Origin of the sequence: Achromobacter kerstersii (assembly GCF_902859595.1) — a bacterium.
Lineage (GTDB): Bacteria > Pseudomonadota > Gammaproteobacteria > Burkholderiales > Burkholderiaceae_B > Achromobacter > Achromobacter kerstersii.
This window is the reverse complement of sequence record NZ_CADIJQ010000019.1, coordinates 1-56,758: the sequence shown is the minus strand read 5'-3', so window position 1 is coordinate 56,758 and position 56,758 is coordinate 1. Positions and strand designations below refer to the sequence as shown.

The following is a 56,758-nucleotide window of genomic DNA, read 5'->3' as shown; positions in this document are numbered from 1 at the left end:
CAGATTGCCGCCCTCCGCTTGCGTCTCCTTCCCGTCCCCGCCACGCCTTGCCGCCTGGCGCGTGCGACGCCCATTGCCATGTCTTCGGGCCGGGCGATGTGTTCCCGTACGCCGAGGGCCGCTCGTACACGCCGCCTGATGCGCCCTACGCAAAGATGGCGGCCTTGCACGCGCATCTGGGCATTGAGCGCGCCGTGGTGGTGCAGGCCAATTGCCATGGGTCGGACCACAGCGCCTTGCTGGATGCGCTGGCGCAAAGCGGCGGCCGTTATCGGGGCGTGGCGCTGTTGGGCGCGGACGCTACGGCCGATAGCGTCAAGCGGCTGCATGACGGCGGCGTGCGCGCTGCGCGATTCAATTTCGTGCCGCACCTGGGCGGCGCGCCCGACCCGGCGGTGTTCGACCATGTGGTGTCGCTGATTGCGCCGCTGGGCTGGCATCTGTGCCTGCACGTGGACGGCGCCATGCTGCCCGACTTGCTGCCGCGATTGCTGGCGTTGCCGGTGCCGTTCGTCGTGGACCACATGGGCCGGCTGAAGGCGGCCGATGGTCTGGATTCCCCCGCGATGCGCGCCTTGCTCAGCTTGGCGGATGTGCCGCAAGCGTGGGTCAAGGTGTCGGGCATTGACCGCATCGCGTCCGGCAAGCGGCCCTTCGCCGAAGGCATTCCGTTTGTGCGCGCCCTGATCGACGCCATGCCCGACCGCACCTTGTGGGGCACCGACTGGCCGCATCCGAACGTGGCGGGCGATATGCCCGACGACGGCGAATTGGTGAATACGTTTTTCGAAGCGTGTCCCGACGCCGCGTTGCGCCAACGCGTGCTGGTCGACAACCCGGCCCGGCTGTACGGATTTCTGTAATCGGCGACGCCTGTTCGTCAGGCCATAAAAATTCATTCATTGAGGAGACACCATGTTCAAGAAAATCATCTCGGCCACCGTGCTGAGCCTGGCCGCGGTCAGCGCGGCGCACGCCGATGGCCCCGTCCGCCTGATCATCGCGTTCCCGCCCGGCGGGCCGGTGGATCTGGTGGGGCGTGTGTTGGCCGAGCAATTGGGCAAGGAGCTCAAGCAGCAGGTCATCGTTGAAAACAAGGCCGGCGCCAACGGCAACATCGCCGCGGCCTATGTGGCCAAGGCGCCGGGCGATGGTTCGGTGCTGTTTCTGACGAGCGTGGGCGCGGTGGCGATCAGCCCGGCGCTTTACAAAGACCTGCCTTACGATCCGGTGCGCGACTTTGCGCCCGTGTCCAAGGTCGTGAACAACGCAACGGTGTTCGTCGTGAACCCGTCCAACCCGGCCACCGACGCCGCCGATTTCGTGAAGAAGTCGCAAGCCGCGTCGCAGTCGGTGGCGATTGGGTCGTCGGGCATCGGCAGCATTCCGCATCTGACGATGGAAATGTTTGCCGACGCCAGCAAGGCCAACGTGCTGCATGTGCCGTACAAGGGCGCCGCGCCCGTCATTAACGACGTGATGGGCAATCAGGTTGCCGGATTCTTTGGCGACGTGCCGGGCCTGATCGGCCACATCCAGGGCGGCAAGCTGAAGCCGCTGGGCATCGCCGCGCCGACGCGCCACCCGCTGTTGCCGGACGTGAAGACGCTGGCCGAGCAGGGCATTGCGGGCGTCGAGTCGAACAACTGGTATGGCATCGTGGCGCCCGCGTCCACGCCCCCCGCCACCGTTGACAAGCTGAACCAGGCCGTGCGCGCCGCATTGGGCAACGAAGCCGTGCGCGCCAAGCTTGAGAAATTCGGCGCGCAGGCTGCGCCCAGCTCGCCGCAAGAACTGGCCGCTTTGATCGCGTCCGACCGCGACAAGTGGACCGCGCTGATCCAGCGCAAGAACATTCGTCCGGAGTAAACATGAGCGCAAGCCGAGTTGCGCCCGTTGAACCGGGCACCCGTCAGGAACTGGCCACGCTTGAGGCGCGCATCAGCGCCGCGCGCGGCCGGATTTCACCGCTGTATCAGGTGCTGCTGAACAGCCCCGCCGTGGTCGAAGGCTGGGAAGCCATGCTGACCGCCATCCGCCAGAAGACGTCGCTGGCGCCGCGCTTGCGCGAGCTGATCATTCTGCGCGTGGCGACGTTGAACAACGCGCCTTATGAATTCGATGCGCACGTGCCGCATGCGCTGGCGGGCGGCATGCCGCAGCAGGTGATCGATGCGCTGCGCAGCAACCCCGCGCCCGATGCCGTCGACGGGTTGGCGCCCGGCGAGGCCGAGGTGCTGGCGCTGACCGACGCCATGACGCGCGACATTGAAGTGCCGGACGCTGTGTTCGCGCCCTTGCGCGCACGCTACGATGACACGCAATTGGTCGAGCTGGCGGCCACGGTGGGGGCGTACAACATGGTGTCGCGCTTCCTTGTGGCGTTGCGCGTCGGCCACTGAAAGGAGAAGACTGTGCAGGAATCGGTATTGCTGGTGTCGCTGGGCGAGCGCTTTGACGAAGCGCGCGCGGCGGATATGGCCCAACGTTTGACGCAAGGGCTGACGGGCGTGTCCGTCAGCGCGTTCGCCGCGCTGGAAGAGGAAGACACCTACGTGTACCTGCGCGGCGCACCGGACGCGTTGCCCGAGATTCAGGCGCGTCTGGCCGAGAGTTTTCCCGGTGCGCGGGCGCGCGTGCTGCATCAGACGCTGGACTTGGCGGGCGCATCGGCCGGGCAGGATGCGCCGTGGCACTACATCGTTGAAACCGATGTCGTGCCCGAGGCCGACGCCGATCTGAACGCCTGGTACGACCAGGAGCATTTGCCGGGTCTGGCATCCGTGCCGGGCACGGTGCGCGCGATGCGGTATGAATGCCGCGACGAAGCGCCGCGCTATCTGGCCTGCTACGACCTGCACACGCGCGAAACCTTCGGCAGCCCGCCGTGGCTGGCGGTGCGCGCCACCGATTGGAGCAGCCGCGTGCGCCCGTCGTTTCGCAATACGCGCCGGACGATGTTCCGCAAAATCCTGTAAACGCAGCGGGCGCAGACCCGAACCGAGGAGACATGATGATGAAGTTCTTGCTAAGTGGCCTGACGCTGTCGTGCGCGGCCGTGGCCGCTAGCCCCGCGTTGGCCGATGCGCCCAAGCGCGTGAATGTGGTGGTGGGCAACGGCGCCAGCATCGAAGTGCTGGACCAGGGGACGGGCCCGGCGCTGGTGTTGCTGCCGTCGCGCGGCCGTGGCGCGGAAGATTTCGACGTGCTGGCCGACCGTTTCGTGCAAGCCGGCTACCGCGTATTGCGTCCGCAACCGCGCGGCATCGGCGGCAGCACGGGGCCGATGTCCGGCATCACGCTGCACGATCTGGCCGAAGATCAGGCGGCGGTGATTCGCAACGTGGCGCGCCAGCCTGTCGTGATGGTCGGCCATGCCTTTGGCAATTGGGTGGCGCGCACGACGGGCGTGGATCACCCCGAACTGGTGCGCGGCGTCGTCATCGTGGCCGCCGCAGCCAAGCAGTATCCCAAGGGCTTGAGCGAACACGTGGACCGCAGCGCCGAGCTATCGCTGCCGGACGCCGAACGCTTGAAGTCCATTCAGTACGCGTTCTTCGCGCCGGCCAACGACGCGCGCGTGTGGCTCAATGGCTGGTATCCCGAGGTCAGCGAAAGCCAGCGTCTGGCGGGCAAGGCGACGCAGCAATCCGATTGGTGGTCGGGCGGCAACAAACCCCTGCTGGATTTGCAGGCCGAGCTGGACTTGTTCAAGCCGCCCGCCACGCGCAACGAAATCCGCGATGAGTTCGGTAGCCGGGTGTCGGTGGTGGTGATTGATGGGGCAGGGCATGCGTTGGTGCCCGAGAAGCCGCAAGCGGTGGCCGACGCCATCGCCGCGTGGGAACGCACGCTGCGCTGATCGCTGCCGCCAAGCATCGAAAGCAACAGAAAGGGCCTGGATATCGCAAGACATCCAGGCCCTTTTCCATGCCAAGCGGGCTTACTTCAATTGGCCCAGCAGCAGGAATTCCATCAGCGCCTTTTGCACGTGCAAACGGTTTTCGGCTTCGTCCCAGACCACGCTTTGCGGGCCGTCGATGACTTCACCGGTGACTTCTTCGCCGCGGTGGGCGGGCAGGCAGTGCATGAAGACGGCTTCGGCGTCGGCCGCGGCCATCATTTCGGCATCCACGCACCAGTCGGCAAACGCCGCGCGGCGCTCTTCGTTTTCAGCTTCGTAGCCCATGCTGGTCCAGACGTCGGTCGTGACCAGGTGCGCGCCCTTGCACGCCTCCATGGGGTCTTTGAACTGGCGCAGCACCTTGGCGGACGGCGTGCCGATGCGCGAGGCTTCGAGCTCGTAGCCGGCCGGTGTGGACACATGCAGCGTGAAGCCCAGCATTTCGGCCGCGTGCAGCCACGTGTAGGCCATGTTGTTGGCGTCGCCCACCCAGGCCACCGTCTTGCCGGCGATGGGGCCGCGGTGCTCGATGTAGGTGAAGATGTCGGCCAGGATCTGGCAGGGGTGGAATTCGTTGGTCAGGCCGTTGATGACCGGCACGCGCGAATGCGAGGCGAAGCGCTCGATGCGGGTCTGCTCGAACGTGCGGATCATGACGATGTCGACCATGCGCGAGATGACGCGCGCGGTGTCTTCGATGGGCTCCGAGCGGCCCAGCTGCGAATCGTTCGAGGTCAGGTTGATGACCGATCCGCCCATCTGGTACATGCCGGCTTCAAACGACACGCGGGTGCGGGTGCTGGCCTTTTCAAACACCATCGCCAGCGTGCGGTCGTGCAGCGGCATGTGGGGTTCGTAGCGCTTGAACTTTTCTTTGATCAGGCGCGCGCGGTCCAGCACGTAGGCGATCTCGGCGGGCGAGAAATCTTTGAACTGAAGAAAATGCCGCAACGGGCCGTTTTGAGTCGTGGGAGGAGTCATGGTGATGTCGCAGGTCATTGGGTCTCGCCAGGCTCGTGGCCCGGGCGGGACGTTGATTATGGTTTTTCGGCCAGGAACTGTTGGATGAGCGGAACCAGGGTGTTGACGATCTGGTCCGCCTCTTGATGGTTCAGGATCAGGGGCGGCAGCATACGGATGACGCGGTCGCGCGTGACGTTGATGAGCAGGCCGGCTTCCAGCGCACGCAGCGCCAGCACGCCGCAGGGGCGCGCAAGCTCGATGCCCAGCATCAGGCCCCGGCCACGCACCTCGGTCACGCCTGGGGTGCCTGACAGGGCGCTGGCCAGCTTGTCTTTCAGGTAGTCGCCCACGGTGAGGGCGTTGTGCAGCAGATTTTCGGATTCGAGCGTGTCCAGCACGGCAAGGCCGGCTGCGCACACCAGCGGGCCGCCGCCGAAGGTTGTGCCATGGCTGCCCGGCGTGAAGACGCCCGCGGCGGGGCCAGCGGCCAGCATCGCACCGATGGGTACGCCGCCCGCCAGGCCCTTGGCCAAGGTCATGACGTCCGGCACGATGTCTGCCCACTGGTGGGCGAACCACTTGCCGGTCCGGCCGATGCCGGACTGCACTTCGTCGATCATCAGCAGCCAGCCGCGTTCGGTGCACAAACGGCGCAGCGCTTGCAGATAGGCGATGTCGGACGGGCGAATGCCGCCTTCGCCTTGCAGCACTTCCAGCAGCACCGCCGTGGTGCGCGGTTCAGCGTCACCCGCGTTGCGCACGGCGTCAAGATGGTTGTAGGGCACCTGGATGAAGCCCGAGGGCAGGGGTTCGAAACCCTTGCGCGCCTTGTCGCTGCCGGTGGCCGCCAGCGTGGCCAGCGTGCGGCCATGCCAGGACGAGTCCATGGTGATGATGTGGGCGTGCTTGTTGCCGCGTTGGTAGGCGTAGTAGCGCGCCAGCTTGATGGCGGCCTCGTTGGCTTCAGAGCCGCTGTTGTTGAACGCAACTTCCTGCATGCCGGACAAGGCCGTCAGGCGCGCGGCCAAGGCCGTCTGCTGGGGCACTTCGTAGATGTTCGACGTGTGGATGACGCGCGCGGCCTGCTCGCTGATGGCGGCAACCAGTTTCGGATGGGCGTGGCCCAGGCAAGACACGCCGATGCCGGCGAGTGCGTCCAGATATTTTCGGCCTTCGGCATCCCACAACCAGACGCCCTGGCCGTGCGTGAACGCAACCGGCAGGCGGGCATAAATATTGGCCAGAGGCGAGGTCATTGCGGATCCTCCTGGGGGATTACCAAAAAAATCGGCCCTCTTTTCGATAGGTTCAGACGCGATTCCCTGGGGGAAACGGCTTTTGAAAGAGGGCAAAGGATCAATCATATACAATTCGCGGCGCAGGGCGCATGTTTGATCACGCCGAAGATCCGGCTTTCGTGAAAGGCGCGCTGTAGTGAAGAACTCATGGCAACTCGCGTCAGACAATTCGTAATTCATGGCGTTACCGAAAGCGGTAGCCGATTCCGCCCCAGCGATTGGGCGGAGCGGCTCGCTGGCGTAATGGCACAATTCCGGCCCGCCGGCTGTGCTGGTAACCACCTCACCTATTCGCCTTATGTGCTGCCCGTCGTTATCGACGGCGTGCGCGGAATCGTGGTCGACTTGCGTTTGCGCGACCTGGAACCGCTGGCGTACAAGTTCGTGGTGGATTTCGCTCGCGACAACAACCTCAAGACGGAAGAACGCGAAATCTAGGCCCAAGAACGAAAAAGCGCCCCGACCGGGCGCTTTTCTCATTCTCGGGGGAACCGGCACGCCCATCGGGCGGGCCCGGCCCTACGTGCCGTATCGATCCAGGATCTTGCGGATATCGCGCACGCCTGCGCCGTCCGTGCTGAGCAGCGCGCGCGCGGTGACGGATTCCAGATGGTGCTCCAGCAGATGCAGCACATGCTTCTCGTCGCGCGCACGCAACCCTTCCACGATTTCCATGTGTTCGCTGACCGCGCATTCGCTTGAATGCGGCCGGCCGTAAAGCGCCAGGATCAGCGAGCAGCGCGACACAATCTCGTTCACGTAGCGGGCATACACCGCATTGCCCGACAGCTCGGCCATCAGGATGTGGAATTCGCCCGACAGCCGGATGGATTCGTTCGTGCTGTTGCGCTTGCGGGCCGCTTCCTCTTCTTTCACATGCTGCGCCAGCCGCGTCAGCCCGGCTTCGGTGATGTGTTGCAGCAGCCGGCGCGCCACGTCGCGTTCCAGGCAGCGGCGGGCTTCGAAAATGTCGTGCGCTTCTTCCAGGCTCGGGCGCGCTACCGCCGCGCCGCGGTTGGGCCGTAAATCCACCAGCCCTTCACTGAACAAGCGCGTCAGCACGCCCCGCACGATGGTCCGGCTGACGCCAAAGCGCTCGCCGATGATGTCTTCGGGCAGCTTGTCGCCAGGCAGCAGCGCCTGCTCAATGATGGCGCGGCGCAAATTTATGTATACGATTTCGCTGCGATTTGTGTCTTTCTTGGCGGGCTCGTTGGCCGGCGGCGCGAGGGTTGTCATCGTCTTATTGGCTCCTGTGCATGCGCATTTTCATTGTAATGGGAGGGGTCCGGCATTCGCTGCCGGCGCGCACTGCGGGGTGTAGGCAAGCATACACCAGCTGACGGTAAGGGTTAGCGATAGCTTGAAGGCAGATTTGAAGCGCGTACATTGTCGGCATAAATCGTATACAAACATTTATACAAAATAGCTCAGATCTATCAGGGTTGAGCCGTGTGTTTGTATACATACCGACAGAGGTTTGTTTCATGCCAGCCACGCACGACGCCATCGTCCTTGATCCGCCCGCGATCAATCGGCCCGCCTTTCAGCCCTACCGCCTGCTGGTGGTCAACGGCAACACCACGTCCGACCTGACCACCAGTCTGGCCAACCAGGCGCGCGTGTTCTTTGACGGCGCCGCTCACGTGCATGCCGTGACCGCCGTGTTCGGCCCGGCCTACATCGCCAGCCGCGTGGAAGCCGCCGTGGCCGCCCACGCCGTGCTGGAAACCGTGGAGCGCGAAGTGACGCAGGCCGAGGCGCCGTTCGATGCCTGCTTACTGGCCTGTTTTGGCGAGCCCGGCATTGGCGCCGTGCGCGAAACCTTGAGCGTGCCGGTGGTGGGCATGGCCGAAGCGTCGATCATGGCCGCCATGCAGCGCGGCGACCGCTACGCCATCGTGACCGTCGGGCAGCGTTGGCCCGGCATGTTGCGCGAACAGATCCGCCAGCTTGGCCTGGACGCGCGCTGCGCCGGCATCATCGCCTTGCCGGGCAACGCGCTGGATTACGTGTCGCGCACGCCCGAGTCCGCCGCCGAGGTCAGCCGCGCGCTGGATGCCGCCGTGGCGCAGGGCGCCGACGTGGTGATCGTGGCGGGCGCGGCGCTGGCCGGCTATCTGCCCGTGCTGCCGCGCAAACCCGCCGTGCCCATCATCGATTCCTACCGCGCGGCGCTTGCGCAAGTGCTGGCGCTGGCCTCGCTGGACCGCGCGCAACGCCAGTTCGCCCCGGCGTGATCTGGCCAACCCCGGACCTACCCGGCCAGACCTGCCCGGCCAGCCCAGCCCAGCCCAGCCCAGCCCAGCCCAGCCCAGCCCAGCCCGGCCGGACCGATCACTTCACACACAGCGCCGGGCCTGCCCCCGGCCACATCAAACCGGTATTGAAAACCGATAGACAAGGGAGAGTTGCAGCCATGAAGACGTTGCTCAAATGGACAGCCGGCGCCGTGATCGCGTTGTCGGCCATCTCGGGGGCTTCGGCCGCCAACACGCTGAAGTGGGGCGCCGCGCGCGACCTGGATTCGCTGGACCCGTATTCCTACGGCAGCACGTTCAACCTGGCGTTTCTTAACCATGTGTACGAAGCGCTGATCCGCTACGACGACAAATTCAACATCACCCCGGCGCTGGCCGAATCCTGGGAAGCCACGTCGCCCACCGTGTTGCGCTTCAAGCTGCGCCAGGGCGTGAAGTTCCACAACGGCGCGCCGTTCACGGCGGACGACGTCGTCGCTTCGATGACCCGCGTGTCGGATGACGCGTCGCCCTTGAAGGGCAACCTGCCCGCCTTCAAAGCCGTGCGCAAGGTGGACGACTTCACCGTCGACATCGAAATGACGCACCCGTACCCGCTGATGTTGAACGACCTGACCAACATCTTCATCTTCAACCGCCAGTGGCTGGTGGACAACAACAGCACCAAGCCGACGGACGCCGCCAAGAAGATCGAGGGCTACGCCACGCACAACGCCAACGGCACCGGCCCGTTCAAGGTGGAGTCGTACCGGCCCGACACGCGCACCGTGCTGGTCGTGAACAAAGACTGGTGGGACAAACCCCGCCACAACCTGGACCGCATCGAATTCACGCCCATCGCGTCCGCGCCGACCCGGGTGGCCGCGCTGCTGTCGGGCGACATCAACTTCACCGAGAACGCGCCGTTGCAGGATCTTGACCGCCTGCGCGCCGCTTCCAACGTGAAGGTGCTGGCATCCACCGAGCTGCGCACGCTGTACTTCGGTTTCAACCTGGGCGACAAGCTCGTCGGTTCGAACATCACCGACAAGAACCCGCTGAAAGACCTGCGCGTGCGTCAGGCGCTGTACATGGCGCTGTCGCCCGATCTGTTGCAAAAGCGCGTGATGCGCGGCTTGTCGCGCACCACGGGCGCACTGGTGGCCCCGTCGATTCCGGGCTACGAGGTCAAGCAGGAAGAGCGCTTGCCGTTTGACGCCGCGAAGGCCAAGAAGCTGCTGGCGGATGCCGGGTATCCCGATGGCTTCACGGTGTCGCTGCTGTGTTCGAACGACATGTTCGTGAACGAAGAAGAACTGTGCCAGGCCGCCGCGTCGATGTGGGCGCGCATCGGGGTGAAGGCGTCGCTCGCCAGCGGGCCGCGTTCGTTGCAGAACCCGAAGCGTTCGCGCGGCGAGTTCGACATCACCATCCACGGCTGGGCCAACGAGCCGCAGATTGATGCCTTGTCGATTCTGCTGCAAGTGATGCATAGCCGCACCGGCCCCGCTGGCGTCTTCAACTGGGGGCAGTGGGGCGATGCCGCGCTTGACGCCAAGATCGATGCGGCCGCCGCCGAGATGGATCGCCCGAAGCGCATCCAGATGATGTCCGAGGTGTTGCAGACCCTGCATGACGATGTGCGCTTCCTGCCGCTGCACCAGCAGCCGATGGCCTGGGCCGTGGGCGACAAGGTGGGCGACGTGCTGCAAATGCCGGACAACAAGGCTCGGCTGTGGACGGTGCGTATGCAGTAGCGCGCTGTGACGGGCGCGGGCAGTAACGCGCCGTGACGGGCGCATGCAGTAACGCGCCGTGATGGGCGTATGAGCGGGGGCGGCGTCTGAAGCCGGGCGCTGCCGCCAGAGTCTGACATCGGGTTTGAAGGGAGCCACACATGCTGGCGTTCATTGTTAGACGGGTCTTCAACGCGGTTGGCGTGATGCTGGCGGTGGCGTTGCTGGCCTTTGTGATATTCCGCTTTGTCGGCGACCCCGTCGACATGATGTTGAACGAGCAGGCCTCGCAGACGCAGCGCGACGAACTGCGCGAACGCCTGGGGCTGAACGCGTCGGTGGGCATGCAGTTCGTGCACTTCGTCACGAACGCCGCGCAAGGCGAGTTCGGCATTTCGTACCGCAATCAACAGGACGTGTTCGCGCTGGTGGCCGAACGCTTTCCGGCCACGTTTGAACTGGTGATGATGGCGACGCTGCTGTCGCTGGTGATCGGCGTGCCGCTGGGCGTGCTGACGGCCATCTATCGAAAATCCCGTTTGGCGCAGGCCTTGCAGTTTGTGTCCATCCTGGGCATTTCGCTGCCCAGCTTCGTGGTCGGCATCATGCTGATCCTGATCTTTTCGGTGCAGCTGGGCTGGCTGCCGGGCTTTGGCCGGGGGGAAACGGTGAAGATCGGCTGGTGGTCCACGGGGCTGTTGACGCCATCGGGCCGGGCCGCGCTGGTGCTGCCGTCAATCACCCTGGCGTTGTTCCAGATCACGCTGATCATGCGGCTGGTGCGCGCCGAAATGCTGGAAACGCTGCGCACGGAATTCATCAAGTTCGCGCGCGCCCGCGGCCTGCCGAACCGCATCGTTCACTTCCGGCTGGCCCTGCGCAACTGTCTGATGCCCGTCATCACCGTGACGGGCATGCAGATCGGCAACCTGATCGCCTTCGCGCTGATCACGGAAACCGTCTTCCAGTGGCCGGGCATGGGGCTGTTGTTCATCCAATCGGTCATGTTCGTGGACATTCCCGTCATGGCCGCCTATCTGGTGATCGTGTCCTTCATCTTCGTGGCGCTGAACACGTTGGTGGACATGATGTACGGCGTGGTTGACCCGCGCCTGCGCAGCCAGCACGTCAAAGGAGGCGCAAATGCTCACTAATCCCTTTACCAAACCCGCCGCCAAACCCGCCTCCAAGCCCGGTACCAAACCCTTCAAGGGCGGTGCGCAAAGCCGGTTGTCGCGCTTCCTGCAAAGCGATCTGTGGTGGAGCCTGCGGCACGATTACGTGGCCATGGGCGCGAGCATCGTGCTGCTGGTGGTGGTGCTGCTGGCCGTGTTCGCGCCGTGGATCGCGACGCAGAACCCCTACGATCTGGCGCAGCTGGACTTGCTGAACGCCGAGCTGCCGCCATTCTGGGTGGACGGCGCCGACCCGCAGTTCCTGCTGGGCACGGACACGCAGGGCCGCGATGTGTGGTCGGCCATTTTGTATGGCTCGCGCATGTCGCTGGTCATTGGATTGGCGACGGTGGTGTTGTCGCTGGCGATCGGGCTGATGGTGGGCTTGGCGGCCGGTTACTTCGGTGGCTGGGTCGATAACGCGCTGATGCGCCTGGGCGACACGCTGCTCAGCATCCCGACCATTCTGGTCGCCATCCTGGTGACGGCAGTGTTCCGCCAGCTGCTGCCCCCGGGCCTGCGCGAAACGTTGTCGGCGGTGATCCTGATCCTGGCGATTTCGATGACCAATTGGGTGCAATACGCGCGCACGGTGCGGGCGTCGGCGCTGGTTGAGCGCGGCAAGGAATACGTGCAGGCGGCGCGGCTGATCCGCGTGAGCCCAATGCGCATCATGCTCACGCACATCCTGCCCAACACGCTGACGCCGGTGATGGTGACGGCCACGCTGAACCTGGGCCTGGCCATTTTGATCGAGGCCACGCTGAGCTTTCTGGGCGTGGGCATGCCGCCTACTGAACCGTCGCTGGGCACCTTGATTCGTCTGGGCAACCAGTTCCTGTTTTCGGGGCAATGGTGGGTGGTGGTGTTTCCCGCCCTGTATCTGAGCCTGATTGTGCTGGTGGTGAACTTGCTGGGCGACTGGCTGCGCGATGCGCTGAACCCCCGTTTGCGCTGAGGCGCGCTGTTGAATAAAGGTTGAAGCATGGAAAACGCAACGCTGTATACGAACGTCCGTCCGGCCGGTGGCGAGCTGACATCGGTGCTGGTGCGCGACGGGCGCATTCTGGCGCGGGGCATCCCGGCGCGGGGCATCCCGGCGGTGGGCAACCCGGCGCGGGACAACCCGGCGATGGTCAACCCGGCGCAGGGCAACCCGGCGCAGGGCAACCCGGCGCTGAGCGCCTCGTCGCTGGAAGGCGCGCTGGTGGTGGATGGGGGCGGCGCGCTGATGTTGCCGGGGCTGATCGACGCCCACGCGCATCTGGACAAGACGATGTACGGCATGCCCTGGTATCGCAACGAGGTCGGGCCGCGGCTGATCGACAAGATCGACAACGAGCGCGCTGAAAAGAAGCGCTTGGGTATTGATCCCTACCGGCAGTCGGCGCGGCAGATCGTGATGTCGATCGCCGATGGAACCAGCCATATCCGCAGCCATGTGGATGTGGACACGGATATCGGCCTGGCTGCCATCGAAGGCGTGATGCGCGCCCGCGAACAATACCGTGACCAGATCGACGTGGAACTCGTCGCCTTTCCGCAAAGCGGGTTGCTGATTCGCCCCGGCACGCTGGAGCTGATGGACGAGGCCCTGCGCATGGGCGCGGAAGTGGTGGGCGGGCTGGACCCGGCCGGCATGGACCGCGATCCCAAGGGCCATCTGGATGCCATCTTCGGGCTGGCCGACAAGCATGGCAAGCCCATCGACATCCACCTGCACGAGGCCGGCGAGCTGGGCGCGTTTTCGATGCAGATGACGATAGACCGCGTGCTGGCGCTGGGCATGCAGGGCAAGGTCACCTTGTCGCACTCGTTCTGTCTGGGCATGCCCGACACGCAGGCGGTGCAGGCGCTGACCGAGGGCTTGCTGAAGGCGGGCGTGCACATCATGACAACGGGCTCGGCGTCGCGCCCGGTGCCGCATGTGGCCAGCCTGCGTGCGGCGGGCGTCACGATCTGTACGGGCAATGATGGCATGCGCGATACCTGGGGGCCTTACGGCAAACCCGACATGCTGGAACGCACCATGCTGGTGGGCCTGCGCAACAACTTCCGCCGCGACGACGAGCTGGCGCTGGCGCTGGACGTGGCCACCTATGGCAACGCGCGCGTCATGAAGCTGGCCGACTACGGGCTGGCACCCGGCTGCCATGCCGACTTCGTGTTGGTGCAAGCCGAGACGGTGGCCGAGGCCATCGTGTCGCGTCCGGTAAGAAAACTGGTCGTCAAGCGCGGCCGCGTGGTCGCGCGCGATGGCCGCGCCTTGGTGGAGGCGCCGTGATGCCCGCCGCCGAAGGCCCCATCCTGCTGACGGCCCGTTGGGTGGTGGGCCACGAGAACGGCCGCCATTGCCTGTATGAGAATGGTGAAGTCGTGTTCGAGGACGACCGCATCGTCTACGTCGGCCACCACTATCCGGGGCCGGTGGCGCGCCGCCACGATTACGGCCGAGCGGTGATCGGGCCAGGTTTCGTGGACTTGGACGCCTTGTCAGACCTGGACACCACCATCCTGGGCTTTGACAATTCGCCCGCGTGGCGCAAGGGCCGGATCTGGCCCGACAGCTACATGAAGCGCGGGCCGTATGAGATGTATACCCCCGCCGAATTGGCGTTTCAGAAGCGCTACGCGTTTGCGCAGCTGATCCGCAACGGCATCACCACGGCGCTGCCGATTGCGTCGCTGTTCTACCGCGTATGGGGTGAAACCCGCGAAGAATTCCTGTCGGCGGCCAACGCCGCAGGCGAGCTGGGCTTGCGCGTGTATCTGGGGCCGGCCTACCGCAGCGGGCACACGTATGTGGATGCCGAAGGCAAGATTCGTTGCCACTACGACGAGGTGCGCGGCATGGCGGGCCTGTCCGACGCCTTGGCGTTTTGCGACGAAATCGAAGGGCGCCACGACGGCCGCGTGCGCGCCATGCTGTCTCCCGACCGCATCGAAACCTGTACGCCAGACTTGTTGCGCATGTCAGCCGCCGCCGCGCGTGAACGGGAGATGCCGATCCGGCTGCATTGCTGCCAATCGCGCCTGGAATATGACCTGGTCGTGGAGCAGCACGGCATGAGTCCGCCGGAATGGCTGCAAAGCTTGGGATTTTTGTCCGAACGCGCGCTGCTGCCGCATGGCACGTATGTGTCGGGGTCGCGCCATATTGATCGCCCGGGGCGTGATCTCGACATCATCCGCGACGCCGGCGCCAGCATCGTGCATTGCCCGTTGGTGTCGGCGCGCCACGGCGCGACATTGGAGTCCTTCGCGCGGTATCGCAAGCAAGGGGTGAACATCGGCATGGGTACGGACACCTGGCCGCCCGACATGGTGTTGAACATGCAGGTCGGAATGATGCTGTGCCGCGTGGCCGACGGTTCGACCGAGGCCGTGCGCTCCGAAGACTATTACGACGCCGCCACGGTGGGCGGCGCCAATGCGTTGGGGCGGCCGGACCTGGGCCGCTTGGCCGTAGGCGCCAAGGCCGACATCGTGGTGTTCGATTTCTCGCACGACCGCAACGGCCAGATGATCGACCCGATCCAGACCTTGATGGTCAGCGGCAGCGGCCGTGATGTGTCGCAGGTGATCATCGATGGCCGCTTCGTCATGATCGACGGCCATATCCCCGGCTTCGACGCCCGTCTGGCGCAAGAACAGGCGCAGGCGCAGTTCGACGGCCTGGTTGCACGCTATCCCGACCGCACCTGGGGGCATCCCCCGGTTGAGCAGATTTTTTCCTCAAGCTATCCGCGTCCCGCAAGGAGCCCGTCATGATGGCCATTGTTCCCAACAACACGCAGCCGCCGGCCCAGACTGGCCCGGCAGGTATTCCGACGTTGTCCGTGCGCGGCCTGTCGGTGGAATTTCCCACGCGCCACGGCACGCTGGTCGCCACGCGCGACATCAGTTTCGATATCCAGCCCGGCGAAATCCTGGGCATGGTGGGGGAGTCCGGCGCGGGCAAGTCCCTGACCGGGATGGCGGTGATCGGCCTGCTGGAGCCGCCCGGCCGCTTGGGCGGCGGCGAGATCCATCTGGCGGGCAAGCGCATCGACAACCTGCCGCCCAAGGCGCGCCAGCGTCTGCGCGGCAAGGAAATCGGCGCCATCTTTCAAGACCCGCTGACTAGCCTGCACCCCTTGTTCACGGTGGGCGACCAACTGGTCGAAACCATCCGCCACCACGACAAGTCATCCGCGGCGGCCGCACGCGCGCGTGCGCTGGAGCTGCTGCTGGCGGTGGGCATTCCTGCTGCCGACAAGCGCATTGATCACTATCCGCACCAGTTCTCTGGCGGCATGCGTCAGCGCGTGGTGATTGCGCTGGCCTTGGCCGCGCGGCCGGCGCTGATCATCGCGGATGAACCGACGACGGCGCTGGACGTGTCGGTGCAGGCGCAGATCACCGCGCTGCTGCGCCGGCTGTGCCGCGAGCAGGGCACGTCGGTGCTGCTGGTGACGCACGACATGGGCGTGATTGCCGAAACGGCTGACCGCGTGGCGGTGATGTACGCGGGCCGCATTGTGGAGATCGGCCCGGTGCTGGACGTGCTGCGCCGGCCCGGTCATCCCTACACGCAGGGCTTGATGAATGCGATTCCGGGCTTGAGGCATCGCGCTGCGCGCCTGAACCAGATCGACGGCGCCATGCCGCGCTTGCACGCCATGCCCGATGGCTGCGCGTTTCATCCCCGCTGCACGCTGGCGGGCCCGCGCTGCGCACAGACACGCCCGGCGCTCGCGCCATCGCCAACCGGCGCGACGGTCAGTGCGTGCTGGCTGCATCAAGGAGGAGTCGCCCATGCCGCGTAACGATGATTTTCTCTTGCGGGCCGATGACCTTGCCTGCTGGTTCGACGTGTCGCCGCCCTGGCTGGAACGCACGCTGTCACGGCAGCCGGCGCAAACGTTGAAGGCGGTGGATGGCGTATCGCTGGCCGTGCCAAGAGGCACGACGCTAAGCATCGTGGGCGAATCGGGTTGCGGCAAGTCGACCCTTGCGAAGCTGCTGGTGGGCCTGGTTGCCCCCACGCGCGGCAAGCTGGCGTATGGCCGCAACCGTTCAGGCGGCGTGTTGCACCCGCAGATGATTTTCCAGGACCCCTACGCCAGCCTGAACCCGCGCTGGCGTGTGGGCAACATCGTGGCCGAACCCATCATTACGCTGGGCTTGCGGCCAACGCCCGCCGAAACGCGCCGCCGCGTGGACGAGCTGCTGGAACTGGTGGGCTTGTCCGCCAGCGACGCGGGGCGCTTTCCGCATGAGTTCTCGGGCGGTCAACGACAGCGTATTTCGATTGCCCGTGCGTTGGCGACGGAAGCGGAATTTCTGGTCTGCGACGAGCCCACGTCCGCGCTGGACGTGTCGGTGCAAGCGCAGATTCTGAACCTGATGGGCGACTTGCAGAAAGAGTTCGGGCTGACGTATGTGTTCATCAGCCACAACCTGTCGGTGGTGCGCCACGTGTCGGATAACGTGGCGGTGATGTACCTGGGAAGAATCGTCGAGCAGGCGCCGGCTGATCAGCTATTCGATGCCCCGCAGCATCCGTATACGCGGATGTTGCTGGATACGATTCCCGATCTGGAAGATCCCAGACGGGATCGGGAGCCGATGGGGGGAGAGGTGCCAAATCCGATCCAACCGCCAGCGGGATGCACGTTTCATCCCCGGTGTCCGGACGCAAGAGATGAGTGCCGCACGGATGTGCCAGAGGTGAGTGTCGTGGCGGGGCGGCAGGTTCGGTGCCATGCGGTGAGTTGGGTTCGGGCGGTGGCGGCTTAGGGTTTGGTTCTGTTGTTGTTGTTGTTGTTGTTGTTGTTGTTGTTGTTGTTGTCGGTGGTGGTGGGTTCTTGAGACGCCCGTGGCGTCGGGGGCCTGGGGCGCGCGGGGCAACGATTGCGGTCCGGAGCCTTCGCTCCGGACTGCCCCGTCGTCATCTTCGTCACCCGCCTGCGGCGGGTTCCTTCAGATTCCCTCGGGCTTATCGACGCCCCGCGCACCCCAGGCCCCCGACGCCACGGGCTCCGCCAGTTGCAATCTGACGTCAGCTGGGGCGATTTGTTTTCTTAGGGTTCTCGCCACGAGGTTTTGGGGGTGAAAGATCTTGCGGGGCCCGCTCCATGCCGGCCGCGCGGGCGGCCTTTTGGAGCTTACGCGTAGTGGTACGTCGTCGCAGAGTTCGCTTCGCGTGTGGCGGCGTTGCTCGGGTTTTTTAGCGTCGTAATTCTGGTGTCGGACTGCATTTATTCGGGGATCTCAATTTCGGTGTCAGACTGCAATTTCGGTGTCAGACTGCAATTATTGGCAGCTAGGGCGAAAGTCCGTTCCTCACGTGGATCTGCAGTCAGACTGCATTTCCTATCCAACGAATGATGGCCGGCACTTGAACCCCGGTGCGTGGCGCGCAATGGGTCTGCATGCGCAAGACAGTGGGCGCTGCGCGCCACCTTTCTCCCCCCCCAAAAAACTGCGGGAGGACCATTAGCAAACAGCTCTACAAATTCGCGAAAGCGACCACCGCCCAATCGACCACCAACGTGTATGCCGAGTAAGGCCGCCCGTGCGGCCGGCACTCGGCGGGCCCCGCAGCACTCGTCACTAAGGCACCCCCTAGCAGCGTACCGATCCAAGACGGCGGCAGCCCGTCGGCGCGGTGGCCCTGACGGCGCGCAACCTCGATGCGCCCGACGGAATCCGAAGGGAGCCGAAGGCGGACGAGGATGAGGACGGGGCAGTCCGGAGCGAAGGCTCCGGACCGCAATCGTGGGCGCGCGCCGTCAGGGCCACTGCGACGACGGGCGACCTACGCAAGCCACTTCCGCAAGCCACTTCCGCAAGCCACTTCCGGAACCCGCTTAAGCAAGCCGCACCGCGAGCCTCAAAAAACCCGCTCACTTCCCGTAAACCAAATCCCTTAACCCCAGTGACAACCCCGGCCAATAGGTAATCACCATCAGGCAAACAATCACCACCCCCACAAACGGAATCAACGGCTTTATCAACCGCTCCAGCGGCAACTTCGCCACTGCGCATGCCGCGAAAAGATTCACGCCGAACGGCGGTGTAATCATCCCCAATGCCAGGTTGACCACCATGATGATGCCGAAGTGCACCGGCTCCACACCGAACTTCAGCGCCACCGGCAGCAGTAACGGCGCCAGCACCACGATCGACGCCGACGTTTCGATGAACATGCCGATCACGAACAGCGCGGCGTTCACGCCCATCAGGAACGAGAACTTCGTATCGAAGATCTGCGACAGCCAGACGCCCAGCGCGTCCGGGATGCCTGCGCGGTTCAGCAGGAAGCTGAAGACGCCTGCGTTGGCGATCACGAACATGATCACTGCCGTCGACACCACCGACTTGTGCAGCGTCACCGACAGCTGCTTGAAGCTCAAGCGGCGATAGATGAACTTGCCGACCACCACCGCGTACATCACCGCCACTACCGACGCTTCCGTCGGCGTGAACACGCCGCCGTAAATGCCGCCCAGGATGATGACCGGCATCATCAGCGCCAGCCAGGCGCTCTTGAAGGCGGGCCACAGCGGCAGGCGGCCTTCGCCGTCGCGCTTGCCCAGGTTGTTGCGCTTGGCGTAGATCCACACATAGAACATCAGCGCCACGCCGATCAAGATGCCGGGCATCACGCCCGCAATGAACAGCTCGCCGGTCGAGGTGTCGGTGGACACTGCGTAAAGAATCATCGGAATCGACGGCGGAATGATCACGCCCAGCTCCGCCGCGCTGGCCTGTAATGACGCCGCGAAGGGCGCCGGGTAGCCGTGCCGGATCATGGCGGGGATCAGGATTGCGCCCACCGCGAACGTCGTGGCCACGCTGGAGCCGGCCACGGCGGCGAAGATCATGCAGGTCAGCACGCAGGTGCAGGCGAGCCCGCCCTGGATGCCGCCCACCACGCTCTTGGCGAACTCCACCATGCGTTCGGAAATGCCGCCGGCTTCCATCAGGTTGCCGGCGAGGATGAAGAAGGGGATGGCGACAAGCGGGTACTTGTCCAGCGCGGCGTACAGCTGCTGGGCGACAACCACCCACGGCAGGCCCGCGGTGCCGACGCCCGCCAGGCTGGCCAAACCGATCGACACGGCGACCGGCACGGACAGCCCGAAGAAAATCAGCATCGAGACAATCATTATTTGAGACATGGCGATATCTGCTGCTCAGGTTCGATAAGGGGCGGCTTAGCCTTGCGCGTCGTTGCGCACAGGCACGTCTTCTTCTTCGCCGGCGCACCAGCGGGCCAGCACGGCAATGGCGGCCAGCGTTGCGCCAACGGGAATCGCCAGGTAGATCCAGGAAATGGAAATGTCCAGGCTGGGCACCGTCTGGAAGCGCACGCGATAGGTCATGTTGCCGCCGATCCAGGCCAGAAAGCCCAGGAAGCTGGCGCAGATCAAGCCGATCACCGCTTCAAGCACGCGGCGCTTCGTGCCGCCCAGCAGGTTGCGCAGCAGTTCGACGCTGATCATGGCGCCATGGCGGAAGGCCAGCGCCACGCCCAGCAGCACCGTCCAGATCAGGAGGGCGCGGGTCAGCACCTCGCTCCAGTCGGCGGGTGAATGCAGCACGAAGCGGGCAATGACCTGGTAGAAGGCGGCGGCCGCGGCGGCCACCAGCAAAAGTTGGGCAAGAACCGAGACCAGCTTGAACAGGCCGCGGTCGAAAGCGCAGAGCAAACGCATGATGAATCCCGATAGCGAGGGGCGCAAAGGATGGGGGACGGCAAGCGGCGGGACCGGAATCCCGCCGCCAAGGGCGACGTGTCCAATACAAGGACGGCGTGCCCGATATCAAGACAACGTGCCTAAAACACGACAACGTGCCTAAAACACGACGACGTGTCCAAAAAGACGACAAGGTGCCTAGAACATCGAAGGCGTGCCTGGCAAAAGGACGGCCTGCCAGGCACAAGGACGACGTACCAAATAAAAGAGGGCGAGCCCCGCTTACTTGGTGTCGCGGATCGAGTCGATCAGCTTCTTGTCGAACTTCTTGTAGTACTCGGGGTACGCGGGTTCCACAGCGGCGGCGAATGCAGCGCGGTCCACCTCGGACACTTGCATGCCTTCCTTCTTCAGCTGTTCGACACCGGTCTTCTCGATGTTGTCGACGTAGGCGCGCATGGCTTGGGCGGAGTCCTTGCCGGCCTTGTCGAAGTTGGCCTTGTCGGCAGCCGACAGGCCTTCATAGACGTTGGCCGACATCAGCACCAGCGCCGGGCCGTACACGTGGCCGGTCAACGACAGGTACTTCTGCATCTGCGACAGCTTGGCCGACGTGATCACCGACAGCGGGTTTTCCTGGCCGTCGATGGTGCCTTGCTGCAAGGCGGTGGCCACTTCCGGCCAGGCCATGGGCGTGGGCAGAATGCCGATCTGGCGGAAAGCCGTGATGTGGATGGGGTTTTCCGTGGTGCGGATCTTCAGGCCCTTGGCGTCCGCCGGGGTCTTGACCGGGCGCACGTTGTTGGTCAGGTGGCGAAAGCCCTGTTCACCCCAGGCCAGGGCGATGATGCCGCGGCTGGGAAACTTGGCCAGCATGTCCTGGCCGATCTTGCTGTCGAGCACCGTGCGGGCGTGTTGCAGGTCGCGCAGCAGGAAGGGGATATCGAAAACCCCCGTCTCGGGAACAAAATTCAGGGTAGCGCCTGTCGAAACGATGGCCAGGTCGATGGTGCCGATCTGCAGGCCTTCGATCACTTCGCGCTCGCCGCCCAGCGCGCTGTTGGCGAATTGCTGTACCTTGTACTTTCCGTTGGTCGATGCCTCCAGCGACTTGGCCAGGGCTTCGGCGCCGGCGCCGTAGTGCGACGAAGCCGACAGGGCGTAGGCCATCTTCAAGGTGTTCTGAGCTGCCGAGGGCAGGGATGTGGCGGCCGCGCAGGCGGCCAGAATCGTGGCCGCAAGCCAGGATTTACGCATTGTCTTCTCCGGTATTTAGGTATCTTTATGGGCGGCGTTGCCTCCCGCCCCGGGATGATATCGGGATTCGGACGCCGTCTATGCCGGTTTTTAACTATGTTGAATGATGGATTTCCCTGATATGTCACAGGCCAAGCGCCCCGGTTTATGGTCCACCCTGCGCCTGGGCGCCAGGATGATGATGCGAGACGCCCGCGCGGGCGAGCTGCGCTTGCTGGTGCTGGCGCTGGTCGTGGCGGTGGCCGCGGTAACCAGCGTGGGCTTCCTGGCCGACCGCGTCAGCCGCGCGCTGGAACGCGACGCGGGCCAGATGTTGGGCGCCGATCTGGTGCTGGATGCCGACGAGCCAGTGCCGGCTCAATTCCTGGACCAGGCGCGCGAACGCGGCCTGACCTTGTCCAGCACCTGGCAGTTTCCGTCCATGGTGGGCGCAGGCGACGGCGCGCAACTGGCCGCGTTGAAGGCCGTTGAACCCGGCTACCCATTGCGCGGCGCGCTGCGCGTGGCCGATGCCCCCTTCGCACCCGACGCCGTCACCCGAGACATCCCGCCCGAAGGCGCGGTCTGGGTCGATGCCCAACTGCTGTCTCTGTTGAACCTGAAAGTGGGCGACACGCTGAACGTGGGCGACGCGCATCTGCGGGTAGACCGCGTGATTACCTATGAGCCGGATCGCGGCATGCAGTTCGTCAACGTGGCGCCGCGCGTGCTGCTGCGCGCCAGCGATCTGCCTGCCACCGGGCTGATTGCACCGGGCAGCCGCATCGGTTACGCCATGCTGGTGGCCGGCCAGCCGGATGCCGTGGCGGGTTACGCCACCTGGCTCAATCAGCATCTGAAGCGCGGGCAGAAGGTCGCCACGCTGGAGTCGGGCCGGCCGGAAGTGCGCCGCACGCTGGACCGCGCGCAACGCTTTCTGTCGCTGGTGGCCTTGCTGGCGGTGCTGATTTCGGCGGTGGCCGTGGCCTTGGCCGCCGGCCGTTACATGACGCGGCACCGTGATGGCATCGCCGTCATGCGTTGCCTGGGCGCGGTGCAATCCCAGGTGTCGCGGATGCTGACCTTGGAATTTACGCTGGTCGGCCTGCTCTCGTCGGTGGTGGGCTGCCTGCTGGGTTATGCCGTGCACCAGGTGCTGGTGATGCTGCTGGGGTCGCTGATCGACACCAGCCTGCCCGCGCCGTCGGCCATTCCTGCCTTGCAGGGCGTGTTGACCGGGCTGTTGCTGCTGCTGGGCTTTGCTTTGCCCGCGCTGGCGCAACTGCGCCATGTGCCGCCGGCCCGCGTGCTGCGGCGGGATGCGGACACGATCAGCGCCCGCAGCGCGTTCGGCTACGCGCTGGGCGCGACGGGTTTCGCGTTGCTGATCTGGTGGTTCGCGGGCGACGCCAAGCTGGGCGCGGTGGTGGCGGGGGGCTTTCTGGGCGCCTTCGTCGTCTTCGCGCTGGTGGCGTGGCTGTGCATTCTGGGCCTGGCGCGGCTGCGTGGGCTAGCGGCGGGCTTGCCCGCGCTGCGCTTTGCGCTGGCCGGCGTTGTGCGCCGGCGCGCCGCCACCATCACGCAGGTCTGCGCGCTGGCGGTAGGCTTGATGGCGCTGCTGTTGCTGACCATGACGCGCACCGACCTGATCCAGGGCTGGCAGCGCACCATGCCGCCGGATGCGCCCAACCGTTTCCTGATCAACGTGCAGCCCGACCAGCGTCAGGCCGTGACCGATGCGCTGACCCGCGAAGGGCTGGGCCGCATCACGCTGTCGCCCATGGTGCGCGGCCGTCTGATCGCCATCAACGGCAAGCCCGTGGGGCCGGACGACTACGAAGAGCCGCGCGCCAAGCGGCTGGTGGACCGCGAGTTCAATTTGTCCTACACGGACGAGATGCCGTCGTCTAACAAGATCGAGCAGGGCCGGTGGCTGGCGCCCGGGTCGTCCGAGGTGTCGTTGGAGTCGGGTCTTGCCAAGTCGCTGGGCCTGAAACTGGGCGACAAGATGACGTTTGATGTGGCCGGCCAGCAGGTCGAGGCCGCCGTCTCCAGCACCCGGCGCGTGGATTGGGATACGATGCGCGTCAATTTTTTCGCCATCCTGACCCCCGCCGCGTTGGCCGACATGCCCCAAAGCTGGATCACCTCTTTCTACCTGCCGCCCGAAAAGGCGTCCGTGCTGCCCGCGCTGGTGCGCGAATTTCCGAACCTGACCGTGTTCGACGTGGGCGCCATTCTGCAACAATTGCAGTCCGTGTTGAATGAAGTGGGCAAGGCGGTGCAGCTGCTGTTCCTGTTCACGCTGGCGGCAGGCGTGCTGGTGTTGTCGGCGGCGCTGACGGCCACGCGCGACGAGCGCATGCGCGAAGCGGCAGTGCTGCGGGCGCTGGGCGCCACGCGCACGCAGTTGGCGCGTTCCCAGCGTATTGAGCTTTGGGCGGTGGGCGGCCTGGCGGGCCTCTTGGCCGCGGCCGGGGCCACCGCCATCGCTTGGGTTTTATCAACCCAGGTGTTCGATTTCACCATTACCCTCAGCCTCTGGCCGTGGCTGGCGGGCATCGGCGCGGGTATGCTGGGCGCCTGGGCGGGCGGCGCCCTGGCCCTGCGCGGCGTGTTGCGCACGCCGCCGCTCGTCACCCTTCGAGAAACCTGATGACGACCCGCGTCCATACCATTAGCGAACCCGTGGAAAATTCCAGCAGTATTTTTGACCTTCTTGGCGGCGAACCCGGCGTGCGTGCGCTGGTCGACCGTTTCTATGACCTGATGGACATGGAGCCCGACCTGAAAGAACTGCGCGCCGCGCACGGCCCCAGCCTGGACGACGCGCGCGACAAGCTGTTCTGGTTCCTGTGCGGCTACTTCGGCGGCCCCGACCACTACATCGAACGTTTCGGCCACCCCCGGCTGCGCGCGCGGCACTTGCCATTTTCGATTGGCGAGATCGAGCGCGACCAGTGGGTGACCTGCATCGGCCGCGCCATGGAAGACCAGGGTATCGCCCCGGCGCTGGTGGAACGGCTGCTGGAATCTTTCTACGGCGTGGCCGACTGGATGCGCAACCGTGAAGGCTGAAGGCAAGGCCACCGACCCGCGATCCGGCGCACAGCGCCAGTCCTGGCCGGGGCCGCTGGCCGGCGCCATGCTGAGCGACGCGCAGCGCCTGGCGCAAGCCGGACCCGAAATCTTCAACCCCGCCCACTATGGCGACCGCGCCCGCCCCGTGGACGCGGGCGGCCGTCAGGCCGCCTGGTTCGTGCAGGGGCCGGGTTGGCAGGGCGTGCTGCGGCGCTACCGGCGCGGCGGAATGATTGCGCGCATCAGCCGCGACGCCTATCTGTGGAACGGCGAGGACCGCACCCGCAGCTTTCGTGAATACCGCCTGCTGGCCGCCATGCGCGCCCAAGGGCTGGCCGTGCCAGCGCCGCTGGCTGCGGCCTACTGGCGCCAGGGGCCGATCTACCGCGCGGCCATTGTGGTTGAACGCATACCCGGCGTGCGCCCGCTGGCTCACGCGCTGGCCGAGCCGATCTGGGGCGCAGTGGCCGACGCCATCGTCCGTATGCACCGGGCGGGCGTCTGGCATGCGGATCTGAACGCCTTCAATATCCTGATCGGCAGCGATGACCGCGTCTGGCTGATCGATTTCGACCGCGGCACGCAAGGCTCGTTGTCCGAGCGTCAGCGCCAGGGCAATCTGGACCGCCTTCGCCGCTCGCTCGTCAAGGTGGCGGGCGAAGAGGGCGACCGTTTCTGGATGAAAATGCGCGACAGCTACTGGACGGCCTGGGGCGTGGGCGTGCAGCCCTGACAGGCCAGACACACCAGGGGCCGCCATCGGCCCCTAATTGCGTCAATTACCCGGCAAAGTTGGGCAGGTGATCGCTAAAAGGCTTTATCATTTCGCCTTTTGGTAGTCCTGACATACACGGCATACAGCAAGGGGTCTCGTAATGGAACTAAGGGCGGGAGTGCGCTGGGCGCTTGGCGCGGTGCTGGTTGCGGCATCGGCTTCGCCGGCGGTCGCTCAGAACAAGGTCGTCAACGTCTACAACTGGGCCGAATACACGGCGCCGGACACAATTCCGGGTTTCGAAAAGGAAACCGGCATCAAGGTCCGCTATGACGTTTACGACAGCAACGACACGCTGCAAGCCAAATTGCTGGCGGGCAAGTCGGGTTACGACGTCGTTGTCCCGTCCACCCATTACGCCTCGCGCCAGATCGAGGCCGGCCTGTTCCAGAAGCTGGACAAGTCCAAGATCCCGAACTGGAAGTACCTGGACCCCGAAGTGATGGCGCTGGTCGCCACGGTCGACCCGGGTAACGAGTACGCCATTCCGTGGGGCTACGGCACCAACGGCCTGGGCTACAACGTCACCAAGGTCAAGCAGATCATGGGCGACAACGTCGACCTGGCCAACTGGGACATGATCTTCAAGCCCGAGAACGCCGCCAAGCTGAAAGAGTGCGGCATCTCGATGCTGGACGAAGCCGCGCAGGTGTTCCCGGCCGTGCTGAAGTATCTGGGCAAAGACCCCAACAGCACCAACGCCGACGACTACAAGGCCGCGCTGGATGTGCTGAAGCAGATCCGCCCGTACATCCGCCAGTTCAGTTCGTCGGGCTATATCGACGAGCTGGCCGTGGGCGACCTGTGCATGGTCTACGGTTTTTCGGGCGACGTGATGATCGCCCGCAAACGCGCGCAAGAAGCCAAGAAGACGTATGAAGTGAACTACTTCATCCCGAAGGGCGGCGCGCCCGCGTGGTTCGACCTGATGGTCATTCCGAAGGATGCCCCGCATCCCGAAGAGGCCCTGGCGTTCATCAACTACATTGAAACGCCGAAGGTTCACGCCGCCATCACCAACACCATGTTCTACCCGAACGCCAACAAAGAGGCGCGGCAGTACGTGGTGAAGGACGTGGCCGACAACCCCATGATCTACCCGCCGGCAGAGGTCTCCAAGACCTTGTATGTGATCAAGGCGCTGCCCTTGAACATTCAACGCCTGCAAAACCGGATGTGGTCCGAGCTGAAGTCTGGAAGATAAGTCATCATGAGCGATAGCCGTTACTCGGCGCCGCATACCGTGGACCCGGACGAGTTCGTCCGGGTCTCCGATGTGGTCAAGATTTTTGGCGATGTGGTCGCCGTGCGTTCCGTCAACCTGTCCGTCAAGCGCAACGAGATCTTCGCGCTGCTGGGAAGCTCTGGCAGCGGCAAGTCGACCTTGCTGCGCATGCTGGCGGGCTTTGAGGACGCCACCTCCGGGCAGATTCTGCTGGATGGCGAAGACATCACCAGCGTGCCGCCTTACCGCCGGCCCGTGAACATGATGTTTCAGTCCTACGCGCTGTTCCCGCACATGACGGTCGAAGCCAACGTGGCGTTCGGCCTGAAGCAGGAAGGCGTGGACCGCGCCGAAATCCACGACCGCGTGTTCGAAGCGCTGGATCTCGTCCAGATGGCCGGCTATTCGCGCCGCAAGCCGCATCAGTTGTCGGGCGGCCAGCAGCAGCGTGTGGCGTTGGCGCGCAGCCTGGTCAAGCGGCCCAAGCTGCTGTTGCTGGATGAACCAATGTCCGCGCTGGACAAGCAGATTCGCCAGAAGACGCAGATTGAGCTCGTGAAGATTCTGGAACAAGTCGGTGTGACCTGCATCATGGTCACGCACGACCAGGAAGAAGCGATGACCATGGCGCACCGCCTGGCCGTCATGACCGAAGGGCAGATCGTCCAATGCGGCACGCCGCAGGACGTCTACGCGTTCCCGAATTCGCGCTTCGTGGCCAGCTTCATCGGGTCGACGAATATGTTCACCGGCACCATCGTGGTGGACGAGCCCGATCACGTCGCCATCGAATGCGGCGAATTGACGCGGCCGCTGTTCGTGAACCACGGCGTGAGCGAGCCGCTGGGCATGGAAGTGCACGTCTCCATCCGGCCCGAGCGCCTGGTGGTGTCGCGTGACCAGCCGCCGGGTGAATACAACTGGGCGCACGGCATGGTCAGCCACATGGCGTGGATGGGCAGCTACGCGCTCTATCAGATTCGCCTGGACTCCGGCAAAACGGTGGAAGCCAGCGTGCCCAGCCTGCTGCTGGCGCAGATGGACGCCCCGGGTATCGACGAAGAAATCTTCGTCAGCTGGGGCGAAGACAGCGCGACGGTGCTGGCGTCATGATCCGCTTTTCGCCCCGCGACTGGTTGCCATCGGGCCGGGCGCTGGCGGTGGTGCCGCCATTTGCCTGGCTGGTGCTGTTCCTGCTGCTGCCCTTCCTGCTGGTGCTGAAGATCAGTTTTGCCGAAGTGAAGTTCGGCATCCCGCCGTATACGTCGCTGGCGGAATTCCAGGATGAGGCCGTGCAGTTCAGTCTGCACCTGCGCGGCTATATCCTGCTGTTCACCGACAGCCTGTATTTCAAGACCTACCTGAGCTCGGTGAAAATTGCCGGCATCACCACGCTGATCTGCGTGCTGATCGGGTACCCCATCGCGTACTACATCGCGCGTTCCTCGCCGCGCGTGCGCAACCTGCTGCTGCTGGGCGTGATCCTGCCGTTCTGGACGTCGCTGCTGCTGCGCGTGTATGCCTGGGTGGGCATCCTGCGTAACGATGGCTTGTTGAACAACTTGCTGCAAAGCCTGGGGATTATTTCCAGCCCGCTGGAAATTTATCGCACCGATGTGGCGGTGTATATCGGCATGGTCTATGCGTATCTGCCGTTCTTCATCTTGCCGCTCTACGCCACGCTGGTGAAGATGGACTTGCGTCTGCTGGAAGCCGCGTATGACCTTGGCGCCAAGCCGTGGCAGGCGTTCTGGCAGATCACCGTGCCGCTGTCGCGCCAGGGTGTGATTGCCGGCGCCATGCTCGTGTTCATTCCGGCCGTGGGCGAATACGTGATTCCGGAAATGCTGGGCGGGGCCAACACACTGATGATGGGCCGCGTCATGTGGAACGAATTCTTCAATAACGCTGACTGGCCCATGGCGTCCGCCGTGACGTGCGTGATGGTGCTGTTGCTGCTCGTGCCGCTGGTCGTCTTCCAGTACAACCAGGTCAAGCAGCAGGAACTGGCGAACGGAGGCCGCAAATGAAGGGTCCCAACAAGACCTTGCGCGCCGTGGTGTTGGGGCTGGGTTATTTCTTCCTGTACGTGCCCATCCTGAGCCTGATGGTGTTCTCGTTCAACGAGTCGCCCACCGTGACGTCGTGGGCGGGCTTTTCGTTCCGCTGGTATCACGCGCTGTTCAATGACGATGCGCTGCTGCGCGCGGCCTGGCTGTCGTTTCGCATCGCTGCGATGACGGCGACGGCCGCGGTCATCATCGGCACGTGGGCGGGCTATGTGTTGGGGCGCATGGGGCGCTTCCGCGGCTTTGCGCTGTACGTCGGCATGCTGAGCGCGCCGCTCGTCATTCCGGAAGTGGTGCTGGGCATTTCGCTGCTGCTGATGTTCGTGGAATTGCGCGGCAGCCTGGGCTGGCCCGCCGAGAACGGCGTGTTCACGATCTGGGTCGGGCATGTGACGCTGTGCATGGCGTTTGTGGCGGTCGTCATTCAGACCCGAATCCGCGACCTCGACCGTTCGCTGGAAGAGGCCGCGCTGGATCTGGGCGCCACCCCCATCACTGTGTTCTTCAAGATCACGCTGCCGCTGATTGCGCCAGCCCTGGCTTCGGCCTGGCTGCTGTCTTTCACGCTGTCACTGGACGACGTCGTTCTGGCGTCGTTCCTGTCCGGCCCCAGTTCCAGCACGCTGCCGATGGAAGTGTTCTCGCGGGTGCGCCTGGGGCTGAAACCCGAGATCAACGCGCTGGCCACCTTGTTCATCCTGGCGGTGGGCACGTGCGTGATCCTGGCCAACCGCCTGCAATGGCGCAAGGAGTCCGAATCCAAATGAAGCAAACCACTCTGTATGGGCTGACCAAGTGCAGCACCTGCGTCAAGGCGCGTGACTGGTTGTCCGAGCATGGCGTGGACCACGCGTTTGTGGATTACCGCGATCATCCCGTGCCTGCCGCCACGCTGAAATCCTGGTCGGAAAAAGTGGGCGGCTGGGAAAAGCTGGTCAACCGCACGTCGATGACGTGGCGCAACCTGGCCGAAGATCGCAAGTCGGCCCAAACCGACGCCGAATGGAGCCAGCTGATTGCTGAATTCCCGGCGCTGGTGCGCCGCCCGGTCACGGTCACGCCCGATGGCGAGGTCACCGTGGGCTTCAGCGAAAAGCGCTACGGCGAACGCTTCGCCTGACGTTGCGTTGCACGTGATGGCGTCCTCCATCCAGGCATCGCGCGGCGCCGGCAAGGCGTTGCCCGATGCCTTTTTTGACCGCGACGCCCGCGCGCTGGCGCGCGATCTGCTGGGCAAGGTCATCCGCCATCGTGTGGACGGGCTGTGGTTGTCGGCCCGCATTATCGAGACCGAAGCCTATTACCTGGAAGAAAAGGGCAGCCACGCGTCGCTGGGCTACACGCACAAGCGGCGCGCGCTGTTCATGGACGGCGGCGTTATCTATATGTATTACGCGCGCGGCGGTGATTCGCTGAATTTCAGCGCCGCAGGACCCGGCAACGCCGTGCTGATCAAATCGGCTCATCCCTGGACGGACGCGCTCTCCGGCCCGGATGCGCTGGCCCGGATGCAGCAGTTGAACCCGGATGCCCATGGCCAGCCGCGTCCGCCATCGCGGTTGTGCGCCGGCCAGACGCTGCTTTGCCGTTCGCTGGGCTTGAGGGTGCCGGAATGGGACGCGCGCCGCTTCGATCCGGATGCGCTGTATGTCGAGGATGTGGGCGATTCACCCGAGGTGCTGATCTGCACGACGCGCCTGGGCATCCCGGCGGGGCGCGACGAGCATCTGCATTACCGCTATGTGGACCCGGCATACGCGACGGTCTGCACGCGTAATCCGCTGCGGCGCGGGCAACGTGCGGGGCACGACTATGTGTGGGTGGACCGGCAGGGCGTGGCGCTGCCGGACGCGCCGTAGGCAGGGCGGCCAAGGTGGGGCCGCCGAGGTGGGCCGCTTCAGGCCTGACCTTGCCCGTGCCCCATCGCCCGGATTCGTGCTTCCAGCGACCGGCGCATTTTCTGGTACTTGCGCAACATGCGCCAGCGGTTCAGCCGCTTGCTCCACGCGTACAGCGGCACTAACGGCAGCACCCCGAAGCCGTCGATCAGGTACATGCCCGGCTTGCCGTCGGCGTTCTGGCCGCAGGCAATGTTGCTGGCCGACACGTCGTGCAGCACAACATGGGCATCGGCCAGGTCGTCGAAGAATTCGTCCAATTGTTCGAAAAACTTGGCGTCCACGCGGCCCTGCTTGGCCAGGTCAGTCACCGTGGGGGCGATGTTGCCGGCGGCATCGGTGATTTTCTCGACCAGCAGGCCCAGCCCCAACGAGGTTTGCGCCACGCCCACGATGCGCGCCATGGGCACCTGCCATACGCCAGACGGGCGGGTCGTCGTGGTGACGTATTCCGAGAGCTCGTTCAGATACACGCGATACGCGCTTTCGCGCTGAAACTGCTTGTACCAGCGCTTGAGCGGCCGCGCCTCAAGGTAGACGGCGCGCGCGCGCATGTCCATGACTTTGACCAGCAGGGAGGCGGCGTTGGGGTGTTGAAAAATGTGGCGGTCGCCGCCGATGGCGAGCGGAGCCTCGGCGTCGAGATCCAGTGGGCCGAAGACGGACTGGAACGACACCGAAGGCTGACAGGAAGGGAGGTCAGCAGGATTCAATGGGGTCGAGCGATCAGTTCAGAGTAGGGGGAGTTTAATCCTGTTGAGCGCCGGCAGCGGCCAGATCTGTGGCAATTTCATGTCGCTTGGTTACAGAGGCGGGGTGATGCGTCCTACAATTCCGGCTTTGGAGAGGCCACTTTTGAACGACATTCTGCTTTGGGTTGCCGCGGTTGGCGCGGTGTTGGCGTGTTTGGCGGCGTTATTTGCGTGCTTGCGGCCGCCCGCCAGGGATGCGCGTCTGGACGCGCTGCTTGACGGCCTGGAACGCACCGAACGCGCCTTGCGCGCCGATATCGCGGAAAGCCAGCGCGGCCTGCGCAGCGAAATTGCGGAATCCACCCGGGCGGCGCGCGCGGAATCGGCCGAATCCCTGGCGCGGTTCGCCGCGGGCTTCGGTGAGCAGTTGCAGGGGCTTATTCAGATCAACGAGCGCCGCCTGATGGAAGTGCGCGCCACCGTCGACCAGCGCTTGCAGTCGCTACAAACTGAAAACAGCGCCAAGCTCGACGAAATGCGCCGTACCGTGGACGAAAAGCTCCATGCCACGCTTGAGCAGCGCCTGGGCGAGTCCTTCAAACTGGTGTCCGACCGGCTGGAAGCCGTGCACAAGGGGCTGGGCGAAATGCAGGCGCTGGCGGCCGGCGTGGGCGACCTGAAGCGCGTGCTGACCAACGTGAAGTCGCGCGGCACCTGGGGCGAAGTGCAACTGGCCCGCCTGATCGAAGACAACATGACGCCCGACCAGTACGCCAGCAACATCAAGCCGGTGCCGGGCAGCGATGCGGTCGTCGAATTCGCCATCCGCTTGCCGGGGCGTGGCGACGGGGGCGAACCCGTCTGGCTGCCGATCGACGCGAAATTCCCCAAGGAGGAATACGAACGCCTGATGGACGCGCAAGACGCCGCGGATGCCGAAGGCGTCAAGGCGGCGGGCGCGGCGCTGGGCCGAGCGGTGGAATTGCAGGCGCGCCTGATCGCCAGCAAGTATGTCGCGCCGCCGCACACCACCGATTTCGCCATCATGTTCCTGCCCACCGAAAGCCTGTATGCCGAAGTGCTGCGCCGCCCCGGCCTGCTCGACAAGCTGCATGACCTGCGCATCAACGTGGCCGGCCCCAGCAATCTGGCGGCGCTGCTCAATAGCTTGCAGATGGGGTTCCGCACCTTGGCCATTGAGCAGCGGTCGTCGGAAGTCTGGCAGGTGCTGCGCGCGGTCAAGACCGAATTCGGCAAATTCGGCGACGCCCTGGCCAGCGTGAAAAAGACCTTGGACACGGCCAGCAACAAGATCGGCCTGACCGAAGTGCGCACCCGCGCCATGCTGAAGAACCTGAAAAACGTCGAAGCCTTGCCGGAAGCAGATGCCCTAAGGCTATTGGGTGAGGCCGGCACTGCGGATGACGACAACGACCCGGATGACGACGCCGAGCCGCGCAACGCCTCGTCCACGGGCACGAACTGATCCGTTTGTCTTGACGTCGCGCGGCCACCCAGGGCCGCGCGTGCTTGTTGCCTACGCAGACTGTCGATATCCTGGCATGTGCGGCATTTCGCCGTCGAACCCTGGAGCATCGTAAGCATGAGCACCGCTGAACGCCATGATTCCTCTTCCCTCGACGCGACGGCGCTGGGCGCCGATATCGCACAAGGGGTCATAACCGCCCGTGCTGCGATGCAGCAGGCGGTGGACCGGGTAGCGGCGCGCAATCCGTCGATCAACGCGGCCTGCGGCGTTGAAGCCGAAACGGGCCTGCGGCTGGCTCAGGCCCTGGACGACGAACTGGCGGCGCTGTCGCCGGAGCAGCGGCAGGCGCAATTGCAGCACCGGCCATTCCTGGGCGTGCCGACCTTGCTCAAGGACTTGGGCACCGCCGCGCTCGGCCTGCCCAGCGCGATGGGATCGGTGCTGTACGGCCATGTCGCCTGGGACGTCGACGCCGAAATCGTCAAACGATATCGCCACGCGGGCCTGATTCCGTTTGGCCGCACCACCAGCGCCGAGCTGGGCTTGAGCCCCACGACGGAATCCCCGGCCTATGGGCCTCCCACCCAAAACCCCTGGAAAGCCGGCCATAGCGCGGGCGGCTCCAGCGGGGGCGCCGGGGCGGCGCTGGCCAGCGGCATGGTGCGGATCGCGCACGGCAGCGACGGCGGTGGCTCCATTCGCATTCCGGCATCCTGCTGCGGGGTGCTGGGCCTGAAGCCGTCGCGCGGGCTGATGCCGCTGGGCCCGCTGAAGGGCGAAGGCTGGGGCGGCCTGGCCACCGAGCACATGATGACGATTTCGGTGCGCGACTGCGCCGCGTCCCTGGATATCAGCGCGGGCGCCGACGTGGGCGCACCTTATGCGGCCCCGGCGCAGCCAGCGCAATCCTACCGGGCCGTGGTGGCGCGCGTGTCGGCCGATCCGCAAAGCGCCACGCGCCGCCGTATCGCTTTCATCAACACCACCTATGAAGGCGGAGTCATCCACCCGGAAGTGGCCGCCACCGTGGACGAGGCCGCGCGCTTTTTCGCCGCGCTGGGCCATGAACTGGTGCCGGCCTTGCCTCCGGTGGGGTCTGAAGAGGTGTTGTCGCCGATGCTGCCGCTGATTGCCAGCGCCGCGGCCAATGCCATCGACAGTTTCGTCGCGGCGCGCGGACGCCGTTTGGCCGCCGATGAATTGCAGCCCACGACGCTGGGCGCGCGCGAGTACGCCCGTGCGATCTCGGGTTCGCAATATGTGGCGTGCGTGGATACCTGCCACGAAATCACGCGCCGCATTGGCCGCTTCCTGCATCGCGATGGCGCGCACGGCTATGACCTGTTCCTGACGCCGGTGCTGGCGCAGCCGCCCGCGCCCATTGGCCGCTACGCCATGGACAACGCCGATTACCTGGCCTACCGTCTGGGCAAGAAGGGCGTGATCGGCTATTCGCCCTTTGCGCCCTTGGCCAACCTGACCGGCATGCCCGCGATTTCCATCCCCTTTGGCATGTCGTCTGACGGCTTGCCGATCGGCATCCAGGTGATGGGCCCGCTGGGCAGCGAAGCGCTGCTGCTGGAGCTGGCCGCGCAGGTCGAGGCCTTGCGGCCCTGGGCGTTGGTGGCGCCCATGGCCAGATAGATAGCCGAATGCTCCAGGGAGCCGCCATGTCTTCGTTTGCGACGCATACCGTGCAGAACCAGGCGCCCGCCCTGGAAGACTATTCCCTGTACGACACGGACCCGGCCTTGCGCGAGGCGGTGCGCCGCGAAGGGGCCGAAAGCTGGTCGGGCGATCTGGCCGCGCATGGGGCGTGGCTGGGCCGCGCGCAAACGCTGGCGGCTGGCGCCGAGGCCAACCGTTGCCCGCCCCGTTTGCTGAGCTATGACCGCAACGGCCACCGTATCGATCACGTTGAATTCCACCCCGCCTGGAACGTGCTGATGAGCGGCATCGTCGCGCGCGGCTTGCACAGCCGCGCCTGGGCGCAACCGGTGCCGGGCGCACAAGTGGCGCGGGCGGCGGCGTATCTGATGCAAGGGCAGGTTGAAGCCGGCACCTTGTGCCCCACCACCATGACGTTTGCCGCCGTGCCGTTGCTGCAACGTGAACCGGCGGGCGCCGTGGATTTTGCGGGGCAGTGGCTGCCTGCGTTGTACTCGCGCGAGTTCGACGCCGCCGACGCGCCGCTTGCCGCCAAGCGCAGCGCGCTTATCGGCATGGGGCTGACCGAAAAGCAGGGCGGTTCCGACTTGCGTGCGGTGACCACCCGCGCCACGCCCTTGGGCGCGCCGGGCCGGGGCAACGCCTACCAATTAGTGGGACACAAGTGGTTTTTCTCGGTGCCGCAAGCCGATGCGCATCTGGTGCTGGCGCAGACGGACGAGGGGCTGAGTTGCCTGTTCGTGCCGCGCTGGATTCCGGATGGCCCCCGCAACGCCGTGCGCGTGCGCCGCTTGAAAGACAAATTGGGCAACCGCAGCAACGCCAGCGCCGAGGTTGAATTCGAAGACGCCTGGGGCGTCATGGTGGGCGAACCCGGGCGCGGGCTGGCGGTGCTGCTGGAAATGGCGGCCACCACGCGGCTGGATTGCGTGCTGGGCAGTGCCGCGCTGCTGCGGCAGGCGCTGGTGCAATCCATCCATCATGCCCAGCATCGGCACGCGTTTGGCAAACCGCTGATTGCACAGCCGCTGATGCGCAATGTGTTGGCGGACCTGGCGTTGGAAAGCGAGGCGGCGATGGTGTTGGCGCTGCGGCTGGCGCGTGCGGTGGATGGGCGCGGAGGCGGACAACAAAGCGGGCAACAAAACGGGCAAGAACGCGGGCAGGGCGGCGCGCAGAACCGCGCGCTGGTGCGCGTAGGCACGCCGGCCGCCAAGCTCTGGATCTGCAAGCGGGCAATCAGTGCGGTGGCCGAATGCATGGAAGTGTGGGGCGGCAACGGGTATGTCGAAGAGGGGCCCATGCCCCGTATCTATCGTGAAACCCCTGTCAATTCCGTTTGGGAAGGGTCGGGCAACGTAATGGCGCTGGATGTGCTGCGCGCCCTGCAACGCGAGCCCGACGCCTTGCCCGCGCTGGAACAGGAATTCGCAGCCGCTGCCGGCCAGCACCGTGCGTTCGACCAGGCGCTGGCGCAATGGCGGTCGATGCTGGCGGATACCAGCCAGGCGGAATTCCAGGCGCGGCGTATCGCTTGCGGGCTGGCGCGCTTGTGGCAGGCCGCTCTGTTGATCCAGCACGCGCCCGACGCGGTTGCGCAGGCGTTCGTCGCCAGCCGCCTGCCTGCCGATGGCGGCGTTTTCGGTGAACTCGCCGCTGGGGTGGATACGTCTGTCATCCTGTCGCGGGCCTGGCCCGCCGCCGCATGCTAAATTTCCTGGCTTAACCAACCTTCCCGCATTACTCCGCCATGCTCTCCCAGCAAGAACTCAAGCAGCAAGCCGCCGACGCCGCCCTGGAATTCGTTGAAGCCGTTGCCGGCCCGGACGCCATCATCGGCGTGGGCACCGGCTCCACCGCCGACCTGTTCATTGATGGCCTGGCGCGTTTCAAGGGCCGCATTGCCGGCACGGTCGCCAGTTCCGAGCGCAGCGCCGCCCGCTTGGCCGCCCACGGCTTGAAAGTGCTGGACTTGAACGACGTCTCGACGATGCCGATCTATGTAGATGGCGCGGACGAGATCGACGCGAATCTGTACATGATCAAGGGCGGCGGTGGCGCCCTGACGCGCGAGAAAATCGTTGCCTCGGTGGCTGAACGCTTCATCTGCATCGCCGACGAATCGAAGCTGGTCGACACTCTGGGCAAGTTCCCGCTGCCGCTGGAAGTGATTCCGATGGCGCGCGAATCGGTCGCGCGCGCGCTGACCATGCTGGGCGGCCAGCCGCGCCTGCGTGAGGGTTTCGTCACCGATAACGGCAACATCATCCTGGACGTGTCGGGTCTTTCGATCAAAGACGCGCTGGGGTTCGAGGCGCGCGTGAACAACCTGCCGGGGGTTGTCACCTGCGGCCTGTTCGCGTTGGCAGGCGCCGACGTGGCCTTGCTGGCCACCCAGAACGGCATTCGCCGCCTGGACCGCGTGGCGTAATTTCGGGCTCGCCACGCCCCTTTCCGCCTTCCTGCGCTGCCCGTGCATTGCCGCCGCCGCTCCGCCTTGCGGGCGGCGGAGGGCCGATTCATAATCCTGTCACACTTGGGTCATAACCTTGCCGGTTGTGCAGGCCCATCTCGTAACTCTCTTATTTCGGGGCAATGCAATGAGATCAACCACGCAGGGAGCCCGGATGACGGAGCATACAAACAAGCAGTTCGACGCCGATCTGGAAAGCGTCCGTTCGCAGTTCTTGCAAATGGGCGGCTTGGTGGAAGCCATGATCCAGGAAGCGATCGACGCGCTGGCCACCGGCGACCTGTCGCTGGTGGAAAAAGTCCGCGAGCGGGAAAAGGAAGTCAACCGCCACGAAGTCGAGATCGACGAAAGCATCAGCCGCATCCTGGCCCGGCACCAGCCCACCGCCATCGACCTGCGCATGCTGATGGCCGTGTCGAAGATGCTGACCGACATGGAGCGTTCTGGTGACGAGGCCGAGAAGGTCGCCACCGTTGCCCGCCGCATCCATGAAGCGGAACTGCGCCATATCCCCGTGATCGAACTGCGCCACATGGCCGCCAATGTGCGCACCATGCTGCACCAGGCGCTGGACGCGTTCGCACGCCTTGACCCGATTCTGGCCGCCGCCGTCGTGCGCAGCGACAAGGAAGTGGACAAGGAATGGAAGGGCGCGCTGCGTCACCTGATCACCTACATGATCGAAGACCCGCGCACCATCTCGCGCGCCATCGACATGATCTTCATCGCGCGCGCGCTGGAACGTATTGGCGACCACGCCAAGAACATGTCCGAACGCGTCATCTACATGGTCAAGGGCGCCGACGTGCGTCACACCGGCGTGAAGAACACCGAGCGCCTGGCGCGCGGTGAAGAAGAGTCGGACGAGGACGACAAGTAAGCCTCTGCCGCCTCTGCGGCCCGTGCGGCTTGCACGGCCAATCAAAAACCCCAGCGCATCCGCCCTGGGGTTTTTTACTGCCGCACTGTATTTACAGCGGCAGGGTAGCGCCCACACAAAGGCGGGGATCAGGCACGCCGGGCTTGCCGGCATCGATGCGGCCAGCCAGACGGCGTCCGAACGCCGGCATGGCGGGGGTGCTGATCTCCAGGTCGTACCACCCTTCGCACCCGGCGTACTTGAGCTCCAGCGCGCCGCCCGCCTGCACGTGCGCCATGGCGCGCCAGCCATCGCCCATGTGGGATTCCACCTTGAGGGGCTGCGGCATGTCGCTGTGGTTGACCAGACGCAGGCGCAGGCCCGACGTGACGGGCACCAGTTGCGTCTCTAGCAGGCCGGCATCGCGCGCATCACCGCGGAATTGCCGGTGAAATCCATCGGGCCCAAGCAGCCAGAGGTCGTACGCGCCGCCGTCGCCCAAGCGCCACCCGTCATCCAGGCGGGCGCCCGCGCCCACGGTGTAGCGGCGCGGGGCGCGCGCCAGATCGTTGCGGTCGTACACATGCAGCACGGCGGCCACGGTGCCAGGGTTGCGCAAGGTCAGCCGGTAGTGCTCGCCATCGGCGGTGATGCGGCCCACGGCATCCAGCGCATACGGCAGCGGACAGGCGTGGCGGTTGCTATCGTGATGATGCGCGCCCCGGTCGCCCGCGAAGTCGAAGGCGGACGTCAGGTCCCCGGCCACGGCGCGGCGCCACGGGCTGATGTTGGGTTCTTCCACGCCGAAGCGGGCTTCAAGAAAGCGGATCACCGACGTGTGGTCAAACACCTGTGAATTGACCCAGCCGCCACGGCTCCACGGCGACACCACCAGCATCGGCACACGCGGCCCCAACCCGAAACCCCGGCCATGCAGGCTGGCCGGGTCTTCGGCGGTGGCGGCGCTGCGGCCGTGCCGCGCGTCGTGGTATTCGCCGTCCAGTTCCACCGTAGACAGGCCGCCGGACTCGCCATCGGCGCCGCGGGCCGGCGGTGCGGGCGGCGGCATGTGGTCGAAGAAACAGTCGTTCTCGTCATAGGTGACGAGAAACACGCAGCGGCTCCAGGTGTCCGGGTTCGCCGTCAGGATGTCCAGCACCCGTTCCGTGTAAGCGCCGCCTTGCTGGGGCGACGAGACCTCGGGGTGCTCGGAGTCTGCGGTGGGCGCAATGATCCAGGACACTTGCGGCAGCGTGCCGGCAGCGGCGTCGCGGGCCAGATCATCCAGCGTGCAGGTGGACAGGCCGCGGTCGCGCAACGGGGCTTGCGCCGCGCCGCTCGCGTGTTCGCGGCGGTATTGCTGGAAACCGGCCAGCGGGTTGTCGTGGAAGTTGTCTGCCATGTCCTGATAGATGCGCCAGTCCACGCCGGCTTGCTGCAAGCGCTCGGGGTAGGTGGTCCAGGCGTAGCCTTCGCCGGCGGGGCCCAAGCGGTCAAAGTGATTGACCAGCGCGGGGCCGCCCGCCAGGCCAGCGGGGTCATTCGTGCCGGTCCACAAGAACAGGCGATTCGGATTGGTGCCGCCTTGCAGCGAACAGTGGTAGGCGTCACATACCGTGAAGGCGTTGGCCAGCGCGGTCTGGAAAGGCACGTCGGCGCTTGTGTAAGCGCCCATGCCCAAACGGCTCTTGGCGGACAGCCATTGGTCCATGCGGCCGTCGTTCCAGGCGCGTTGCGCGTCGTCCCAGGTGTGCGGCGTGATGTAGCCAACCGGCGTGTGGCTGGCGTATTCCGCTTGCAGCGCATAGGGGCGGCATTGCGTATCGCCGTCCATCTGCGTCAGCACGTTGCCTGCCAACGTGGGCAAAGGATGCGGGTCGGCAAAGCCGCGCACGCCGGGCAGGGTGCCGAAGTAATGGTCGAACGACCGGTTTTCCTGCATCAGGATGACGACGTGCTGCACATCTTGCAGCGTGCCCGTCTTGCGATCAGGGGCAATCGCCACGGCGCGCTGGATGGACGACGGCGGGTCAGCAGGACAGGGCGAGTGCGATTCTTCTTTCATGACAGCCTTAATACGGCCTGAATTCTTGCAATCTTAAGGGCTGCGCGTTTGCGCGCCACGATAAAGCTTGGATACGCCGGAAAACACGAAGCCCCTCGCGGACGAGGGGCTTCGTGGGGGAGCCGCGCGTTGCCTGTTGGCATGGCGGCGTAGCCAGATCAGGCCGACGGCGGAACGTAGCCGTGGGCTTCGACGGTGCCGTCTTCGAACAGGAAACGTTCCATCTGTTCCTTGAGGTACTTGCGTGCGCGGGCGTCAGCCAGGTTCAGGCGGTTTTCGTTGACCAGACGGGTCTGGATCGCCTTCCATTCTTCCCAAGCTTCCTTGGAAATGCTCTGCCAGATCTTGGTGCCGAGCTCGCCGGGGTAGGGAGGAAAATCCAGCCCTTCGGCTTCACGCTTCAATTTCACACAGTTGACGATACGGGACATGGTTCGCTGCCGGAAAGATAGATAACGGCGTATTTTAGCGGGCTTGGCGTCCTGCGGGCGCCAAGCCCCTTCAAGCCCTGCGGTCTGGCCGCCGGGGCGGGGCCGCCCGGCCAGGCCGTCGCCGGCCGGTTACAGCTTCTTGATGAAGACGAGGCTGTTGCGCGAACGGTTGTAGTTGTTCTGCTTTTCGCGGGGCAGGTCGGTAATGCCCCCCTGCACGAAACCGCGCTTCATGAACCAGTGCGACGTGCGCGTGGTCAGCACGAACAGGCGCTTGGCGCCGGTGGCGCGCGCGCGCGATTCCATGTGGCGCAAGAGGATTTCGCCTTCGCCGGAGCCTTGCCATTCGGGGTGCACGATCAGGCAGGCCATTTCGGCCATCTGCTCGTCGGCAAACGTATGCAGCGCGGCGCAGCCGTAAATCACGCCGTCGTGCTCCAGCACCGTGAAGTTTTCCACGTCGCGTTCGATCACGCTGCGCGGGCGCGGCACCAGGGTGCCGTCGGCTTCGAGCGGTTCGATCAGGCTCAGAATGGCGCCCACGTCGTCGATGGTGGCGGCGCGCAGATCGTCCAGCGTGTCTTCCACCACCATGGTGCCCACGCCATCGTGGGTGAAGATTTCAAGCAGCACGCTGCCATCCAGCGCAAACGGCAGCAGGTGGGCGCGCGCCACGCCGCGCTTGACCGCCAGCGATGCGTATTGCAGGAAGGCGTGCGTTTCTTCATCCAGCTCGCCGCCCGCCAAGAGCGCGTCGGCGTCCACGCGGGCAAGTTCCGTGTCCAGCGTGCCGTCGTCGTTCAGCACGCCGTGCGAGCTGGACAGGAAAATCAGCTTTTCCGCGCGCAGCGCTACGGCGACGCTGGTGGCCAGGTCTTCCATGGCCAGGTTGAAGGCGTCGCCCGTCGGCGAGAAGCCCAGCGGCGACAGCAGCACTACCGACGAGCCTTTCTCGATGGCGAACTTCAGCGCGTCGACGTCAATCTTGCGCACCTGGCCGGTGTGCTTGTAGTCCACGCCTTCCAGCACGCCGGTCGGGCGCGCGGTGACGAAGTTGCCAGAAATGACGCGGATGTGCGCGTGCGACATCGGCGTGTTGGGCAGCCCCTGGCTGAACGCGGCTTCGATATCCAGGCGGATTTCGCCTGCCGCTTCCTTGGCGCATTCCAGCGCGGCGGCGTCGGTGGGCGCCAGGCCGCGGTCAAACTGCTGCGTGTAACCCTTCAGGCGCAACTGCTCGTTGACCTGCGGACGCGAGCCGTGCACCAGCACCAGGCGGATGCCCAGCGACGACAGCAACGACAAATCCTGCACCAGCGTATTCAGCGCGCCGGCCTGCACCAGTTCACCGCCGAACGCCACCACGAAGGTCTTGCCTCGGAATGCATGCACGTAGGGCGCCACGTCTCGAAACCATCGGACAAACTGGGCGGGTGCGAATTCTGGGGCTTCAAGGGCGGATACGGTGTCGGGTTCCAGGTCGGGCATGATGTGCGTTGCAAGGTCCTATGAGATCGCGGGACGGCGTGGCCTTGGGCCTGGCCGCTCGCGCCGCCAGGGGGCGGCGCTACGCGGAATTATATGGCCGCAAGGCTCCCCCACCGTTGCAACGCGTGACAGGATTTGTTGCGCGCCGCCCACGGCCGTCTTGGTGACGGGTCTGAGTGACGAGTCTGAGTGGCGGGTCTTAGTGTCCCGCCTTAGTGCCCCGTCTTGGTGTCCAGTCTTACTGTCCCGTCTCAGTGCCCCGGCAGATGCCGGTGCTCCAGCCGGCTCAACAGGCGCACCACCGGCCACAGCAGGATCAGGTAGAACAGCGCGGCCAGCACAATCGGCGACGGGTTGTAGACCAGCGACTGGGCGTCGCGCGCCACCCGCAGCAGCTCGGGCAGCGCCACGGCGCTGGCCAGCGTGGTCAGCTTGACCACTTCAAGCGTGTTGCTGATCAGATCGGGCATGACATTGCGCGTGGCTTGCGGAATCTGCACATGCCAAAGCGTTTGCCAGCTGGACAGCCCGGTGGATCGGGCTGCTTCGATCTGGCCGCGCGGCACGCTCTCCAGGCCGGCTCGGAACACCTCGCCATAATAAGAAGAATTATTCAGCATGAAGCCGATGGCCACCGCAAGCAGCTTGGGCAGGTCCAGGCCCAGGAACGGCGCGCCGAAGTAGATGAAGATCAGCAGCACCAGCGGTGGCAGCGCACGGAAAAAATCGATGTAAACCGCCAGCAGCACCCGCGCCCAGCGCCGCTTGAGCGTGATCGACAGCACGCCGATCAAAAGGCCGGAGGCCAGCCCCACCGGAATCACCATCGCCGACAGCAACAGCGTGCGCCCCAAGCCTTGCAGCAGGTAGGGCGCGACATTCTTGTAGATATTCAGATTGAAAAAGTTCTGCAGGATTTCATCCATGCCATTCCCCTTGGCGCGCGTGGCCGGTTTGATGCTGGCCCGCGACCTTGTGTTGTCTAGCGTGTGCGTGTGCGTGTGCGGGTGATGGTGCTTATTGGCGCAAGCCTGGGCCTGCCGCTCAGCGCGTCCCTCAGTGCTTCCACTTGAAGCGGGTTTCGGTCCATCGTCCCAGAATCACCACGGGCAGAAAGATCAGCAGGCAGGCGATGGCCGCCAGCGTCAGCGGCGTGGCGTTGCCCGCGTTGCTGCTGGCCGACTGCGCGTTGTTGAGCACTTCGCTCAAGCCCACCACCGACCCCAGCGCCGTGCTCTTGGTGATGGCGATGACCCGGTTGGTCAGCGGCGCCACCGTCAGCCGCATCGCTTGCGGCATCACCACATACACCATGCTTTGCAGCCAGTTCAGGCCGGTGGAGCGGGCGGCTTCGGCCTGGCCGCGCGGCACCGACAGAATGCCGGCCCAGAAGATCTCTTCGGCAAACGCCGCCAGCACCAGCGACAGCGACAGCCAGCAGGCCATGAAGGCCGACATCGACAGGTTGATGTACGGGAACGCAAAGAACAGCAGCATGATGACCACCAGCGGCGGCAAGGCGCGCAGGATGTCGGCAAAGCAGATGATCAGGAAGTTCAGCGGCCGGATGCGCAGCGCGCGCACCACGGCCAGCACCAGGCCCAGCGCGACACCGGTGGCGGCCACTGCCACCCCCAGTTGCAGCGTGATCCACATGCCGGACAGGATGTCCGGCAAATACCGCCAGGCGACTTCCGCGTTGAAGAAAGAAAACAGCAGGGCTTTCAGATCCATGGAATACGTACCAGCTGCGCGCTAGGCGGCATGTTCCGCCATGCGGGCAAGGAATGCCTGCGTGCGGGGTTGACGGGGGGCGCCAAAGACGTCCTGCGGCGGGCCTTGCTCGACAATCACGCCGCCGTCCATGAACACGACGCGGTCGGCCGCCGCTTTGGCGAATCCCATTTCGTGGCTGACCACCATCATCGTCATGCCGTCTTTCTTCAATTCGCGCATGACGTTCAGCACGCTGCCCACCAGCTCAGGGTCCAGCGCGCTGGTGGGCTCGTCAAACAGCACCACCTTGGGCCGCAGCGCGAGCGACCGCGCAATGCCCACGCGCTGCTGCTGGCCGCCAGACAGCTGATCCGGAAACGACGACGCCTTGTCGGCCAGGCCGACGCGGTCCAGCGCTTCCATGCCGCGCCGGTCCGCCTCGGCCCGCGCCAGCTTCTGCACCTTGCGCAACGCCAGCGTGATGTTGCCCAGCACCGACATGTGGCGGTACAGGTTGAAGTGCTGAAACACCATGCCGATGTTCTGGCGGATGCGGTTCAACGGGGCGGCGGGCGCGGTGATTTCATCGCCATCGACATGGATGCTGCCGGCTGTGGGCTCTTCCAGCCGGTTGCAGCAGCGCAAGAGGCTGCTTTTCCCCGAGCCGGACGGGCCGATCATGAAGACCAGCTCGCCCCGTTTGACTTCCAGGTCGATACCCTTGAGCACCGCGTTGTCGCCGTAGGACTTGTGCAGCCCGGCGATTTTCAGGATAGGCGTGTCCATCGTGTGGCTCCTGGTGGGCGGGCGCGGGCTCAGCTGCAACGCAGTTCGACGGGCGTGGCGTCGTAGCCGGGCAGGTCCGGCACGCCCTGGCCCGGGGTGACCGTCACCGCAGCCGCGCCTGCCGGGGGCGTGAAGCCGAACCACTTCTGCGCAAGCTTGGACACCGTGCCGTCCTGCTTCAGGCACTTCAGCGCGGACGACACGCGGTTGCGGCCTTCCTTGTCGTCCAGCCGGAACGCCAGCGCCCAGACCAGCCCCGTCTTGATGGTGTAGCTGGTGCGCACGGCCGGGTTCTGCTTGGCGGCCCAGGCTGCAACCGTATTGCCGGCCAGGTTGGCGTCGGCGCGGCCGGATTGCACCGCCTGCACGGCGTCGGCGTTGGACGCATAGACGTCGTACTTGAAGCCGTATTTGGCGGCGTTGTCGCGCGCCCAGTTCTCGTAGGCCGAACCCTTGTTGACCGCCAGCTTGCGGCCCTTCAGGTCGTCCAGCCCCGAGATGTCCTTACCGGACTTGGCGATCACGAACGTGTAGTCCGTGTTCAGGTAGCCCTCGGAAAACAGCAGCGCGCGGGCGCGTTCCTCAGTGGCCGTGGTGGGCGCCAGCACGAAGTCATACTTCTTGGCGTTCAGCCCCGGAATCAGCGCGGCATACTCGGTGCCTTCGATGGTGATGGTGGTGCCCAGCTGCTTGGCCAGCGCCTGCCCCAGTTCGATGTTGAAGCCGTCCAGGCCGCCGCCCAGCTTGGGCATGGCGTGCGGCGCAAAGGTGGCGTCCACGCCTGTCGTCAGCGGTTGGGCAGCGTGCGCCAGGCCAGCGCCGGCCAGCAGCAGGGTCAGGCCACAGCGGCTGGCGAACGAGAAAATGCGGGAGTTGCGGTTCATGGCGGGTCCTTTAGGGAAGAGGCGTCTTGCCCAGCGCCGGCCCGGCTCCCACGCGCTCAAGAATCAAGCCGTAGTGTTCCGGGCGCCGATGGGCGGCGAAGTTGAAGATGTGCTGCTTGAAGGTGTCTCCCAATGCCAGGTCAGCCTGGCAAAAAATCACCTCATCCTCCTCCCCCTGTGCCTGCGCCACGATCTCGCCCGTGGGCGCGACGATGGCTGATCCGGCGATCAGGTGGCTGCCGTCTTCCACGCCGGCCTTGCCTGCCGCCGCCACCCACACCGCGTTTTGATACGCGGCGGCCTGCAAACTGAGCAGGTGGTGGAACATGCGCAAGTGGACCGGTTCATTCCAGTGGATATTCAATGACGGCGTGTTGTATCCCAGCGCCACGACCTCGGCGCCTTGCAGCGCCAGCACGCGCCAGGCTTCTGTCCAGCGGCGGTCGTTGCACAGACACATGCCGATGCGTGTGCCCAGGGTTTCCCAAACGTTGAAGCCTTCGTTGCCGACTTCAAAGAATTTCTTTTCCAGATGCTGGAACGGCGCCTGCGGCTTGTGGTCGCTGTGCCCCGGCAGATGAATCTTGCGATAGCGCCCGACGATGCGCGCGTTCGTATCAACCAGAATGCTGGTATTGAACCGGCGCCCGTCGGATGCAACTTCGGCATAGCCCAGATAAAAACCAATACCCAGCTCGCGCGCGGTGTCGAACAGGATGCGGGTATCGGGGCCCGGCATTTCCTTTTCGAAGTAGCGGGCCACGGCCTCTTCTTCGGTCATCCAATAGCGCGGAAAGAACGTCGTCAGCGCCAGCTCCGGAAACACCACCAGCTTCGCGCCGCGCGCATGGGCCTCGCGCATCATGGCCAGCAGCCGGGCCACGGCCTGGCGCCGAGTTTCGTCAGGCTGCACCGGGCCCATCTGCGCGACCGCCAGGCCAAAGGGACGTTTGCTCATCAGGGGTTCCTTATTCGTTGGAGTTGGCGGGCGCGTTACGTGTTGGAAGGGGCGGCGCTGGGGCTGGCACTGCTGAAGTACTTGCGCACCAGCGCGTCCGGGTTGCCGTTCAAACGCTGGCGCAGCACAGGTTCCGGCGTGCCGCGCTTGATGAACTGGCCGCTGCCGCGCGCCACTTGCAGTTCGCCGTTTTCAACGGCGATGCGCCCGCGGCTGATCACCACTTCCGGCCAGCCGCGCACCGTCTTGCCTTCGTAGGGCGTGTAGCCCACGTTGTCGTGCAGCATGGCGGTGCCGATCGTGACCTCGCGTTCCGGGTTCCAGATTGCGATGTCGGCGTCGGCGCCCACCGCGATCGTGCCTTTCTTCGGGTACAGGCCGTAAGTGCGGGCGTGGTTGGTAGCGGTCAGCGCGACGAAGCGTTCGATGCTCAGGCGGCCGCCCAGCACGCCTTCGGAGAACAGCAGCGGCATGCGCACTTCCAGGCCGGGCACGCCATTGGCCACATCCTTGAACGTGGTGTCTTCCCCCTTGGGCAACTTGCCGCTGGCGTCGAACCGGTAGGGGGCGTGGTCCGACGAATACAGTTGCAGCGTGCCGTTGATCAGCCCTTGCCACACGGCTTCTTGCGATGCCGGATCGCGCGGCGGCGGGCTGCAGCAGAACTTGGCGCCTTCCAGCCCGGGCTGGTCGATGTCTTGCGCCGTCAGGAAAAGATATTGCGGGCAGCTTTCAGCATGGATGGGCAGCCCCAGCGCCTGCGACGAATGCACCACGCGCACCGCTTCCTGGCCCGCCACGTGCACGATCAGGATCGGCACGTCCATCATGCGCGCCAAGGTCACGGCGCGGTTGGTCGCTTCGCTTTCGGCCAGCGGCGTGTGGGCCACGGCATGGTATTTGGGCGCGGTCATGCCGCGTTCGGCCAGGCGGCGCGCCACCCAGCGGATCATGTCGTTGTTCTCGGCATGCACCATCACCAGCGCGCCTTCGCGGTCGGCCACTTCCAGCACGTCCAGCAGCTGGTAGTCGTCGAGCTTCAAGCGGTCATAGGTCATGAAGACCTTGAACGAGGTGATGCCGTTGCGGATCAGTTCGGGCAGGTCGTGTTGCAGCGCCTGTTCGGTCGGGTCCGACAGAATCAGGTGAAAGCCGTAGTCGATGACGGCCTTCTCGGCAGCGCGGCGGGCGTAGTCGGAAACGACGTCGGGCAAGAGGTTGCCGCGATGCTGGGCCGCGAACGGAATGATGGTGGTGGTGCCGCCGAACGCGGCCGACACGGTGGCGCTGTAGAAGTCGTCGGCGCACATGATGCCCATGCCGGACAGCTGTTCGACGTGGCAATGGCTGTCGATGCCACCGGGCAGCACCCAGCGGCCGGCCGCGTCGATGTCCCGCTTGCCGGGCGCCAGGCCCTGGCCCAGCGCCGCGATCACGCCATCGCGCACGCCGATGTCGGCGGTGAAGGTGTCGGTGGCCGTGCTGATGCGGCCGTTGCGGATGGTCAGGTCAAAGGGGGCGGTGTCGGTCATGGGGGGCTGCAAGGGTAAGAAGGAGTCAGAGCGTGCCGGGGTAGATGCCGCCATCCAGCACCAGGTTCTGCCCGGTCATGAAACCGGCGCGGGCGCCGCACAGGAATGCGCAGGCGTCGCCGAATTCGGCCGGGTCGCCGTAGCGGCCGGCAGGCACCGTGGCCAGTCTTGCCGCCAGCACGTCATCCACGGTTTTGCCGCCGTCGCGCGCGGCGCGCTCGGCGGTCTGGCGAAGACGGTCGGTCAGGAACGGGCCGGGCAGCAGGTTGTTGATGGTGACGTTGTGCCGCACCGTCTGGCGCGCCAGGCCCGCCACAAAACCCGTCAGGCCGGCGCGGGCGCCGTTGGACAGGCCAAGAATGTCGATGGGCATCTTCACGGCGGCCGACGTGATGTTGACGATGCGGCCGAACCGGCGCGCGATCATGCCGTCTACCGTGGCGCGGATCAGCGCAATCGGCGTCAGCATGTTGGCGTCCAGCGCCGCGATCCAGTCCTCGCGTGACCATTCGCGAAAATCCCCCGGCTTGGGGCCGCCGGCATTGGTGACCAGAATGTCGGGCTCGGGGCAGGCCGCCAGCAGCGCTTGCCGTCCTGCTTCGGTGGTGACGTCGGCAGCCACGGTGACGATGGTCGCGCCCGTATCCTTGCGTATGGCGTCGGCCGCCGCATCCAGCGTGGCGGCGGTGCGCGCGGCCATCACCACGTCGGCGCCTTCGCGCGCCAGCGACCACGCGCAGGCCAGGCCCAACCCTTTGCTGGACGCGCACACCAGCGCACGCTTGCCCTTGATTCCCAAATCCATGTCGAACCCCTTTAGTCTTGAACGGCTTGGCGGCCGGTGGCGGCCAGCGACAGGCCCACACGCGCAACGGTGGCTTCAAGTTCAGCGGCGGTAACCGGGTCGATGCGCATGCCGGGCGCGCGCAAGGCGTAGCTCTTGATGGCGCCGCGGCGCTGGTACACATACTTGCGCAGCGCCAGGCCGATCTTGGGCTGGAATTCGTAGCGGATCAGCGGGCAATAGCGGTCGAAGATGGCGGCGGCGCCGGCCTTGTCGCCGCGTGCGTAGCGCTCGTAGATGGCCACCAGGATTTCGGGAAACGCAAACCCCGTCATCGTGCCCACGGCGCCCCGTTGCAGCTCTTCCAGGAAGTACACGCCGCCCAGGCCGCCGAAGATTTTCATGTCTTCGTCAGGCACCAGTTCGCGGATGCGGCTGATCTTTTGCGCGACGGGCGGCTCTTCCATCTTGATCATGTGCACGCCGCCTTCGCGGCCCAGCCGCGCCACGACTTCGGGGCGGATCTCGGTGCCGAAGGAGTCCGGAAAGTCATGGATCACGACCGGAATCTTCACGGCGTCGGCAACCGCCTTGTAGTAGTCGAACAGCAGCGCGTCGTTGGCGTTGTCCAGCGGTGCGGCGAAGACGGCGGCGGCGCCCATGTCCTGGGCTTCCCGCGCCTGCTCGATGGCGCCTGCGATGCCGTGGGCGCGCACGCCTACCCACACCGGCACGCGGCCGTCGGTATGGTTGACGAAGGTCTCCAGCACCTGCCGGCGCTCTGCGTTGGACAGCTTGTGCAGCTCGCCCAGAAATCCCAGGATGGCCAGGCCAGTCACGCCCGTTTCCAACAGGAAATCGACCAGCGTGCGGATGCTGTCGGCATCCACCTTCAGGGCGTCGTCAAAGGGCGTGGGGCAAATGGTGAAGACGCCTTTGGCGTCGATGGAGTCAGCCATCATCTCTCCGTCAGGATGCGTGAAAACCGAAAGCGAAAACAGCGTTTCGGATGTCATCCTAATGCGGATGTTTTAGAACTCCACTTGCTTTTTTATTGCCTGGGTATAACACCCAGTTAAGTCAAGGTTTACCCTGGGCAGGGTTTGCCTGGACGGGATTCGAGAGCTCAAAACCCTGTTCTTGCAGCGTGTGCCGCAAGACATCCACGAAGGCTTGCGCCAGCTGAGACAGGGGTTCGAATCGCGATTGCACCAGGTTCGCCGTCAGGATCTTTGCCTGGTTGATCGGACGCACGACGAAGTCTCCCTGCGTGCGGCTCTTGACCGAAAATTCGTCCACGATGGCGATGCCGGCGCCGGCTTGCACGAGCGAACACGCGTTCTGCGGCGAGCTGACTTCCACCGCCAGCCGGCGGGTGTGTCCGGCCTCTTGGTACATCTGTTCAACCAGCATGCCAAAGGGCGTGTCGCCGCCGTACGAAATCAGCGGATACGGCAGCAGATCGGCGATGGACAAGAGCGAGCGGTGCGCCAGCGGATGGTTGTACGGGCAGATGCAGACCAGGCGCGCCTGGCCAATGGCTTGCGTGAGCAGGTTGGGGTGCTGGACAGGCAAAATCACTACGCCCAGCTCTGCGCGGTTATCCAGCAGCATCTGCGTCAGGGGCTGCTGGGTCAGCGGCTGGAACGTGATCTTCACGTCGGGATGCGTTTCGCGAAAACGCGTGATGGACATCGGAATCAGCATGTGGCCGATGCTGGGGCTGGACACCAGATGCAAAATGCCGCTGCGGCGTTCGGCCAGTTCGGAGGCCAGCTCGCCCACGCGCCGCACGCCGGCGTACACCGCTTCAACCTCACGGAACAACTGGCGCGATTCGGGCGTGGGGTAGAGCCTGCCCTTGATGCGTTCGAACAGGGCAAACCCCAATCGCTGTTCGGTGTGCGACAAGAGGCGGCTGACGGCGGGCTGCGAAACGAACAAGAGTTTGGCTGCTCCGCTGATCGTGCCGGTCGTCATGACCGCGCGGAATACCTCGATTTGTCGCAAGTTCAGTTGCATGGCGCACACGCTGGGGTGGGGTCGCAAAAGCATAACAAAGGGTTAAGGGCAGCGCACAAATTGACATTGGATGCTTATGCGGCGGCGCAGCTAGACTGACGCCGTATTTTGACCAATCCCTTGCCCAATCCCTTGCCCAGTCGCTCGCCCAGGACGGATGGCACAGACCCTGATGGAAAAGCCCCTGATGGAACAGACCCTTTTTGTCATCAACCCGAATTCCACCCAGGCCGTCACGGACGCCTTCGATGCGGCGCTTGAACCCTTGCGGATGGCGGGCGGCCCCCGCATTCAATGCCTGACGCTGGCCGAAGGCCCGGCCGGCGTGCAGACGCAGATGGATGTGGAAAGCGTGACCTTGCCGCTGGCCCGGCGCGTGCGCGAACTGGACGCCGAGTATGGCGCGGCTGCGGCGGGCTACGTCATCGCCTGCTTCAGCGACCCGGGCCTGCACGCCGTGCGCGAAGTCACGGCCAAACCCGTGCTGGGCATCAGCGAATGCGGCATGCTGACCGCGCTGACGCTGGGCCAGCGCGTGGGCGTGATCGCCATCCTGCGCCAGTCGCTGCCGCGCCACGGCCGGCTGTTTGGCGCAGCCGGGCTGTCGGTGCGCGTGGCCGCCGAGTTGCCGTTGGACCTGGCCGTGGTGGAATTGTCCGACGTGGCCCGCACCCGCGAACGGCTGCTGCAAGTGGGCCGCCGCCTGCGCGACGAGCACCTGGCCGACGTGCTGGTGCTGGGCTGCGCCGGCATGGCCGACTACCGCGGCTGGCTGCAAGCCGAACTGGGGGTGCCCGTGGTCGAGCCGACGCAGGCGGCCGCCGCCATGGCCATCGGCCGAATCCGGCTCAATTGGCACGGCGCCTGAGGCCCCCATGCGCAACCCGGAATTGATCGAACGCTTATCGCATCTGGTGGGCGATAGCGGGCTGGTGCTGGATGCGGAAGGGCAGGCGCCTTACGTGCGGGATTGGCTGGGTAAATGGCAAGGCGGCACGCCCGTGGTGGTGCGTCCGCGCAATGCCACCGAGGTCTCGGCGGTGATGCGGTTGTGCCACCAGAGCCGTACGCCGGTGGTGCCGCAGGGCGGCAACACGGGCATGAGCGGCGGCGCAACGCCAGACGCGAGCGGCGCGCAGGTGATCCTGAGCCTGAATCGCATGAAGCGCATCCGCGAGGTGGACCCGGTCAACAACACGCTTTGCGCCGATGCCGGCGTGCTGCTGGCCGACGTGCAGCAGGCCGCGCGCGGGGTGGGGCGGCTATTTCCGCTGAGCCTGGGTTCCGAAGGCAGCTGCACCATCGGCGGCAACCTGGCCACGAATGCCGGCGGCACGGCGGTGCTGCGTTACGGCAATACGCGCGATCTGACGCTGGGCCTGGAAGTGGTGTTGCCGGATGGCCGGGTCTGGAACGGTTTGCGCGGGCTGCGCAAGGACAACACCGGCTACGACCTGAAAAGCCTGTTCATCGGCTCGGAAGGCACGCTGGGCATCATCACGGGCGCCATGCTGAAGCTGTTTCCCGCGCCGGCGGGCCGGGCCACCGCGTGGGTCGGGGCGGACTCGCCCGAGCAGGTGGTCAGCCTGCTGACGCGTTTGCAGACGGCCTGTGGAGACCGGCTGACCGCGTTCGAAATGATGTCGGCGCGTTGCCTGGACTTGGTCGTGGCCCATGTCAGCGGCGCGGTCAATCCGCTGAGCGAGCGTCATCCGTACTATGCGTTGCTGGAACTGTCCGACACCGAGCCGTCCGGTCTGCCGGCCATGCTGGAATCCGCGCTGGGCGCGGCGCTTGAAGCCGGCGTGATTCAGGGTTGCGTGATTGCCACGAACGACACGCAGGCGCAATCGATGTGGCGATTGCGCGAAGGCATTTCGCAGGCGCAGGTTCGGGCGGGCAAGGCCGTCAAGCACGACATCGCCGTGCCCATTTCGCGGTTGGCGGCTTTTGTGGAAGAGGCCGACCTGGCGCTGATGTCTGAGTTTCCCCATCTGCCCATCGTGAATTTTGGCCATATCGGCGACGGCAATCTGCATTACAACGTGCTGTTGCCGCTGGACACCGCGCCCGCGGAACACGCCCGATTGACGGCCGCGCTGAACCGCCGCGTTCACGATCTGGTGGCGCAGCGCGGGGGCAGCATCAGCGCGGAGCACGGGGTGGGGCAGTTGCGCCGCGACGAGCTGCGGCGCTACAAGTCGCCCGTGGAAATGGATCTGATGCTGATGATCAAACGGGCGCTGGACCCCAACCAGCTGATGAACCCGGGCAAGCTGCTGTAGCGGCGGCATTTGGGCACGGGCTGCGAGTGGCCGGATGGCCCAGGCGCGAAATCGCCAGAAATTTATAATGTCGGGCTAATTGGATAAATCCTACATGCCTGAATCCTCCAGCCCGCGGGCGCCCAGAACGCCGGCGCCGCAATCCGGGGGCCAGAAAGCGCCCCGGAACGAGTCCCGTGGCACGCCCCGGCCCGAGCGCCCCATCCCCGTGGTGACCTACCCCGAAGACCTGCCCGTCAGCGCACGGCGGCAGGAGATTGCGCGCGCCATCGCCGGCCACCAGGTCGTGATCGTCAGCGGGGAAACCGGCTCGGGCAAGACCACGCAGCTGCCCAAGATCTGCCTGGAGCTGGGCCGTGGCCGCCAGAAGATGATCGGCCATACCCAGCCGCGCCGCCTGGCGGCGACGTCGGTGGCCAAGCGTATCGCCGAAGAACTGAACTCGCCGATGGGCGAAGTGGTGGGCTATCAGGTGCGGTTCAACGACCGCACCGGTCCGAACGCGTCGATCAAGCTGATGACGGACGGCATTCTGCTGGCCGAGTCGCAGCGCGATCCGCTCTTGCGCCGCTACGACACCATCATCATCGACGAGGCGCACGAACGCAGCCTGAACATCGATTTCCTGCTGGGCTACCTGAAGCAGTTGCTGCCGCGCCGCCCGGACCTGAAGCTGATCATCACGTCGGCCACCATCGACGCCGAGCGCTTCGCCAAACACTTTGCCGCGTCCGAAGACAAGCCCGCGCCGGTGATCGAAGTGTCGGGCCGGCTGTACCCGGTCGAGGTCCGCTACCGCCCCGTGCGCGAGGAAATGGCCGAGGACGACACCGCGCCCGCCGCCAAGCCGGGCCGCGACCGTGACCGCGAGCGCATGTCGGGCGACGAGGAACGCGACCTGATCGACGCCATCGTCGACGCGGTGGACGAGTGCGCGCGCCATGGCCCGGGCGACGTGCTGGTGTTCCTGCCCGGCGAACGCGAAATCCGCGAATCCGCCGAAGCCTTGCGCAAGCGCCACCCCGCCGGCACCGAGGTGCTGCCGCTGTATGCGCGCTTGTCGCAGGCCGAGCAAGAGCAGATTTTTCACCCGCGTACCAACGCGCGGCGCATCGTGCTGGCCACCAACGTGGCGGAAACGTCGCTGACGGTGCCGGGCATCCGCTTCGTGGTCGATAGCGGCCTGGCGCGCATCAAGCGTTATTCCTGGCGCAACAAGGTCGAACAGCTGCGGATCGAACCGATCAGCCGCGCGTCGGCCAATCAGCGCGCCGGCCGTTGCGGCCGGGTGGGGCCAGGTCTGTGCATCCGGCTCTATGACGAGCTGGACTTCAATAACCGCGCCGCCTTCACCGACCCCGAAGTGCTGCGTTCGTCGCTGGCGTCCGTCATCCTGCGGATGAAGGCGCTGAAGCTGGACGACATCGAGCAGTTCCCGTTTGTGGAAGCGCCGCCTGGGCGCGCCGTGGCCGACGGCTACCACTTGCTGCAAGAGCTGGGCGCGATTGAGCTGGCGTCGGCGGCGGACGACGACGCGGATACCACGCGCACTGGCGCGTCTTTCGTGCTGACCGAAACCGGCCACGAATTGGCCAAGCTGCCGGTGGACCCGCGCATCGGCCGCATGATTCTGGCCGCGCGCGAACACCAGTGCCTGTCGGAAATGCTGATCATTGCGTCGGCGCTGTCGGTGCAGGACGCGCGCGACCGCCCCATGCAGGAGCGCGAAGCGGCCGAGGCCGCACACGCCAAGTTCGCCGATGACAAGTCGGAGTTCATTTCCTTCCTGAAACTGTGGCGCTGGTACGGCGAGCAGGTGCAGCACAAGGCGTCGCAGCGCAAACTCGTGAATCTGCTGCGCCAGAATTTTTTGTCGCCGATCCGTTTGCGTGAATGGCACGACGTGCACACGCAACTGTCTGCCTTGGTGGGCGAGCAGGGCTGGCGCGTCAATCAGGCGGAAGCGACGTACGAACAATTGCATCTGGCGCTGTTGTCCGGCTTGCTGGGCAATATCGGTTTCAAGAGCGACGAGGGCGGCCACTACCAAGGCGCCCGCGAGATCCGCTTTCATATCCACCCCGGCTCGCGCCTGGTGAAGAAGGCCGGGCGCTGGATCATGGCGGCTGAACTCGTCGAAACGACGCGCCTGTATGCGCGCTGCGTGGCGCGGATCGACCCGGTGTGGCTGGAAAAGGTGGGCGCCCATCTGATCCGCAAAAACTGGTCAGACCCGCGTTGGGAAAAGAAGGCCGGGCAGGTGGTGGCCAATGAGCGCGCCACGCTGTATGGGCTGACGATCTACACGGGCCGTCGCATCCATTACGGCCGGGTCAACCCGACGCAGGCGCGTGAACTCTTTATTCGTCAGGCGCTGGTGCCGGGCGAGATCGACACGCGGCTGCCGTTTGTGGCGCACAACCGCAAGCTGATTGCCGGCATCGAAAAGCTTGAGCATCAGACGCGCCGCCCCGACATTCTGGTGGACGACGAACTGATCTTCGCCTTCTACGACCGCCAGCTGCCCGCCGATATCTCGCAGACGACGTCGCTGGAAAAGTGGGTGTCCAGCCTGGACAAGGCGGCGGCAGCGAAGCTGATGCTGACCCGCGACGAGCTGATGCGCCACGAAGCCGCCGGCGTCACGACCGATGTGTTCCCCAAGAAGGTGGAATGGCAGGGCGTGTCGATGGCGTTGGACTACCACTTCGAACCGGGCTCGCCGCGTGACGGCGTGACCTTGTCGGTGCCGCTGTTCGCGTTGAACCAGATTGACCCGGCCCGCTGCGAGTGGCTGGTTCCGGGCATGCTGAAGGAAAAGGTTCATCTGCTGCTGAAGTCGCTGCCGCAAAAGCTGCGCCGCCATTGCGTGCCGCTGCCCGACTACGCCGCCGGTTTCTATGACCGCTGGTTTGAACGGCAGGCGGACCCGCAGCAAGGTCTGGTCGACGCGATCATTGCGGATATGTGGGACCAGGTGCAGGTGCGCCCGGCCGTGGGCGACTTCAAGCTAGAGACGTTGCCGGCTCACTTGTTCATGAACTTCCGCGTGGTCGACGAGCACGGACGCATGCTGGCGGCAGGCCGAAATCTGGCGCAGCTGCGCGCGGAATTCGGCAAGCAGGCGCAGGCGACGTTCCAGCAACTGGCGGCCAGCGATACGCAAGTCGCCCAGGCGCTGGCGCATGAAAACCTGACGACGTGGTCGTTCGGGCCGTTGCCCGAGATCATGGAGATCAAGCGGCGCGGCCAGTCCGTCATCGGTTATCCGGCGCTGGTGGACCGTGGCGCGCATTGCGATCTGGATGTGTTCGACGACCCGGACGAGGCGCGCAAGCACCATCGCGCCGGTTTGTTGAAGCTGTTCCGGCTGGGCTTGCGCGAGCAGGTGAAATTCCTGGAAAAGAACCTGGCGGACCTTACCAAGATCAGCATGCTGTACATGACGCTGGGCACGCAGGAAGAACTGCGCGACCAGATCATCGATTGCGCGCTGGGGCAGGCCTGCCTGGCGGAACCGTGGCCGGTGAACGAGCAGCAGTTCGAGGCCCGCCGCACGGAAGGCAAGGGCCGTCTGGGGTTGTTGGCGCAAGAGGTGGCTAGGCTGGCTGGGGCGGTGCTGACTGAATACGCAGCGCTGCAACGCAAGCTGCCACAAGCCAAGCCGCACGCTTCGGCATACGCGGATCTGCAGCAGCAGATTGGCGCGTTGATGCCAAAGATGTTCATCCGCGATACGCCGTATGCGCAGCTGTCGCACTATCCGCGGTATCTGAAGGCCGCCGTGGCGCGCATCGACAAGCTGCGCGCAGACCCGGGTCGCGACGCGAAGCTGGTTGCCGAAATGGCGCCGCTGGTGACGCAGTATCAACGGGCTCGGTCGGCACTGAAGGGGGCGCCTGATCCTCGATTGGATGAGTTTCGGTGGCTGCTGGAGGAACTGAGAGTGGCGTTGTTTGCGCAGGAGCTGCGGACGCCGATGCCGGTTTCGGTAAAGCGGCTGATGAAAAGTTGGGAGTCGTTGAAGCGGTGAGATTTTGGGTGGCTGGGGGCGGATCGAGTTTGCGGATGGTCTGGGGCGGTTCGGCTTCTTCGGTGGTTTGCTGCTTTTCGTGTTCGTACGTGGCTTGCGGCGGATCGGGTTCGTAGGTCGCCCGTCGGCGCGGTGGCCCTGACTGCGCGCGCCCACGATTGCGGTCCGGAGCCTTCGCTCCGGACTGCCCCTTCCTCATCCTCGTCCGCCTTCGGCTCCCTTGTATCTTGAGCCCTGGAATGGTTAGCTACCATTCCACGAGAGACAGGTGAGTTTCTGCGGCTCCCTTAGGTGGTCGACCCTGTT

50 protein-coding genes (1 of these 50 cut by a window edge) are annotated in these 56,758 nt (G+C 65.1%); 31 read left to right on the top strand and 19 right to left on the bottom strand.

The window, feature by feature from the left end; translation table 11 throughout:
* The 5 genes in view from HV765_RS30670 to HV765_RS30650 are tightly spaced (at most 52 nt apart) and all read left to right on the top strand, a layout consistent with a single transcriptional unit that may run on beyond the window.
* On the top strand, positions 1 to 863 hold the 3' portion of the coding sequence (locus tag HV765_RS30670; protein WP_175172016.1) for an amidohydrolase family protein. It extends 4 nt beyond the left edge of the window; only the last 863 of its 867 coding nucleotides appear in the window; the start codon falls outside the window, past its left edge; its stop codon occupies positions 861 to 863.
* A 52-nt stretch (positions 864 to 915) separates the two neighbouring features.
* Positions 916 to 1,869, top strand: a complete 954-nt coding sequence (locus tag HV765_RS30665; RefSeq protein ID WP_175172015.1) for a Bug family tripartite tricarboxylate transporter substrate binding protein — start codon at positions 916 to 918, stop codon at positions 1,867 to 1,869.
* A gap of 2 nt (positions 1,870 to 1,871) precedes the next feature.
* Positions 1,872 to 2,402, top strand: coding sequence for a carboxymuconolactone decarboxylase family protein (locus HV765_RS30660; RefSeq protein ID WP_054423386.1), 531 nt, complete (start codon positions 1,872 to 1,874; stop codon positions 2,400 to 2,402).
* A gap of 12 nt (positions 2,403 to 2,414) precedes the next feature.
* Positions 2,415 to 2,978, top strand: coding sequence for a DUF4286 family protein (locus HV765_RS30655; protein ID WP_175172013.1), 564 nt, complete (start codon positions 2,415 to 2,417; stop codon positions 2,976 to 2,978).
* Positions 2,979 to 3,010: 32 nt separating this feature from the next.
* Complete coding sequence (locus tag HV765_RS30650; RefSeq protein ID WP_082387087.1) at positions 3,011 to 3,862, top strand: alpha/beta fold hydrolase; 852 nt, start codon at positions 3,011 to 3,013, stop codon at positions 3,860 to 3,862.
* An 81-nt stretch (positions 3,863 to 3,943) separates the two neighbouring features.
* Here the strand turns inward: HV765_RS30650 and argF are convergent, their stop codons facing one another.
* Positions 3,944 to 4,885 carry an ornithine carbamoyltransferase gene (argF, locus tag HV765_RS30645; RefSeq protein ID WP_054424607.1) on the bottom strand — a complete coding sequence of 314 codons (942 nt, stop codon included), beginning with the start codon at positions 4,883 to 4,885 and terminating at the stop codon, positions 3,944 to 3,946.
* Between the two features lie 56 nt (positions 4,886 to 4,941).
* Positions 4,942 to 6,123, bottom strand: coding sequence for an aspartate aminotransferase family protein (locus HV765_RS30640; RefSeq protein WP_175172011.1), 1,182 nt, complete (start codon positions 6,121 to 6,123; stop codon positions 4,942 to 4,944).
* A 189-nt stretch (positions 6,124 to 6,312) separates the two neighbouring features.
* On the opposite strand from HV765_RS30640, the gene HV765_RS30635 reads away from it, so the two are divergent.
* Positions 6,313 to 6,603, top strand: a complete 291-nt coding sequence (locus tag HV765_RS30635; protein ID WP_013392635.1) for a DUF3579 domain-containing protein — start codon at positions 6,313 to 6,315, stop codon at positions 6,601 to 6,603.
* Positions 6,604 to 6,684: 81 nt separating this feature from the next.
* Here HV765_RS30635 and HV765_RS30630 read toward each other — a convergent pair whose 3' ends face one another.
* Complete coding sequence (locus HV765_RS30630) at positions 6,685 to 7,404, bottom strand: GntR family transcriptional regulator (protein ID WP_054423383.1); 720 nt, start codon at positions 7,402 to 7,404, stop codon at positions 6,685 to 6,687.
* A 248-nt stretch (positions 7,405 to 7,652) separates the two neighbouring features.
* On the opposite strand from HV765_RS30630, the gene HV765_RS30625 reads away from it, so the two are divergent.
* The 8 genes from HV765_RS30625 (at position 7,653) to HV765_RS30590 (ending at position 17,097) form a co-directional block, all read left to right on the top strand.
* Positions 7,653 to 8,405, top strand: coding sequence for an aspartate/glutamate racemase family protein (locus HV765_RS30625; protein ID WP_054423382.1), 753 nt, complete (start codon positions 7,653 to 7,655; stop codon positions 8,403 to 8,405).
* 179 nt (positions 8,406 to 8,584) lie between these two features.
* On the top strand, positions 8,585 to 10,162 hold the full coding sequence (locus HV765_RS30620) for an ABC transporter substrate-binding protein (protein ID WP_054423381.1): 1,578 nt from the start codon (positions 8,585 to 8,587) through the stop codon (positions 10,160 to 10,162).
* A gap of 140 nt (positions 10,163 to 10,302) precedes the next feature.
* Entirely contained in the window at positions 10,303 to 11,295 is a 993-nt protein-coding gene (locus HV765_RS30615; RefSeq protein WP_054423380.1) for an ABC transporter permease, read from the top strand.
* Positions 11,285 to 12,274 (top strand): ABC transporter permease, encoded by a 990-nt coding sequence (locus tag HV765_RS30610; RefSeq protein WP_175172009.1) that lies wholly within the window; start codon positions 11,285 to 11,287, stop codon positions 12,272 to 12,274. The genes HV765_RS30615 and HV765_RS30610 overlap by 11 nt, the downstream gene beginning before the upstream one ends.
* 27 nt (positions 12,275 to 12,301) lie before the next feature.
* Positions 12,302 to 13,600, top strand: a complete 1,299-nt coding sequence (locus HV765_RS30605; RefSeq protein WP_175172008.1) for an amidohydrolase family protein — start codon at positions 12,302 to 12,304, stop codon at positions 13,598 to 13,600.
* A complete protein-coding gene (locus HV765_RS30600) occupies positions 13,600 to 15,087 on the top strand; it encodes an amidohydrolase family protein (protein WP_175172006.1) in 1,488 nt (495 codons plus the stop codon). The genes HV765_RS30605 and HV765_RS30600 overlap by 1 nt, the downstream gene beginning before the upstream one ends.
* Positions 15,084 to 16,124, top strand: coding sequence for an ABC transporter ATP-binding protein (locus HV765_RS30595; RefSeq protein ID WP_054423376.1), 1,041 nt, complete (start codon positions 15,084 to 15,086; stop codon positions 16,122 to 16,124). The genes HV765_RS30600 and HV765_RS30595 overlap by 4 nt, the downstream gene beginning before the upstream one ends.
* On the top strand, positions 16,114 to 17,097 hold the full coding sequence (locus tag HV765_RS30590) for an ABC transporter ATP-binding protein (protein ID WP_175172005.1): 984 nt from the start codon (positions 16,114 to 16,116) through the stop codon (positions 17,095 to 17,097). The genes HV765_RS30595 and HV765_RS30590 overlap by 11 nt, the downstream gene beginning before the upstream one ends.
* Before the next feature lie 1,109 nt (positions 17,098 to 18,206).
* Here HV765_RS30590 and HV765_RS30585 read toward each other — a convergent pair.
* The 3 genes from HV765_RS30585 to HV765_RS30575 all read right to left on the bottom strand — a co-directional run bounded on the left by HV765_RS30585 (position 18,207) and on the right by HV765_RS30575 (position 21,260).
* On the bottom strand, positions 18,207 to 19,484 hold the full coding sequence (locus HV765_RS30585) for a TRAP transporter large permease (RefSeq protein ID WP_175172003.1): 1,278 nt from the start codon (positions 19,482 to 19,484) through the stop codon (positions 18,207 to 18,209).
* Positions 19,485 to 19,520: 36 nt separating this feature from the next.
* A complete protein-coding gene (locus HV765_RS30580) occupies positions 19,521 to 20,021 on the bottom strand; it encodes a TRAP transporter small permease (protein ID WP_175172002.1) in 501 nt (166 codons plus the stop codon).
* 264 nt (positions 20,022 to 20,285) lie between these two features.
* Positions 20,286 to 21,260: a TRAP transporter substrate-binding protein gene (locus HV765_RS30575; protein ID WP_054428126.1), complete on the bottom strand. Its 975-nt coding sequence runs from the start codon at positions 21,258 to 21,260 to the stop codon at positions 20,286 to 20,288.
* Positions 21,261 to 21,363: 103 nt separating this feature from the next.
* On the opposite strand from HV765_RS30575, the gene HV765_RS30570 reads away from it, so the two are divergent.
* The 9 genes from HV765_RS30570 to HV765_RS30530 all read left to right on the top strand — a co-directional run bounded on the left by HV765_RS30570 (position 21,364) and on the right by HV765_RS30530 (position 30,248).
* A complete protein-coding gene (locus HV765_RS30570) occupies positions 21,364 to 23,895 on the top strand; it encodes an ABC transporter permease (RefSeq protein ID WP_082387329.1) in 2,532 nt (843 codons plus the stop codon).
* Positions 23,895 to 24,317 (top strand): group II truncated hemoglobin, encoded by a 423-nt coding sequence (locus HV765_RS30565; protein WP_175172000.1) that lies wholly within the window; start codon positions 23,895 to 23,897, stop codon positions 24,315 to 24,317. The genes HV765_RS30570 and HV765_RS30565 overlap by 1 nt, the downstream gene beginning before the upstream one ends.
* Positions 24,318 to 24,384: 67 nt before the next feature.
* Positions 24,385 to 25,053: a 3-deoxy-D-manno-octulosonic acid kinase gene (locus HV765_RS30560; RefSeq protein ID WP_245636528.1), complete on the top strand. Its 669-nt coding sequence runs from the start codon at positions 24,385 to 24,387 to the stop codon at positions 25,051 to 25,053.
* Between the two features lie 142 nt (positions 25,054 to 25,195).
* Positions 25,196 to 26,299, top strand: coding sequence for a polyamine ABC transporter substrate-binding protein (locus HV765_RS30555; protein ID WP_054428123.1), 1,104 nt, complete (start codon positions 25,196 to 25,198; stop codon positions 26,297 to 26,299).
* A 6-nt stretch (positions 26,300 to 26,305) separates the two neighbouring features.
* A complete protein-coding gene (locus HV765_RS30550) occupies positions 26,306 to 27,433 on the top strand; it encodes an ABC transporter ATP-binding protein (protein WP_054428122.1) in 1,128 nt (375 codons plus the stop codon).
* Positions 27,430 to 28,350, top strand: coding sequence for an ABC transporter permease subunit (locus tag HV765_RS30545; RefSeq protein WP_054428121.1), 921 nt, complete (start codon positions 27,430 to 27,432; stop codon positions 28,348 to 28,350). The genes HV765_RS30550 and HV765_RS30545 overlap by 4 nt, the downstream gene beginning before the upstream one ends.
* A complete protein-coding gene (locus HV765_RS30540; protein ID WP_054428120.1) occupies positions 28,347 to 29,156 on the top strand; it encodes an ABC transporter permease subunit in 810 nt (269 codons plus the stop codon). The genes HV765_RS30545 and HV765_RS30540 overlap by 4 nt, the downstream gene beginning before the upstream one ends.
* Positions 29,153 to 29,509, top strand: coding sequence for a Spx/MgsR family RNA polymerase-binding regulatory protein (locus HV765_RS30535; protein ID WP_175171998.1), 357 nt, complete (start codon positions 29,153 to 29,155; stop codon positions 29,507 to 29,509). Before HV765_RS30540 ends, HV765_RS30535 begins: the two co-directional genes overlap by 4 nt.
* 16 nt (positions 29,510 to 29,525) lie before the next feature.
* Positions 29,526 to 30,248 (top strand): DNA-3-methyladenine glycosylase, encoded by a 723-nt coding sequence (locus tag HV765_RS30530; protein WP_175171997.1) that lies wholly within the window; start codon positions 29,526 to 29,528, stop codon positions 30,246 to 30,248.
* Positions 30,249 to 30,286: 38 nt separating this feature from the next.
* On the opposite strand, the gene HV765_RS30525 is transcribed toward HV765_RS30530, so the two are convergent.
* Positions 30,287 to 30,964, bottom strand: coding sequence for a PhoP regulatory network YrbL family protein (locus HV765_RS30525; protein ID WP_245636527.1), 678 nt, complete (start codon positions 30,962 to 30,964; stop codon positions 30,287 to 30,289).
* 142 nt (positions 30,965 to 31,106) lie between these two features.
* On the opposite strand from HV765_RS30525, the gene HV765_RS30520 reads away from it, so the two are divergent.
* From HV765_RS30520 to phoU, 5 genes are all read left to right on the top strand, one after another.
* Positions 31,107 to 32,465: a DNA recombination protein RmuC gene (locus HV765_RS30520; RefSeq protein ID WP_420840201.1), complete on the top strand. Its 1,359-nt coding sequence runs from the start codon at positions 31,107 to 31,109 to the stop codon at positions 32,463 to 32,465.
* Positions 32,466 to 32,582: 117 nt separating this feature from the next.
* The gene (locus tag HV765_RS30515; RefSeq protein ID WP_054428116.1) at positions 32,583 to 34,112 is read left to right on the top strand and encodes an amidase; all 1,530 of its coding nucleotides are present in this window, start codon (positions 32,583 to 32,585) and stop codon (positions 34,110 to 34,112) included.
* A 26-nt stretch (positions 34,113 to 34,138) separates the two neighbouring features.
* Positions 34,139 to 35,848 carry an isovaleryl-CoA dehydrogenase gene (locus tag HV765_RS30510; protein ID WP_175171993.1) on the top strand — a complete coding sequence of 570 codons (1,710 nt, stop codon included), beginning with the start codon at positions 34,139 to 34,141 and terminating at the stop codon, positions 35,846 to 35,848.
* Positions 35,849 to 35,886: 38 nt separating this feature from the next.
* Positions 35,887 to 36,567: a ribose-5-phosphate isomerase RpiA gene (gene rpiA / locus HV765_RS30505; RefSeq protein WP_054428114.1), complete on the top strand. Its 681-nt coding sequence runs from the start codon at positions 35,887 to 35,889 to the stop codon at positions 36,565 to 36,567.
* Positions 36,568 to 36,763: 196 nt separating this feature from the next.
* The gene (phoU, locus tag HV765_RS30500) at positions 36,764 to 37,489 is read left to right on the top strand and encodes a phosphate signaling complex protein PhoU (RefSeq protein WP_175171991.1); all 726 of its coding nucleotides are present in this window, start codon (positions 36,764 to 36,766) and stop codon (positions 37,487 to 37,489) included.
* Positions 37,490 to 37,580: 91 nt separating this feature from the next.
* On the opposite strand, the gene HV765_RS30495 is transcribed toward phoU, so the two are convergent.
* The 12 genes from HV765_RS30495 to HV765_RS30440 form a co-directional block, all read right to left on the bottom strand.
* Positions 37,581 to 39,533 carry a phosphocholine-specific phospholipase C gene (locus tag HV765_RS30495; RefSeq protein ID WP_175171989.1) on the bottom strand — a complete coding sequence of 651 codons (1,953 nt, stop codon included), beginning with the start codon at positions 39,531 to 39,533 and terminating at the stop codon, positions 37,581 to 37,583.
* Between the two features lie 158 nt (positions 39,534 to 39,691).
* Positions 39,692 to 39,964 (bottom strand): oxidative damage protection protein, encoded by a 273-nt coding sequence (locus HV765_RS30490; RefSeq protein WP_006218476.1) that lies wholly within the window; start codon positions 39,962 to 39,964, stop codon positions 39,692 to 39,694.
* A gap of 129 nt (positions 39,965 to 40,093) precedes the next feature.
* Positions 40,094 to 41,452, bottom strand: a complete 1,359-nt coding sequence (argA, locus tag HV765_RS30485; protein WP_054428111.1) for an amino-acid N-acetyltransferase — start codon at positions 41,450 to 41,452, stop codon at positions 40,094 to 40,096.
* A gap of 251 nt (positions 41,453 to 41,703) precedes the next feature.
* Positions 41,704 to 42,378, bottom strand: a complete 675-nt coding sequence (locus HV765_RS30480) for an amino acid ABC transporter permease (protein ID WP_054428110.1) — start codon at positions 42,376 to 42,378, stop codon at positions 41,704 to 41,706.
* Positions 42,379 to 42,508: 130 nt separating this feature from the next.
* On the bottom strand, positions 42,509 to 43,186 hold the full coding sequence (locus tag HV765_RS30475) for an amino acid ABC transporter permease (RefSeq protein WP_233214170.1): 678 nt from the start codon (positions 43,184 to 43,186) through the stop codon (positions 42,509 to 42,511).
* Between the two features lie 21 nt (positions 43,187 to 43,207).
* Positions 43,208 to 43,954, bottom strand: coding sequence for an amino acid ABC transporter ATP-binding protein (locus HV765_RS30470; protein WP_054428109.1), 747 nt, complete (start codon positions 43,952 to 43,954; stop codon positions 43,208 to 43,210).
* Between the two features lie 29 nt (positions 43,955 to 43,983).
* Positions 43,984 to 44,838 carry a transporter substrate-binding domain-containing protein gene (locus HV765_RS30465; RefSeq protein WP_054428108.1) on the bottom strand — a complete coding sequence of 285 codons (855 nt, stop codon included), beginning with the start codon at positions 44,836 to 44,838 and terminating at the stop codon, positions 43,984 to 43,986.
* Between the two features lie 10 nt (positions 44,839 to 44,848).
* Entirely contained in the window at positions 44,849 to 45,796 is a 948-nt protein-coding gene (locus HV765_RS30460; protein ID WP_054428107.1) for an N-carbamoyl-D-amino-acid hydrolase, read from the bottom strand.
* A 35-nt stretch (positions 45,797 to 45,831) separates the two neighbouring features.
* Entirely contained in the window at positions 45,832 to 47,328 is a 1,497-nt protein-coding gene (gene hydA / locus HV765_RS30455) for a dihydropyrimidinase (RefSeq protein WP_054428106.1), read from the bottom strand.
* Positions 47,329 to 47,353: 25 nt separating this feature from the next.
* Complete coding sequence (locus tag HV765_RS30450) at positions 47,354 to 48,133, bottom strand: SDR family oxidoreductase (RefSeq protein WP_054428105.1); 780 nt, start codon at positions 48,131 to 48,133, stop codon at positions 47,354 to 47,356.
* Positions 48,134 to 48,144: 11 nt separating this feature from the next.
* Entirely contained in the window at positions 48,145 to 49,071 is a 927-nt protein-coding gene (locus HV765_RS30445; RefSeq protein WP_175171986.1) for a dihydrodipicolinate synthase family protein, read from the bottom strand.
* A gap of 121 nt (positions 49,072 to 49,192) precedes the next feature.
* Positions 49,193 to 50,134, bottom strand: coding sequence for a LysR family transcriptional regulator (locus HV765_RS30440; protein WP_054428104.1), 942 nt, complete (start codon positions 50,132 to 50,134; stop codon positions 49,193 to 49,195).
* 187 nt (positions 50,135 to 50,321) lie between these two features.
* Between HV765_RS30440 and HV765_RS30435 the strand changes: the two genes are divergently transcribed.
* From HV765_RS30435 to hrpA, 3 genes are all read left to right on the top strand, one after another.
* Positions 50,322 to 51,002 carry an aspartate/glutamate racemase family protein gene (locus HV765_RS30435; RefSeq protein WP_175171984.1) on the top strand — a complete coding sequence of 227 codons (681 nt, stop codon included), beginning with the start codon at positions 50,322 to 50,324 and terminating at the stop codon, positions 51,000 to 51,002.
* Between the two features lie 7 nt (positions 51,003 to 51,009).
* Positions 51,010 to 52,419 carry an FAD-binding oxidoreductase gene (locus HV765_RS30430; protein ID WP_175171982.1) on the top strand — a complete coding sequence of 470 codons (1,410 nt, stop codon included), beginning with the start codon at positions 51,010 to 51,012 and terminating at the stop codon, positions 52,417 to 52,419.
* Positions 52,420 to 52,513: 94 nt separating this feature from the next.
* Entirely contained in the window at positions 52,514 to 56,452 is a 3,939-nt protein-coding gene (gene hrpA / locus HV765_RS30425; RefSeq protein WP_054428101.1) for an ATP-dependent RNA helicase HrpA, read from the top strand.
* Positions 56,453 to 56,758 lie beyond the last annotated feature (306 nt).

What these genes read in the sequence shown, in the direction of transcription:
- HV765_RS30665 (WP_175172015.1), top strand. Translation starts at nt 916, where the DNA reads ATGTTCAAGAAAATCATCTCGGCCACCGTGCTGAGCCTGGCCGCGGTC.
- HV765_RS30660 (WP_054423386.1), top strand. Translation starts at nt 1,872, where the DNA reads ATGAGCGCAAGCCGAGTTGCGCCCGTTGAACCGGGCACCCGTCAGGAA.
- HV765_RS30650 (WP_082387087.1), top strand. Translation starts at nt 3,011, where the DNA reads ATGATGATGAAGTTCTTGCTAAGTGGCCTGACGCTGTCGTGCGCGGCC.
- argF (WP_054424607.1), bottom strand. Translation starts at nt 4,885, where the DNA reads ATGACTCCTCCCACGACTCAAAACGGCCCGTTGCGGCATTTTCTTCAG.
- HV765_RS30640 (WP_175172011.1), bottom strand. Translation starts at nt 6,123, where the DNA reads ATGACCTCGCCTCTGGCCAATATTTATGCCCGCCTGCCGGTTGCGTTC.
- HV765_RS30635 (WP_013392635.1), top strand. Translation starts at nt 6,313, where the DNA reads ATGGCAACTCGCGTCAGACAATTCGTAATTCATGGCGTTACCGAAAGC.
- HV765_RS30630 (WP_054423383.1), bottom strand. Translation starts at nt 7,404, where the DNA reads ATGACAACCCTCGCGCCGCCGGCCAACGAGCCCGCCAAGAAAGACACA.
- HV765_RS30625 (WP_054423382.1), top strand. Translation starts at nt 7,653, where the DNA reads ATGCCAGCCACGCACGACGCCATCGTCCTTGATCCGCCCGCGATCAAT.
- HV765_RS30620 (WP_054423381.1), top strand. Translation starts at nt 8,585, where the DNA reads ATGAAGACGTTGCTCAAATGGACAGCCGGCGCCGTGATCGCGTTGTCG.
- HV765_RS30615 (WP_054423380.1), top strand. Translation starts at nt 10,303, where the DNA reads ATGCTGGCGTTCATTGTTAGACGGGTCTTCAACGCGGTTGGCGTGATG.
- HV765_RS30610 (WP_175172009.1), top strand. Translation starts at nt 11,285, where the DNA reads ATGCTCACTAATCCCTTTACCAAACCCGCCGCCAAACCCGCCTCCAAG.
- HV765_RS30605 (WP_175172008.1), top strand. Translation starts at nt 12,302, where the DNA reads ATGGAAAACGCAACGCTGTATACGAACGTCCGTCCGGCCGGTGGCGAG.
- HV765_RS30600 (WP_175172006.1), top strand. Translation starts at nt 13,600, where the DNA reads ATGCCCGCCGCCGAAGGCCCCATCCTGCTGACGGCCCGTTGGGTGGTG.
- HV765_RS30595 (WP_054423376.1), top strand. Translation starts at nt 15,084, where the DNA reads ATGATGGCCATTGTTCCCAACAACACGCAGCCGCCGGCCCAGACTGGC.
- HV765_RS30590 (WP_175172005.1), top strand. Translation starts at nt 16,114, where the DNA reads ATGCCGCGTAACGATGATTTTCTCTTGCGGGCCGATGACCTTGCCTGC.
- HV765_RS30585 (WP_175172003.1), bottom strand. Translation starts at nt 19,484, where the DNA reads ATGTCTCAAATAATGATTGTCTCGATGCTGATTTTCTTCGGGCTGTCC.
- HV765_RS30580 (WP_175172002.1), bottom strand. Translation starts at nt 20,021, where the DNA reads ATGCGTTTGCTCTGCGCTTTCGACCGCGGCCTGTTCAAGCTGGTCTCG.
- HV765_RS30575 (WP_054428126.1), bottom strand. Translation starts at nt 21,260, where the DNA reads ATGCGTAAATCCTGGCTTGCGGCCACGATTCTGGCCGCCTGCGCGGCC.
- HV765_RS30570 (WP_082387329.1), top strand. Translation starts at nt 21,364, where the DNA reads ATGATGGATTTCCCTGATATGTCACAGGCCAAGCGCCCCGGTTTATGG.
- HV765_RS30565 (WP_175172000.1), top strand. Translation starts at nt 23,895, where the DNA reads ATGACGACCCGCGTCCATACCATTAGCGAACCCGTGGAAAATTCCAGC.
- HV765_RS30560 (WP_245636528.1), top strand. Translation starts at nt 24,385, where the DNA reads ATGCTGAGCGACGCGCAGCGCCTGGCGCAAGCCGGACCCGAAATCTTC.
- HV765_RS30555 (WP_054428123.1), top strand. Translation starts at nt 25,196, where the DNA reads ATGGAACTAAGGGCGGGAGTGCGCTGGGCGCTTGGCGCGGTGCTGGTT.
- HV765_RS30550 (WP_054428122.1), top strand. Translation starts at nt 26,306, where the DNA reads ATGAGCGATAGCCGTTACTCGGCGCCGCATACCGTGGACCCGGACGAG.
- HV765_RS30545 (WP_054428121.1), top strand. Translation starts at nt 27,430, where the DNA reads ATGATCCGCTTTTCGCCCCGCGACTGGTTGCCATCGGGCCGGGCGCTG.
- HV765_RS30540 (WP_054428120.1), top strand. Translation starts at nt 28,347, where the DNA reads ATGAAGGGTCCCAACAAGACCTTGCGCGCCGTGGTGTTGGGGCTGGGT.
- HV765_RS30535 (WP_175171998.1), top strand. Translation starts at nt 29,153, where the DNA reads ATGAAGCAAACCACTCTGTATGGGCTGACCAAGTGCAGCACCTGCGTC.
- HV765_RS30530 (WP_175171997.1), top strand. Translation starts at nt 29,526, where the DNA reads ATGGCGTCCTCCATCCAGGCATCGCGCGGCGCCGGCAAGGCGTTGCCC.
- HV765_RS30520 (WP_420840201.1), top strand. Translation starts at nt 31,107, where the DNA reads ATGCGTCCTACAATTCCGGCTTTGGAGAGGCCACTTTTGAACGACATT.
- HV765_RS30515 (WP_054428116.1), top strand. Translation starts at nt 32,583, where the DNA reads ATGAGCACCGCTGAACGCCATGATTCCTCTTCCCTCGACGCGACGGCG.
- HV765_RS30510 (WP_175171993.1), top strand. Translation starts at nt 34,139, where the DNA reads ATGTCTTCGTTTGCGACGCATACCGTGCAGAACCAGGCGCCCGCCCTG.
- rpiA (WP_054428114.1), top strand. Translation starts at nt 35,887, where the DNA reads ATGCTCTCCCAGCAAGAACTCAAGCAGCAAGCCGCCGACGCCGCCCTG.
- phoU (WP_175171991.1), top strand. Translation starts at nt 36,764, where the DNA reads ATGACGGAGCATACAAACAAGCAGTTCGACGCCGATCTGGAAAGCGTC.
- HV765_RS30495 (WP_175171989.1), bottom strand. Translation starts at nt 39,533, where the DNA reads ATGAAAGAAGAATCGCACTCGCCCTGTCCTGCTGACCCGCCGTCGTCC.
- HV765_RS30490 (WP_006218476.1), bottom strand. Translation starts at nt 39,964, where the DNA reads ATGTCCCGTATCGTCAACTGTGTGAAATTGAAGCGTGAAGCCGAAGGG.
- argA (WP_054428111.1), bottom strand. Translation starts at nt 41,452, where the DNA reads ATGCCCGACCTGGAACCCGACACCGTATCCGCCCTTGAAGCCCCAGAA.
- HV765_RS30480 (WP_054428110.1), bottom strand. Translation starts at nt 42,378, where the DNA reads ATGGATGAAATCCTGCAGAACTTTTTCAATCTGAATATCTACAAGAAT.
- HV765_RS30475 (WP_233214170.1), bottom strand. Translation starts at nt 43,186, where the DNA reads ATGGATCTGAAAGCCCTGCTGTTTTCTTTCTTCAACGCGGAAGTCGCC.
- HV765_RS30470 (WP_054428109.1), bottom strand. Translation starts at nt 43,954, where the DNA reads ATGGACACGCCTATCCTGAAAATCGCCGGGCTGCACAAGTCCTACGGC.
- HV765_RS30465 (WP_054428108.1), bottom strand. Translation starts at nt 44,838, where the DNA reads ATGAACCGCAACTCCCGCATTTTCTCGTTCGCCAGCCGCTGTGGCCTG.
- HV765_RS30460 (WP_054428107.1), bottom strand. Translation starts at nt 45,796, where the DNA reads ATGAGCAAACGTCCCTTTGGCCTGGCGGTCGCGCAGATGGGCCCGGTG.
- hydA (WP_054428106.1), bottom strand. Translation starts at nt 47,328, where the DNA reads ATGACCGACACCGCCCCCTTTGACCTGACCATCCGCAACGGCCGCATC.
- HV765_RS30450 (WP_054428105.1), bottom strand. Translation starts at nt 48,133, where the DNA reads ATGGATTTGGGAATCAAGGGCAAGCGTGCGCTGGTGTGCGCGTCCAGC.
- HV765_RS30445 (WP_175171986.1), bottom strand. Translation starts at nt 49,071, where the DNA reads ATGGCTGACTCCATCGACGCCAAAGGCGTCTTCACCATTTGCCCCACG.
- HV765_RS30440 (WP_054428104.1), bottom strand. Translation starts at nt 50,134, where the DNA reads ATGCAACTGAACTTGCGACAAATCGAGGTATTCCGCGCGGTCATGACG.
- HV765_RS30435 (WP_175171984.1), top strand. Translation starts at nt 50,322, where the DNA reads ATGGAACAGACCCTTTTTGTCATCAACCCGAATTCCACCCAGGCCGTC.
- HV765_RS30430 (WP_175171982.1), top strand. Translation starts at nt 51,010, where the DNA reads ATGCGCAACCCGGAATTGATCGAACGCTTATCGCATCTGGTGGGCGAT.
- hrpA (WP_054428101.1), top strand. Translation starts at nt 52,514, where the DNA reads ATGCCTGAATCCTCCAGCCCGCGGGCGCCCAGAACGCCGGCGCCGCAA.